We start from the raw sequence: 57671 nt of genomic DNA on the forward strand, positions 1-57671 counted from the left end.
TCTAGACACCATCAGGGCAGGCAAGTATCTCAACGATGAGGAGACCGTGTGGAGCGTAATCTCAAAGGCGAGCGGGGCCTACGACTTTTTGACCTCAATCGGCGTCGAGTTCGAGACCAACGAGACCGAAGGCGGTCACTCCTTCCACCGCGTTTTCACGATAAGGAACGAGACCGGAAAGCATATGATGAAGGTTCTCCACATGGCCGCTAAAGAGGCAGGAGTGCACTTCGTTAGGGGCTTTGCTGAAGAGCTCGCCGTGAGCGAGAGGAAAGCCTACGGCGTCTTTCTCGAAGGAGAGCTCATGAAGTTCGACGCGACTGTAATAGCAGCGGGTGGCTTTGCGGGGCTCTTCAAGTACACAGCAGGCTCCCCTCTAACTACCGGCCTTCTCATCGGGGACGCGGTTATGAAAGGCGCCCCCGCGAGGGACCTTGAGTTTATACAGTTCCACCCGACCGGCTACCTGGGGAAATCTGGGGTGAAGCTCATCAGCGAGGCCGTCCGCGGTGCAGGGGCTAAGCTGGTGACGGAAGACGGCGAACGCTTCGTCAACGAGCTCTCCACGAGGGACATCGTCTCGCGGGCGATATACAGGCAGATGCTCGCTGGAAAGGGGGTCTACCTCGACGCCAACTCGATAGAGGACTTCAAGAGGCGCTTCCCCCAGATATATGCCTTCCTGATGAAGGACGGCATCGATCCGACTAGGGACTTAATCCCGGTCTCCCCAATAGCCCACTACACCATCGGCGGGATAGCGGTCGACCTCTGGTACAGGACGGCAATCGAGAACCTCTACGCTGTGGGCGAGGCGATGAGCAAAGGCTTCCACGGGGCGAACAGGCTGGCGAGCAACTCGCTCCTTGAGTGCATCGTGAGCGGACTTGAGGTGGCCAGGACAATCGCGAGGGATAAGCCGAGGCGGGGGGACATGAAGGAGCCGGCATATCACGGCTACGAGGCCGGGGACGTTGACTCGCTGAGGGAACTTCTCTGGAATCACGCCGGAATCGTCAGGAGCGCGAAGACCCTTAAGGAGGGCTTCAGAAAGCTTGAGGAAATTGAGGCAGACCCGAGGCTCAAACTCCTCGCCAGGGGAGTCCTTGAGTGCGCACTCGCGAGGGAAGAAAGCCGGGGCGCTCACTACCGCGAGGACTTTCCCTTCATGAGGAAGGTCTTCGAGAGGCCGAGCTTCTTCGACGGAAGGTGCAGGCTTTAGACCGAGCGGTTTAAATACGTTTCAGGACAACACCCAACGCTGAGGATATGGGTTCCTAGAGAGATGGCAAAGAAGGCGAGAAAGGCGATAGAATGGATGTTAGCGCTCAGCTAGGCCCCTCAATCCTGAACACCTCGACCCTTTCATTCCCCATCACTGAACTCAGGGATAGAACCACGTAGTTCTCCCGGACAACTATTGTGTCTGGCCTCAGAATAAGTGGTCTACAGGCGACGGCTCCGCCGGGTGTGTATACGCATAGCCCGCTCTTCTCCTCCTGCTCCATCGACACACCAAAGTACGCCCATGCCAGCAGTGAACCCTCCCCCCGACCACCACGTTCCGGATTAGATCACCGCATCCCAGGGTTCTTGAAGCGGGCGTTTTAACCGCCCTCAGGTATTTGCCCCTTTTGTTGAACACGTAGACCACACCCTTGTAGTCAACGGCGTAAACGTTTCCGTCCGCCAGCAGGGACACCCCAGCGGGCGCGTAACCACAGAGATGGCCCCAGAGGGCACGGTCTTCGATGGAAGCGTTCCAAAGAAGGCGTCCCCTTCCATCCAGTGCGTAGAGTTTTCCACTCCATATCGCCGTGCCGGACCTCTCGACGCCCCCCGTGCTCACCAAAACGGTGTTATTCGCTACCGTCACATCCCGAATTCCCACGTCAAACGTGTGCTCGGCCACAGGCTCTCCCGAGGTGTTAATAAAGACAACCCTGCCGTGGTAGAAAGGTTCCATGGACGCTACACCTATCACAAAACCCTCCTCAGTGCGCAGTATGAACGGTTTTCCCTCCCCGTCCTCGAAGAGAAAAGCCCCGCAGGTTCCGCCGCATACGTGGATCGTTATGTTGCCCGGAACGCGAACTCCGGAGTGTATTATGGGGGGATTTCTCTTTATGAAGAACGTTAAGTTCCCGAGTCTGAATCCGAGGGAGGTGTTTTCAATGGGAGATTCAAGGCGGTGGGGTTCTATAGTGTCAAGTTTCGTGTAGTAGAGGCTTCCACTCTTCCTAAAAGCCAGCACACCGGAGAACAGCCCGGCATCCTCGACGTCTTCGGCCGAATACACCTGCTCCCAGTTTCCAAGTCTGAGGATTTCGAGGCGGCCCGAGCTGGACAGGAGCACGAGCCTGTTGCTATCGGCCCCCAAAAGATCGTCCTGACCATCCCAAACCTTGGTGATGTTAAGGTCGCCTGTGAAACCGCCGGAATTTTCATCCGAATCTCTCCAGAGATGCAAAAGCAAGCCCGCCATGAAAAAGGAAATGAAGAGCATGACAGACCCTATTTTTACTGAGTTCCTCAATTTTTTCACCCCTCAGGGCATACGGTACGCGAAGTTCTGGGATGCAGAGGCATCCGGAGCAAAGCATCCTCCGCAGTGTCTATTGCCCCAGACAGCCCCAAAGCAGGAACTACCACCATCGTCACCTCCCTTGCAACATCCCCCTATTAAGTGATCATTCCACACAAATATGTAATATGTTCCTTGAGTGGGGCTCGAGGGATATCTTGGTAAAGGCTGTCTTGGGCCACTTATCCAGCAGGTCTCATCATTACACTCATACTGGAATATCAAGTTGCTTGTTTGCCACTTTCCAGTATTTTGATTTTTTGCCTGACCTCCATAAAAGAATTTGATTTGAATTGACCCACTGTACTTGAAGTAACTTCCGAGATGCATGGCTGCTAGCTCTACTGCCCGTGTCCAATAGATGCTCTTTATCTCGTTTTTATCATTTGTTGAAGGGAATGTGTATGTACAGTACTCTCCCCAGAATGTGGATATCCTTGGTTCCTTGGATAAATAAAGGCCTATCCATACTGCTCTAGGGTAGACATTAAATTCCGCAGTGCCATAATTGTCTCCGGGCTGATTTAGAGAGGGCTTTCCAAATTCTCAACTGTTTTTTGGTCTGCTAGTGAAACGTAGCCACATGCCGGAAACTCCCAACTTAATATAAACGAAGTATTTCCCAACAACATAAATTGTAATAACACTAATAATATCATTTTTCTTCTTAATCTTTCACATCCAACTATTTTATATCAGATAACGTAATACAGCTTAAAAATATTTCCCCAAGTTCCAAGACAACTTCCAATGGTTGGGATATTTCAAAAGCCATCGAGACGGTCTACGAAAACGGGGTCGTAAAACCCCTGAAACCCCTTTCACTGCCATCAAAGCGGCTGATAGTGTACATAGAGGAGAAGAGGTTCTCGGAGCTTATAGACGAACTTGAGCTTGAGGCCAGGGAGGACGTTGACCGGAGCGTTGCCGCCGTCAGGGGTAGGAACTATGAAGGTAGTTCTTGACACGAGTGTCATAGCGAAGGTCCTCCTAAGGTCAAGACGGAGCCTTCCCAAAGAAGTTCTCGAGCGCGAAAGCAAGATCCACGAAAAGCCAAGCTTGGGGTCCACCTCTGCGATGACCACGAGGTTCTTCTCCCAAAGGCCTGCTTCGTAGAAGTGGTCAGCGTCCTGAGACGTAACGGCCACAGAGACGTTATCCCGGAAGTTGTTGAATCCCTGTCCCTCTCCCACACAATAATTCCCTAGGAGTCCCTTTTTTGAAACGGCCGTCGAGGTGGCTTCCGAAACTGGAGCCGCGGGCTTCGACTGCTATTTTATAGCCCCCACGATGATGGGAGGTTCCGATAACCGACGATGAGAAAATGGCCTGCACACGGGAAAGATAGGCATTAAGGCGCTTCTTCTCAGGGAGACTAAAAAAGATGAACTCCAGTCGTTCTCACAGGAGGAGCCTAACCAAAGGTGGCCAACAACCTTTTAATTCTCCGGCTGTACCCTAATCAGGCGAGGTGAGACCATGAAAATTGAAGAACTCGTGCGGGAGATTGAACGTCTCAAGGAAGAGCGCAACGCTATAATAATGGCCCACAACTACCAGCTGCCTGAAATCCAGGACATAGCCGACTTCCTCGGGGACAGCCTCGAGCTCGCGAGGAAGGCAGTGGACGTTGATGCCGACGTCATAGTCTTCGCGGGAGTGGACTTCATGGCAGAAACTGCCAAGATCCTCAATCCCGAGAAGAGGGTCCTGCTTCCAAGCAAAAGGGCCACCTGCGCGATGGCCAACATGCTGAAGGTCGAGCACATCCTCAGGGCCAAGGAGCAGTACCCGGACGCCCCGGTGGTTCTCTACGTGAACACCACCGCCGAGACCAAGGCCTACGCTGACGTGACGGTGACCTCAGCCAACGCGGTCAAAATAGTCGAAAAGCTCGATTCCGACGTCATCATCTTCGGGCCGGATAAGAATTTAGCGAGCTACGTGGCCAAACAGACCGGCAAGAAGGTCATCCCCGTCCCCGAGTACGGCCACTGCTACGTTCACAGGAAGTTCACCGTTCAAGATGTGGAGCGCGCCAAGAGGCTCTACCCCAACGCCAAGCTGATGGTTCACCCGGAATGCGAACCGGAGGTACAGGAAAGGGCCGACATAATAGTCTCCACCGGGGGAATGATAAGGCGCGCCCCCGAGCACGACGAGTGGGTCGTCTTCACGGAGCATGAGATGGTTTACAGGCTTGGGAAGCTCTACCCGGACATTAAGTTCCATCCGGCTAAGGAGGATGCGGTCTGCATAGGAATGAAGGCCATAACGCTCAACCACATATACGAGGCCCTCAGGGACATGAAGTACGAGGTCGAAGTGCCTGAGGAGATAGCGGAGAAGGCCAGGAAGGCTATCGAGAGGATGCTGGAGATGAGTTAAGTTTAGGGGGAAAGATTTTGTGATTTTTGTTAAGTATGGAGGGAAACTTTATGATCTCTCTTTCCTATCTGATCAGGTTCCTTGAGGAGGACGCTCCCTTCGGCGACGTCACGAGCGAGGCGGTGGTTCCGGAGGGAATCAATGCTAGGGCCGTAATTATCGCAAAGCAGGAAGGGGTTATAGCGGGCGTTGAGGAGGCCAAAGCCCTCTTCGAGCACTTCGGGGTTGAGGTTAAGGTCAGGAAGAGGGACGGTGAGAAGGTCAAGAAGGGCGAGGTGATACTTGAGCTGACCGGTGATGCGCGCGCGATACTCCTCGTCGAGAGAACCGCTTTGAACGTAATGGGCAGGATGAGCGGCATTGCCACCGAGGTCAGAAGACTGGTGGATAGGGTTAAGGCCGTAAACCCGAAGGTCCGCGTTGCTGGAACGAGGAAGACCCTCCTCAAGCCACTGGACAAGAGGGCGATACTCATCGGCGGCGGCGAGCCCCACCGATTCTCGCTGAGCGACGCGATGCTCATAAAGGACAACCATCTCGCTCTGGTCCCGCTGGAAGAGGCCATACAGCGCGCCAAGGCCTTCAGCGTCTACAAGGTCGTCGAGGTCGAGGTCGAGACCATTGAGGATGCCCTCAAAGCGGCAAAGGCCGGTGCCGATGTAGTGATGCTCGACAACATGAGCCCGGCTGAAATAGCCGAGACGATAGCGGCTCTAAAGCGCGAGGGCCTCCGCGATAGGGTGAAGATCGAGGTCTCCGGCGGAATAACTCCCGAAAACATCGAGGAGTACGCCAGGCTCGACATTGATATCATAAGCCTCGGCTACCTCACGCACTCCGTCAAGAACTTCGACGTCAGCCTTGAGATAATTGGAAAGGCCTGAACGAGGGCTTTTCTGTTCTGCCTTATTTTTCCTGAAGTTTCTTGGGGGCTGGTGTGGCTTTTCCGCGGCAAGGTTTATATTCAAGTTTTTTCTTGAATAATATTGCAAGTCATAACTTGAAATGGTGGTGCCCATGGGAAAGCTCCACGTTATAGAGGCTAAGGGAACTGAAAGGCTCAAGCGCGGTTTTGCCAAGATGGTTAAGGGCGGTGTCATCATGGACGTCACCAACGCCGAACAGGCCAGAATAGCCGAGGAAGCCGGCGCGGTTTCTGTCATGGCGCTCCACATGGTTCCCGCGGACATAAGAAAGGCCGGCGGCGTTGCCAGGATGGCCCCCGTTGAGAAGATCCAGGAGATAATGGACGCGGTGACGATCCCGGTCATGGCAAAGGTAAGGATCGGCCACGTGGCCGAGGCAAAAATCCTTGAGGCCATTGGCGTCGACATGATAGATGAAAGCGAGGTTCTGACGCCCGCCGATCCATATTTCCACATAGACAAGAGAGAATTCAGCGTCCCCTTCGTCTGCGGCGCCAGGAACCTCGGCGAGGCCGTCAGGAGGATATGGGAAGGCTCCGCCATGATTAGGACCAAGGGTGAGGCCGGAACCGGCAACATCGTCGAGGCAGTAAGACACGTCCGCCTCGTCGCAGACAACATAAGGCTCATCCAGCGCATGACGGACGAACGGGTATACATCATAGCCGAGAGATTCGCCGAGCCCTACCTGAGGCTGGCCGCAAGTATAAAGGACATCAGCGGGATTCCCAAGCAGATACTCGAAAATGAGCCGGTTTACGGCCACTATACCTACGGCGAGATAGTTGAGGGGCTCTACAGGATTCTCCTGGAGATAAAGAAGCTCGGCCGCCTTCCGGTTGTCAACTTCGCGGCTGGAGGGGTCGCCACCCCGGCCGACGCGGCACTCATGATGGGGATGGGAATGGACGGCGTCTTCGTCGGCTCGGGAATCTTCAAGAGCTCCAACCCAGAGAAGATGGCGAGGGCCATAGTTGAGGCCGTCAACCACTGGGATGAACCCGATGTCCTGGCCGAGATAAGCAGGGAAATCGGCGAGCCGATGCGCGGCAGGGACATTGAAGAGCTGGAGGTTCGCCTTGAGGAGAGGGGTGTCTGATTTCTTTTCTTTTGCCTTTTCAATGGGGTGGTGGGAATGGTCAAGGTGGGTGTTATCGGCCTTCAGGGCGACGTGGGCGAGCACATCGAAGCTGCAAGGAATGCCCTGAAAAACCTCGGCGTCACCGGAGAGGTGGTCTGGCTAAGGAAACCGGGGCAACTGGAAGGGGTTTCCGCGGTCATAATCCCCGGCGGCGAGAGCACGACGATATCGAAGCTCATGGTGAAGAACGGCCTTTTTGAATCCATTAAAAAGCTCGGCGGGGAAGGTCTGCCCATAATGGGCACCTGTGCCGGTCTAATAATGCTCTCGAAGGAGGTAATCGGTGCAACTCCGGAGCAGAGGTTCCTCGGGCTTCTCGACGTCAGGGTTAACAGAAACGCCTACGGCAGGCAGGTGGACAGCTTCGAGGCACCGATAAAGCTGGCCTTCAGCGATGAGCCCTTCCCCGGTGTCTTTATCCGCGCCCCGAGGATAGTTGAGCTCCTGAACGATAAGGTCAGGCCGATAGCGTGGCTTGGAGACAGGGTCGTTGGAGTCGAGGCCGGCAACGTAATCGGGCTGGAGTTCCATCCGGAGCTAACGGAGGACACAAGGGTTCACGAGTACTTCCTGGAGAAGGCCCTGTAAAGGGGAATCAGCGCCAGGAGCAGGAAAATTGCAGGGCCGCATATTCCGAAGCTTTCGTTTTTCGCTCCCTTTTCATTGGATGCCTCACCGCAAACAACATCCGAAGCGAAGCTGGACCCTTTCTGGAATTCTTGGAGCTGGAAAACCTTGAGCCCTTCCCCGTTGTTTGGATAGTAGAACAGGCGAAGGTCTTTCCTTTCCACGGGCGAGCCGTTGACATGGTAATCATAGGGGTAGTATAATATGACTCCTTCTCCCACGATTGCTGAGGCAAAGCCTTTAATGTCTCCCTCAACCCTCAATGATGAAACAACCTTATCAACGACGTTTATCGGAACGAGAACAACGGCACTACCGTTGGAGGCGTAGCCGTCTCCATAAACGTAGAAGCTCCCCATCGGAACGCTGTGCTCTATTGCGTAGTAAACCGGCGTCTTCTCCGGAAAACCCGAAAAGTTCGCCGGCTCCACGCTATCTCCTATCCAGAACTTCTTGGCTTCCACTCTGCTTCCATTCTGGAACTCAATTGAAAAGGCTTTTTTTCTGTAATACACAACAACGCGCGAGACTTCCCCCTGCGGAACGGCAACGGAGGTTCCGCCTATTAACCAGCACTTCCCATCCCGGACGCGGTAGGCCTCGACCCCGCGCGTGCTGTTTTCTGGAACGTAGAACTCCCTGAGGAATATCCACGAGCCGTTGTCAGGGATAATGTAGGCTCCGTCGTTCACAGCACTTACATTATCGCAGAAAAGGCAGGTGCGATAGAATGGGACAAGGGTTCCATTTGAGAAGTAGTAGAAATCGGCACCCAGCTCGCCGTTCTCATCTGCCCAGCGGTAGATGACAAACGCATCGCCTTTTCCTGGAACCACAACGAGCTGGGAGGCTACATAGCTGTTGCTGTTAACAATCAGCATTTCTATTATAACCAAAAACATTAAGAAACAGAGGGATTTTTTTGTTACCATTCATGACACAGCTCCCGAACCGTATCTATCACCTTAAGGTCGATACTAAAATAATATGCTTTATGTTTGAGGATATTTGGATAATGTCGGCCTACTATGGCATAGTCGCATGCCCGTAATATACAGCAATGTCCACTTCCACATCCACAGTTTTCTTTCTTGTTTGCCTCTAATACAGACCTATCTGCCTCAAACTCTATATACGAGGGGTGATATGTCTCTGAAAAATGGTCCACCCATCTGTATATGTCTTGTAATGCCTCTATTGAGCAATATGGGCACTGATAATAGTGGGGTTGGAAAAAGACATAATCAAAAAACTTTGCAACTGAATAAATATATGACTCGTATTGTCTAAGTTGTTCGCTATTTCTATTAGCCAATGTTGGTACCCACACAAAAATAAGGTCTTTGGAATATTCCCTTTTGTTTTCTAAAATCCTCCCCCATATTGATCTAATTTCATCTGTAGTTATATAACTTCCTTTATATGCCTGTGTAGGTGTTTCAAGGTCCCAGTAGAATCCCTTCATATAAGAGTTCCCCTCGTGCGAAGCACCGTCTATCCAGCCATATAGATAAGATAAGCCTCTCCAATGGTTGCGGGGATTCGTTATTCCCGTGGGAGTTTTGAACTTGTAATACGGTACAGGGACCAGATAGTCCATTCCGTTCATCAATTCATTCAGATATGAAACTAGCTCTCTGGCATCATTGTACCCGGAATTATATGAGTGGTCACTCATGGGTATCCCACTACCTTCGCCCCAGAGGTAGTTGCCCGTGAACTGTGTACTATCTGCTACTATAGCATAGTCGAAGCCTTTCTGTTTTATATTATTTATGGTTAATTGCTTGCCATCGTACATCATTCTGGAGAGGTACTCTCTAATTTTTTCGTTCCATTCTATCCACCACATAGCAAAGTTAGTCACAGTAATCACCGGAGAAACTTTTCTACTTAACCTTATAAATTTTTTCCTAGTAATCTGAAATATTTTAACAAATTTTCATCAATTTTTGTCAGAAAGTTTTTATTTTTGCTGTCTATTTGTTTATAGGTGGTATAATGAAGGAGCCCAAGACGGTCGTGTGTCCCTACTGCGGCTTTGGCTGCAGGCTTCTCGTTGATCCCAGGACGATGAGGGTTAAACCCCACCGAGGCGAGCCCAACAGGGGCAAGCTCTGCCCCAAGGGGCTTCACGCAACGGAATTCGTTCTTTCAGGGGACAGGCTCAAACGCCCCTTGAAGCGTGAGGGCTCTAAGATGAGGCCGATAAGCTGGGGAAGGGCAATTGAGGAGATAGCGGGCAAGCTCCTCGAAATCCACGAGCTGTACGGTGCTGACGCTGTAGCGTTCATGGCATCGTCCAAGGTCAGCAACGAGGAAAACTACCTTCTCCAGAAGATAGCGAGGCTCTTCGGCACCAACAACATAGACAACTGTGCCCGTCTCTGCCACGAGGCGAGTGTTCACGCCCTCAAGATGACCGTTGGGGCTGGGGCACAGACCAACCCCTACGAGGACCTTGAGGGGTTCGGGGCAATACTCATCTGGGGCTACAATCCGGCGGAGACCCACCCGGTTGTCATGGACTACATTCTGAGGGCCAAGAGGAATGGGGCCAAAATAATCGTCGTTGATGTCAGGGAAACCAGGACGATGGCCTTCGCGGACTATAGGCTCATCATCCGTCCGGGGACCGACATAGCCCTCGCGAATGCCATGATGAACGTCATAATCCGGGAGGAGCTCTACGATGAGGAGTTCATAAAGACCAGAACCGCCGGCTTTTCCGAGGTGAGGATGGCGGTAATGAAGTACACGCCGGAGTACGCGGAGAAGGTAACGGGAATTCCGGCCGAAACTATCAGAGAAGTTGTGAGAACCTTTGCCTTGGCCGGAAGCGGCGCGATAATGTGGGGCATGGGACTCACCCAGCACGTTTCAGGCGTTGAGAACGTCATGGCCGTTATAGACATAGCACTCCTCCTGGGCTACATCGGGGAAAAGGGCGGCCTCTACCCGATGCGCGGTCAGAACAACGTCCAGGGAGCGGCATACATGGGCGCACTGAGTGAGTTCCTGCCGGGCTACGTCCCCCTGACCGACGAGAGGTTCAGGAAGCGGGTGGCGAAGATATGGGGCGTGGAGGACCTCCCGACGGAGCGCGGGCTCTACCTCACGGAGCTCTGGGAGGCGATAGAGAGCAACGATATTAAAGCGCTCTACATAGTCGGGGAAAACCCTGCCGTCAGCGAGGCAGACTTTGAGAGGGTTCGGGAAGCCCTGCGGAAGCTCGATCTCCTCGTCGTTCAGGACATCTTCATGACGAGAACCGCGCGCTACGCCCACTACGTCTTGCCGGCTTCGGCCTTCTGTGAGAAATCTGGCAGCTACATGAACAGCGAAAGAAGGGTTCAGTGGAGCCATAAGATCTGCGAGCCGATGGGTGATTCCAAGCCCGACTGGGAGATACTTACCATGCTCGGCAGGGCCCTCGGTTTGCCCGGGTTCAACTATTCGAGCGTTGAGGAGATAACGGCAGAGTACTTCCGCCTCTTCCCCTCGCTGGAGGAGAGGAGCGTTGAGGAGCTGAAGGCGGGCGATGGGGTATTCCTTCCGAAGAAGAGGCTCCACACCTGGGAGTTCTCGACGCCAGACGGAAAGGCCAGGTTCATCGCTGTGGAGCAGGTGCAGCCCTGGGAGAGGCCGGACTATGAGTATCCCTTCATACTTACCACAATCAGGCTGATAAGCCACTACAACACCGGTGAAATGACCCTCAGGAGCCCCTCGCTCGTCAGGCTGATGGGGGAGCCCAGGGTCCTGATAAACAGGAGCGACGCGGAGAGGCTTGGAATCAGCGACGGGGACTGGGTCGAGATCGAGACGAGGCGCGGGAAGATTAGAATGAGGGTCAAGCTCGGTCGGATTCCCTCCGGAGTGATTGCGGTTCCCTTCCACTTCAAGGCGAACAAAATAACGAGTCCTGCCCTGAACAAAGCAGGAACGCCGGAGCTCAAGTTCTCCGCGGCGAGGTTAAGGAAGCTCGAAAGACACTAATGTTTAAAAGTTTCTTCTTCAATCTTTAACCATGTCCAAGGTGATAGTTGCCGTATACCGGGGAGACATCATAATTCCTCTCGAAAAGCTCAACATCCCTCAGGGCTCGAAGCTCCTGATAAGGATAGAGAAGATTGAAGAGAGAGATGCCCTAAAGGAGCTGGGGTACCTAAAGCTCCTCAGGGAGGGAGAGGATGCCGAGGAGCTCTTTGAAATTTAACCAGGGCGATATAGTTCTCTTGGAGCTCCCTTTCACGGACTACTTGGGAAGCAAACTCCGGCCGGTTTTAGTGCTGACCTCCTCCCCGCCCTAAAGGACGAGGGTTCCAACGAGTTAACCCCTCGCCAACGGGCGGTTCGGTTTGCGGGCCCATCACCTACTCCCGTCGCCGGTTTCGGTTCAGCCCGCAGGCCCGGTCTTGGGCCCGTTACCCCTACCGGCAAACCCGGATTGGGGTTATGGCTTAGAGGCCACCATTTGGAGTTTTTAACACCTAAAGGTGGCTTTTGAAAGGACGCCTAACGGCGTCAACCCTCCAGCGGCTGGAGGGTAACGTGAAACCCCTCGTCTCATCGGGTTGTTTTACGGTGGCCTCTTCGAGGCCCTTATTAAATGGTGTAGTATTTAAGGGTTTCGACTGTTTAATGGCGGTTGTGTTGATTACTGCATCCCCGCCGTGAACGGCGAGGCTTTCAAACGAAAAAAGTTGAAAAAGAGGAGCTTTATCGACTGCTCCTCTGTTTTTACCGTGGAGAGATCTCTTGTAATCAAGACGATAGCCAGAGTACGGCCGGAGAAGTTTGAAGAGGTCAAGCTGGTGTTGAAGAGGACCTTTGACATGGACTAAAACCTAAACGCCCACTCCGGATACTCGCCGGTGAGACACGCCAGGCAGAGGTCCCTCCTCCCGACGGCCTTTTTCAGACCCTCAATGCTGAGGTAAGCTAAGCTGTCGGCCCCTATGGATTCCCTCACCTTCTCAACGCTCCCAAAGGCCGCTATGAGTTCGTGTCTCGTCGGAATGTCCACCCCCATGTAGCACGGGTACCTTATCGGCGGGGACGCAATCCTGACATGAACCTCCCTCGCGCCAGCCTTCCTGAGCATTGCCACGATGCGCTTCATTGTAGTCCCTCTAACGATTGAGTCGTCAACGAGAACGACGCTCTTGCCCTCTATTACCTCCCTCACCGGCGAGAGCTTGAGCCTGACCTTCAGCTCGCGATAGAACTGCCCGGGGGTTATGAACGTCCTCCCTATGTAGCGGTTCTTTATGAGTCCCTCCGAGTAGGGAATCCCGCTGACCCTGGAGAAGCCGAGCGCCGCTGCCCTTCCCGAATCCGGCACGGCTATGACGACGTCTCCATCGGCCGGGCTCTCCTTTGCCAGCTCCTCTCCCATCCTGACCCTCGCGGTATAGACGTTCACGCCGTCTATCGTGCTGTCCGGACGGGCGAAGTAGATGTATTCAAAGACGCAGCCGCGGCGCTCCTCCGTTGCCACGACCCTGCTTTCGATTTCATCCTCCGAGAGGAGAAAGACCTCCCCAGGCTGAACGTCCCTCACCTCGTCCACGAAGAGCCTCAGCGCGGAATCCTCCGAGGCAAAATAGTGGCCGTCTCCAGTCCCGTAGCTGAGCGGCCTGAAGCCGACCGGATCCCTGGCCACGAGTATCTTCCCGTCGAAGAGAAGGGCCACGGAGTATGCCCCTTTGACCTCCTCAAAGACAGCCTTCATGGCCTCGAACTCGTCTCCGGTCTCGCGGAGGTGCCAGAGGAAGGAGATTCCCAGCAGCTCGGAATCAACGGAGTGCCTGAACTTGACCCCTAACCGTTCGTAGTGCCTCCTGAGGGGGAGGAAATTCGTGAGTGTTCCGTTGTGGGCGATGGCTATTCTCCTTCCACAGCAACCGGTTTCCAGCGGCTGAGTCTCGGTGAGGGAACCCGAGGTCGAGTACCTGACGTGGGCTATTGCCATCCTGGATTTCAGCTTCGCCATCTCACCGTTCTTGAAGACCTCCGAAACGAGCCCCCTGCCGGCTACCGTTCTTATCCTGTGTTTCCAGACGCTTATTCCCGCGCTCTCCTGGCCGCGGTGCTGAAGGGCTATGAGTGCGTAGTAGGCCTTTCTGGGCGCGTTCTCTGTAACCGCTGCAAATATCCCGCACTTCTCCCTCATAAGGAACCCCGCCAATTTTTGACTTAAATATGTTAATAAATATGAGTTTCGACGCCGTATTTTAGCCCTTTTGTGTTTAAAAGCTTTGCCCATTGATTGACATTTAAATGCTAAAACAAGCCTTAAATATGGAAAGATTTTACACAAAAATGGTGAAGTCCATGCAGGTTTATGAAGGCAAGGCCAAGAAGGTCATCCCGCTCGACGATGGAAAGGTCATCATGGAGTTCAAGGACGATGCCACGGCCTTCGACGGCAAAAAGAAGGGCCAATTTAGGGGCAAGAGCTGGCTCAATGCCCAGATAAGCGCGGTTCTCTTCAAAGTCCTTGAGGAAAGGGGCGTTAAGACGCACTTCATAGGGGTCGCCGGCGACAACAGGCTCATCGTTGAGCGCTTGAAGATGTACCCCATCGAGGTCGTGGTTAGAAACGTCGTCGCTGGAAGTCTGAAGAAGCGCCTTCCCCTTGAGGAGGGAACCGAATTAAAAGAGCCGATAGTCGAGCTCTACTACAAGGACGACAGCCGCGGCGATCCCATGATAAACCATCACCATGCCAGAGTTCTTGGGATAAGCGAGGGTGAGATAAGGGAGATGGAGCGCATAGCCCTCAAGGTGAACGAAATCCTTAGAGAGTACTTTGCCGAGCGCGGGGTAATTCTGGTTGACTTCAAGCTGGAGTTTGGAAAGAACGAGAGGGGTGAGATAATCCTCGGCGACGAGATAAGCCCGGACACCTGCCGCTTCTGGGACGCCGAGACAAAGAAGAGCCTCGACAAGGACGTCTTCAGGTTTGATAAAGGCGACCTCGTTAAAGCTTACGAGGAGCTCTACGAGCGCTTAGCTGGCACTTCCTGAGCCTCCTCTATCATCGCCATTATTTTTCTGTGCAGGACCTTAATCAGCTCCCGCCTGTCCTCCATCAGAACCACGTCGCTCGAGCCTATCGCCTCAAGGTTGAAGGCGAAGGGACTCGGAACGCTGTGCTCCCTGAACTCCACCTTTATTCTACCCTCCCTCACCCGGCTCAGGAAGAGCTCCGCGCTCTCAACGTCCATCTTGTCCTCCATGATCTCGCGGTAAACCTCGCTCAGGAGCGGGAAGTCAGGATGGTTCTCCTTCAGAACTTTGAGGAGGGAAACCGCCATCACCTGCTGCCTGCCGAGTCTCTTGCTCCTGCCCACGTAGCGCCTGAGGATTAGAAGCCCGCGGTTGGCCACGTGCCTAAAGCGCCTCTTCAGCAGCTCGGTGTTGTCCAAAGCCAGCTTTAACGTCTCCCTTAGGTTCTCGACCTCGAAAAGCTCCCTCACCTCTTCCTCTCTCAGTTCGACCTCCGGCGGAAGGAGCAGGGCGAAGCCGTTGTCGTTTATCGCTATCCCGACGTTGCATTTCTTCTTCCTGCTTATCAAGTAGGCGAAGGCCCTGCTGAGCGCATCGTTCGCGCGTCTGCCTATTAGCGTGTGGAAGAAGTAGCGGTTCCGCTTTCCGGGTACGAACTCAACCAACACCGTCTCATCGTCCGGGATTACCGAATACCTCTCCTGCTCGCGGAAATAGGCTATGATGGCCCTCGCGGCCTTCTCATCTACCCCGTACTTCCTCACGAGCCTCTTGACCGCATTCCTCCGGTGAAGAAGTCCCTTAATTTCCCGTCTAAACCTCTGGATGTCAAGGGCCAGGTCGAAGCTGAGCGGGAGCATCTCGGAGAACCACGCCGGGATGGTGGGCTTCGCCCCCTCGCGGGGAATAACGTAGAGCTTGTTTCCCCTGCTCTTGACGAACTCGTAGGTCCTTCCGGCCAAGACGAAGATGTCGCCGGGCATTAAGCGCTCTGCAAACTCTTCCTCAACTGTGCCAATTAGCTTCTTGTCCATGGTGTGAACCCTGATCTTGGCTTCGTCCGGAATCGTGCCAACGTTCATGTAGTAAATCGCCCTCGTCATCTTTCCGCGCCGTCCAAAGCGCCCGTCCTCGAGCCATATCTTAGCATAAACTTTCCTCTCCTCCAAACCCGCGTATTCGCCTGCCAAGTACCTCAAAACGCTCATGAAGTCCTCGAAGGGCAAATCCCTGAAGGGATAAGCCCGCCTCACGAGGTTGTAGGCCTCTTCAACCTCCCAAACTCTGTTGAGGGCCATTCCGAGCAGGTGCTGGACGAGGACATCGAGCGGGTTCCTTGGGATTCTAACGCGGTCTAAGCGTCTGTTCCTCGCGTTGTGCGCCAGAACCGTAACCTCGACCAGGTCGTCCCTGTCGAGGGCCAAAATCACGCCCTTGCTAACTTCGTGGAGCCTGTGGCCGGCTCTCCCAATCCTCTGCAAAGCGCGGTTCACGCTCTTCGGCGAGCCAATTAGAACGACTAAGTCAATCGTTCCGATGTCTATGCCAAGCTCCAGGCTGGTTGAGCTAATTACCGCCCTAAGCTCGCCCCTCTTGAGCTTCTCCTCCACATCAAGGCGAACCTCCCTCGACAGCGAGGAGTGATGGGCCTCTATCAGGCCCTCAAACTCCGGGAAGCGCTTCTTGAGGTTGAAGGCGACCCTCTCAGCACCGCTCCTCGTGTTGGTGAAGATGAGGGTCGTCCTGTGCTCCCTGATCAGCTCGGCCAGGCGGTTATAGAGGGCCTCGCTTAGCGCGCTGGCTGGAGTGTAAATCAGGTCCTCGACAACGCTCTCGACCTTTATCTCGGTCTGCTTGGCGAAGCTGACGTCAACTATGAGCCCGGGCCTCGGCTCCCCGTTTTCGAGGCCAAAGACGAACTTCGCTATCTCTTCAAGGGGGTGAATCGTCGCGCTCAGGCCTATCCTCACAAAGCGCTCCTCGGCCATCTCCTGGAGCCTCTCAACGCTGAGCATGAGGTGAGAACCGCGCTTGTTCTCAGCTAAGGCGTGAACTTCGTCTATGATCAGGTACCTAATCGTCTTCAGCCTCTCACGGAACTTCGGGGCGTTTAAAGCAATTGCGAGGCTCTCGGGGGTGGTTATGAGTATGTGCGGTGGCTTCTTCACCATCTTGCTCTTCTCGTAGCTTGAGGTGTCGCTCGTCCTTATTCCAACGCGGATTTCCGGCAGTTCAAAGCCGAGTTCTTTTGCAGCTTCCTTTATCTCGACCAGCGGACCCTCAAGGTTCCGCTTTATGTCGTTGTTCAAAGCTCTCAGCGGGGAGACGTAGAGGACGTAGATTTTATCCTCGAGCTTTCCCTCCTTTCCGAGGAGAATTAGCTCGTTTATGGCCGAGAGAAAAGCTGAGAGTGTTTTTCCCGAGCCGGTCGGCGATGAAATCAGAACGTTCTCTCCCCTGTGAATCTCCATGACTGCGTAGCGCTGCGGTGGGGTAAAGGTTCCAAACTTCCGCTTAAACCACACCCTAACCGGCTCGCTCAGAATTGAGAATATCTCCTCGTCAGAGTACTCCCTCTCGGCCCACCTTATTCCGCTCATCGGGGCATCGTTTCTTTTTCGGTTTTTAAACTATTCGGTTGGCTTGGGAAACTTTTTAAGTGGGCTTAACGAACTAACCTCGGTGAGAAGATGGGAGCCGAGAAGCTTGAGAAGGTCCTCGACGAGTTCAACAGGCTCCACGGGAGCGAGGCGGAGGCGAGGATTCTGAAGGCCGAAGGTGATGAGGTGATCATAGAGTTCGAGGGTTCTTTCTGCGCGACCTGCGGCCTGTACGACTACTTCGACGACATCAAGTGGGAGGCGATTGAGCTGGGCCTTGAGCTTGAGCCGGTGGAGGTTTTGGAGGCAGAAGAGGATGGCTTCGAGCACGGTAGGTACGTCGTGAAGTACAGGCTGGGGAGGAAACAACCTTTCACTGGGAGCGGATGAGCTTTTCTAGGGGCCACTGAGTTCCCGCAGGGCCATTTTGAGCTTTCCAAGCTCCCCGAAGTCGAGAAGCTCTCCCTCGGCTGGCACCAGCACGCGCAGTCTTGAGCCGTCGAACTTCCGAAGGAACGGCGAAACTATCTCCCTCGTCACGTCGTTGCCGTAGGCCCAGGGACTGAAGGCCGGCAGGACGATAAGCCTTTCCCCCCACAGAAAAGCCGGCACCTTTACGCTCGCCCCCACCTCGTCCCTCAGCCTTATCGCCGGATGCTCGTGGCCGATTATGAACCTTTCACCTTCCTCCAGCCTGTGACCGTGAACCAGGGTCCACCCTCCGACCTCCAATCCCTCCACGATCTCAACCCCCCTCTCCCTCAGCCACAGTATTCCCGGGTCGTGGTTTCCCCTGACCACTATTATCTCATCGACTTCACCCTCGAGGGCGTCGAAGAACCTCCCCAGCTCCTCCCGCTCCTGCCTGAACGGGACGAAAGAGTGTTTCAGATCTCCGTCGATGATGAGCCTCTTCGGCCTTTCACTCCTCACAACCGCCAGAACCTTCCGGATAAGCTGCTCAAGGAGATTGGGGACGTAGTTGCCCTCCCGTGCTAAGGACGTCTCGAAGCCTATGTGGAGGTCGGCTATCACCAGGTCTCTTCCCAGCAGGACGGCTTTCTCTGGAACGGGCCTGGGCTTCATGGTACCCAAAACGGGGTGGGGACTTAAAACGCTTGCCGTTCGGATTCGTAAGTTATCCATACGGTATAGCAGCCCTTTTCGTCTTCCTCGATAACGATCTTTCTCAATCGGGGCCCGTATTCCCTCACGGCCTCCTCAACGACGGCCGGAAGATTCTCAAGGAAGGCTTTTTTCCGGGTCATCAGCATCATCTGACATCACCTGTGCCGAGAACCTGTCGAAGGATCTTCCGCTCGGTCTCGTCAAGACTTTTCTCGTCGAGAACAATGAGAAGCATCCCCCTGTAGAGGGATATGTAATCCGAGAGCGTTGCTAGGAACTTGAGAACTGAACGGAAATCATTGTACATTATCAGGTACTCCAGGCCCTCGAGAACGACGACTCCTGTGATATTCTCGCGGTGGGCTTTCATCAGGTAGGCACGGGTTCTCTCTACTATTCTGTGAAGCTGGGTTGGCCCTATGGTTCCGGGTCCGTCGATTGTGGTCAGAGGATGGATTTCCCATTTTGGGGGGAGGTCGCTTCTCCTGGCAAATGCCAGTACAGGGAATTCCGAGAGCGCCCCGGCATAACCATTTAGGCCACCGGGAGACACGATAAAAACGCCGCTCCTTATTATCTCCGAGTTGTCCATGCCCCTAACGTTTCGGAACCTTTCTGAGAAAACGATCTTGACAAACATGACTGCCTCGATTCCATTTAGAACTGCCCCGACAGTGAAGCCGATCGGTGCAAACCACTCGACTGGTCTGAGGAAGGGGTAGTCCATCTTGTGGATACCGTGGGCTATTACAACGCCCCCCAGCAGGGTTCCGGTTCTCGAGTAGGACCTTCTAACCGCCCAGAGAATGGCTCCTGCGAGGGTATAGAATATGCCGGATACACCATAAGCTAGGTATATGGGATTTGGTGAGGGGATTAGGCTGGCGTAGATAACCGTGTACGCGGACACGGCGAAGGGAAGTACCATTGACAGGATTTTCAACGGGCGAGTTGGGACCACCACCGCCTCCTCATCCAGGAATGATACGACCCCTCCGGTCAGCAATGAAATACCAAGGGCATGGAAAAGTGGAATCCCCGTTCTAAAACCGAGGATCTCCGAGACCAGCGCCATGGATGAGCTGAGGAAGAACAGTGCCCATAGAAGAATGGACTGTCTTCGGTATCGTCTCCAATTCAGCAGGAGGACCAACCCTGCTGTTATTTTGAGGAAAAAACTGAGAAACTGACCGACCAGCAGCAGGTTCATCAAACCACCTGATAAATGTTTTAGAAAACGTGGATTAAAGCCTTACGCCATAGTTTTTGACCCTTATCCCCGGATCCCCTGTGACCCTTCCGAGCTCGAAGCTCTCGAAGTGCTTGTTGAGGATTTCCAAAGCGGCCTCCTTTTCCCTGCGCGGAACTATTGCGATGAAGCCGACCCCCATGTTAAAAACGCGGAACATCTCCTCCAGTGGAACGCCGTTCTCGTGGATGAGCCTGAATATTCCTTCGATGGGTGGCATCTCAATGGAAAAGCCGCAATCGGTTAGGCGTTTGAGGTTGGTCAAGCCACCGCCCGTTATGTGCGCCAATCCGTGAACCTCAACGCTCTCGATGAGCTCCAAGACGGCCTTAACGTAAATCCTCGTCGGTTCTAAAAGCCACTCCAAGAGCTTTCTTTCCTCGTATTCATAGTCGAGGCCGTACTTCGGGATGAGGAGTTTCCTGGCCAAAGTCAAACCGTTTGAGTGTATCCCCGAGCTTGAAATTCCGATGACGGCATCTCCGGGTTTTATTTCCTCGCCTGTGATAACTTTCCCCTTCTCGACGACGCCTATGGCCGTTCCTGCTAAGTCGAAGCCGTTGATGAGGTCTGGCATAACCGCCGTCTCTCCGCCGACTATCGCTATTCCGGCCTGCTTTGCCCCCTCGTAGAGCCCCCTGGCTATCTCGGCAAAGATTCTCTCGTCCGGCCCCTTCACGGCGAGATAGTCAACGAGTGCCAGCGGTTCGGCACCAACGCATAGCAGGTCGTTCACGTTCATCGCTATCATGTCTATTCCTATCGTGTCGAACTTGCCGACGGCCTCCGCCACCAGAACCTTCGTCCCGACTCCGTCGGTTGTCATGGCGAGGTAGAACCTACCAAAGTCCATCAGCGCAGCGTAGTGCCCTATTTCACTCGGCTCGCCGATTTTGCCCCTCCTGAACTGGAATGTTTCCTTCGCGAGCCCTATGATACTCCTCAGAGCCTTGGCCGTCTTTTCGTCGTCAACTCCCGCTTGGGCGTAGGTCAGCATGAACACCACCGAAGAGAGTTGGGGTGCGGACTTAAAAGGTTTGCCATGTTTGTGCTTAAAAAGGCTTAAATATCATAAACTTTTAACATTTTAACGTCAAAACCTGAGGTGATGTTCGTGATCAAGCCCCGGGATGAGCTCGGAACGGCTATGACAGACTCCGCCCAGAAGATACTCCTCCTCGGAAGCGGCGAGCTGGGAAAGGAGATAGCGATTGAGGCTCAGAGGCTCGGCGTTGAAGTCATCGCCGTCGACCGCTACGCAAATGCCCCTGCCATGCAGGTCGCCCACCGCTCCTACGTCGGTGACATGAGAAACGCGGACTTCCTCTTCTCGGTCGTCGAGAGGGAAAAGCCAGACGCCATAATCCCGGAGATAGAGGCCATAAACCTGGATGCACTCTTCGAGTTGGAGAAGGACGGCTACTTCGTCGTCCCGAATGCGAAGGCAACGTGGATAGCCATGCACCGCGAGAGGACGAGGGAGACCCTCGCGAAGGAAGCCAAGGTTCCAACCTCTCGCTATGCCTACGCGACAACGCTCGACGAGCTCTACGAGGCCTGCGAGAGGATAGGCTACCCCTGCCACACCAAGGCCATAATGAGCTCCTCGGGAAAGGGCTCGTACTTCGTTAAGGGGCCGGAGGATGTTCCAAAGGCGTGGGAAGTGGCCAAGAAGAAGGCCCGCGGCAGTGCGGAGAAGATCATAGTCGAGGAGCACATAGACTTCGATGTGGAGATCACCGAGCTTGCCGTGAGACACTACGACGAGAACGGGGAGGTAGTTACCACCTTCCCGAAGCCGGTCGGCCACTACCAGATCGACGGCGACTACCACGCGAGCTGGCAGCCGGCGGAGATAAGCGAAAAGGCCGAGCGCGAGGTTTACCGCATAGCGAAGCGCATTACAGATGTCCTCGGCGGTCTCGGCCTCTTCGGCGTCGAGATGTTCGTGAAGGGCGATAAGGTTTACGCCAACGAGGTCTCTCCGAGGCCCCACGACACGGGCATGGTGACTTTGGCATCCCATCCAACGGGCTTCTCCGAGTTCGGGCTTCACCTCAGGGCGGTTTTGGGACTTCCCATTCCCGGCGAGTGGGTCGATGGGTACCGCCTGTTCCCAATCCTAACGCCGGCGGCAACTCACGTCATCAAGGCCAACGTCTCCGGTTACTCTCCACGGTTCCGCGGCTTGGCGAAGGCCATGAGCGTCCCCAACTCGGCGGTGAGGCTGTTTGGAAAGCCCGAGGCGTATCCGGGCAGAAGGCTGGGCGTTGCGCTCGCCTGGGATTCAGACGTTGGAGAGGCAAGGAAGCGCGCCGAGATTGTCGCCCACATGGTTGAGCTTAGGGCTGGGGGTTCGGGATGGCATGGACAGGACTATGAGACTAGAAAGCACATCTGTGGCCATTGTTGATATGGACATATTTATGCAACAACTGCAATACATTGAATAACTTCCAAAAAATTTAAAAGGCTTGAATACAACAGCAACCGGGCAAAAAATTCGGCTAAAATTGATAGATAAAAATCAGCACCTAAAACAAGGGGGTCAAATAACCGGTTTTAAATTGGATGTCTATCCTTTCATTCCCGTCATGTATCTTTTCCATCCTGATTTTTCAAGGTTCTCCGCCTTTTCTTCAACGGTTCTTCTCATATCCCCTTGGTATTCCTCAAGTTTCTTCGCTATCTCTGGATACTTTATCGAGAGGATCCTGAGTGCAAGCAGAGCGGCGTTCTGGGCGTTGTTGATTGCCACAGTTGCCACAGGGACACCGCGGGGCATCTGGACAATGGAGAGGAGTGAATCGACGCCGTTTAACGTCCTCGTCTTCACGGGGACACCTATCACCGGCAGTGTTGTGAGCGAGGCTGTCATCCCCGGTAGGTGGGCCGCACCGCCGGCGCCCGCTATGATGACTTCTATGCCCCGCTCCCGTGCGCTTTTTGCGTACTCGTACATTCTCTCGGGCGTTCTGTGCGCTGAAACCACCGTCATTTCGTAGGGTACTCCAAAGTCTTCCAGTACCCTCGCCGCTTCCTTCATGACGGGCAGGTCCGAGTCACTTCCCATTATTATTCCCACGAGGGGCTTCACTTTCATCACCCACCACCTTTATGAGGGATTTGACACGTCGGGCCTTTTCGATGGCCCGTTCGGGGCTTCTATCGACGACCGTCACGTGCCCCATCTTTCTGAAGGGGAATACCCTTTTCTTGCCGTAGATGTGCACGTAGACCCCCGGGATGGTGAGGGCTTCCCTTATGCCTAGATAAGCAGGCCTGCCCCGACTTTCACGGCTTCCAAGGAGGTTTATCATGACCGCGGGAGTTAGGAGCTCGGCGGAACCGAGGGGCAGATCCGCCACGACCCTTATGTGCTGCTCGAACTGGCTCGTCGTGCAGGCCTCTATCGTGTAGTGTCCGGAATTGTGGGGTCTCGGCGCGAGTTCGTTCACAAGAAGCCTTCCGTCTTTTGAGAGGAACATTTCAACTCCAAAGACCCCGACTCCATCTACTGCCTCCACTGCCTTAACCGCTATTTCCTGGGCCCCCCTTGTGATTTCATTATCCATCCTCGCGGGGATGATCAGCATGTCAAGGAGGTTTGCCCTCCAATCGAAGACCATCTCAACCACTGGATAGACTTCGGTGTTTCCATCCGCGTCCCTTGCAACGATGACCCCGAGTTCCTTGTCTATGTCCACGAGCTCCTCTGCATATGACGGTACCGGCAGAGCTTTATCGAGATCCTTCTCATCCCTCAGAACAGCCACTCCCCTGCCATCGTAGCCTCCTTTTCTCGCCTTCTGGACGACAGGCAGAAGTTCTTCAAGTTCCTCTATGCTATTTAGCCCCCAGAACTCCGGAACAGGGACTTTAGCCTTTTTGAGAACCTTCTTCTGAATCAGCTTGTCCTGGATAATTTCAAGCGTTTTTGAGCTGGGAATCACAGGTTTTTCTTTCTCTATTTTTTTCAGTGCTTTGATGTTCACGTTCTCTATGTCGTAGGTGAGGACGTCGCTTCTCTCCGCCAGCTCGAAGATTTTATTCTCATCCTGAAAGCTCCCGGCTATCTGCTCCGCCACCATTGATGCCGGGCATCCGGGCGTTGGGTCAAGGACGAGGACGCTGAAACCGAGCTTCCTCGCCTCCTGGGCGCTCATCTTTGCGAGCTGTCCCCCACCGAGAATGCCTATCGTGAAGTCTTCCGGTCTCATGTTTTGACTTTAAAATGCCTAAAATATAAAGTTTTTGGCCAATAATTTAGCAGAAATATGTCAAAGTAACAAAGGTTAAAACAGCAGTGCTGAGGCCACTAAAGCTCTCTAACGATAGGTTCCCCATTTCTGAACTCGTAATGGAACCGCAGTATCTCGCTTCTTGGCTCGGGAGTCTTTATTACCTCAAGAGTTCTGATAACTCTTTTTCCTCTAATCTCGCTCGACGTTCTCAGGACGTAATCCGCCCTCCGGTATATTGATTCGAGCACGCTTACGCTCTTCATGCCGCTCCAGAACCAGAAGTTGGTTCCCCGTGGGTACTTCCGGTAGGCCCTTGAATTCGCCCGAACTTCCGCTGACAGCTCTAGGTACTTCAATGTCTCCTTTTCTCCTCCAAGAAGCTCGAGGTAATCCGACATGTCTATAGCGAATCCGAAGATTTCCCTTCCGTCGAACAGACCAAGCTCCGCCCACTTCCTCTTGTGCCTTTCAACGACCTCTGCGTACTTGGCCGGAAGGACCTCCGCGGAAAGGGAGCCCTTGAGGTACCAGACTCCGGGATATGAGAGGGCTATGTCATAAAAGCTCCCGAAGGTGTCTATTATTGCGAGTGTCCAGCTTTTAAGATATCCGTCCAATGATATTCCCATCCTGTCAGAAACTTCCAGGAGCACATGGATTGGGTATGAAATATTGAAATACCCAACGAGGCTGCCTTTTTCTAGTTTTCTCTTCATTATGTGGTACAGGAGTTCTTTGCCCCTTGAGCGGGGATCGACTTCATGGACAAGTGTGAGGGCATGTTCTTTCAAGCCACCGAGCGCCACGTCCAGCTCGGGTATCTCCCATGAAATCATTCCTCATCCCTCCCGAACAGGGAAAATGATTCACCTTCATCTGGCCCCTTGGTTGTCAGGCCAACCCTCTTGTACCCCTCATCAACGAATGTCTCTATGACGATGTCGGAGCAGGCGTACACGATGTCCTCTATTTCACTGCACTCAAGTGGGGTTAGGGTTAAAATAGTCTTTGAGCATTTTACAGTGCTGTGTAACAGTTTTCTAAGGCCCCATATGAGTTTGTACGTTACGGACGGCTTCGTGAACAGTTTGCAGATCCCGGTTGAAGTGTATGAGAATATCCAGATGTCTCTTCCACGGTAGGATTCGAGCGTTTTTATGGCCCATTCTTTGAGCTTGACGATGAATACGGAGTCCTCCATGTACCCCGTCAGCTGGTGAATTCCCTCCTCCTGCGAGGGAATGTGGTACACGCTGCCGAACACATCAAAGATTACGAGGTTCCTTCCAAGGTAGTCAGTGATGCTCAGTCCTACGTTCTCACAGTTCCTCCTGAATACCGTGAATGGCTCGTACAGAAAGACAAAAACGGTCTTGTTTTCTTCCAGGAGGATTCTCAGGAGTTGAAGTGCAAAGTATTCCCCGCCGGAGTCCATATCGCGCTGAATTATTGCCATGACGCCGTTGTCGGGTATGCTATTCAGCAACTGTTTGTACTTCATTGTCGCATCCCCCCGGATACCATACGTGTTGTTTCTACATATACGTTTCGTTTCCGCGACACAACCTCCCTCTTTAATGGACATTTAAATGTAAAAATAAACCTTAAAAGCTCAACTTTTTGACAGATAATTGGTGAAGCTCATGAAGGTTCTGCTCGTTGGAGGCGGCGGTAGGGAAAACGCCATCGGCGAGGCGCTCGTAAGGGCCGGCGCCGAGCTGTACGTCGTTTCGAAGCACAGGAATCCCGGGCTGGTTGGGCTGGCAAAGGGCTACGGTCTGGCCAGGGAAACTGATATCGAGAAGGTCATCGGATTCGCCCGAAAATGGGGGATAGAGCTGGCATTTATAGGGCCCGAGGCCCCTCTTGAGAAGGGCATAGTTGATTCCCTTGAGAGTGAGGGCATCCCGACGGTTGGGCCGACTAAAGAAGCCGCTCAGCTCGAGACGGACAAGGCTTTCGCCCGCTCCCTCATGGAGAAGTACGAGATTCCCGGCAGGAAACTCTTCCGTGTCTTTGAGGACGCTTCTGAGATGCGCTCTTGGATAGACGACTTCGGGAGGCCGGTCGTTGTGAAGCCCCTCGGCCTAACTGGTGGTAAGGGGGTTAAGGTCGTTGGCTACCAGCTGAGGGACAACGAAGAAGCGAAAGCCTACGCCGAGGAGCTCATCAGGAGGGACGGGAAGGTTCTAATTGAGGAGCGCACCGACGGCGTTGAGTTCACATTCCAGGTTTTCACGGACGGGAAGCGCGTTGTACCAATGCCCCTCGCCCAGGATTATCCGCACGCCTACGAGGGCGATGAGGGCCCGATAACGGGGGGCATGGGTTCATACTCATGCTCAAACGGATTGCTTCCGTTTGTCACGAGGGAAGACTACGAGAGAGCCCTTGAGACGCTTAAAGCGACGATTGAAGCCGTGCGGAAGAACGGAACGCCCTACAAGGGTATCCTCTACGGCCAGTTCATGCTCTCCAAGGACGGCCCGGTTATAATCGAGTACAACGCCCGCTTCGGCGACCCGGAGGCAATGAACGTGCTCCCGCTCCTCAAGACGAGCCTGCTTGAGGTGGCCGAGGGAATAGTTGACGGCAGCCTCAAGAGGGCAGAGTTCGAGGGGAAGGCGACGGTCGTCAAGTATCTGGCTCCAAAGGGCTATCCCACGAACCCCGTGAGGGGCGTTAGGGTTGATGTGGACAAGAAGGCCATAACTGAAGCCGGGGCAAAGCTCTACTACGCTTCCATTGATGAGAACCTCACGCTCCTCGGCTCCCGCGCCATAGCGGTCGTTGGAATTGCTGAAACGCTGGAGGGGGCGGAGAGGATAGCAGAGAAAGCCATTCCCCACGTGAGGGGCGAGCTGTTCTACCGCAGGGACGTCGGCACGAGAGAGAGCGTCGAGAAGAGGGTACGCACCATGGGGGAGTTTGGAAGGGAGTTCGAGCCGAATTCATGCTGAGGTGGTTGGAATGATAAGCCGTGAAGAAATCTTAAGCGTTCTCGAAAGATACGACCCCGAGAAGATAACCGTTGGAGTAATCGGGAGCCACTCCGCACTCGACATAGCCGACGGTGCCAAGGAAGAAGGTTTGCCCGTTCTGGTCGTTGCCCAGCGCGGTAGGCACAGGACATACGCGGAATACTTTAAGCTCAGGAAAACGAGGGATGGTCTGATAAAGGGCTTCATAGACGAGGTTATTGTCCTCGACAGGTTCGCCCAGATAATAAACGTTCAGGGGGAGCTGGTGAAGAGGAACGTCATCTTCGTGCCCAATCGCTCCTTCGTTGTTTACACGGGCATTGATAGGGTTGAGAACGACTTCAAAGTCCCCCTCTTCGGCAGCAGGAACCTCCTCAGGAGCGAGGAGAGGAGCGAGGAGAAGAGCTACTACTGGCTCCTTGAGAAGGCCGGTCTTCCCTATCCGGAGCCGGTGAAGCCGGAGGAGATTGACGAGGTCGGTCTGGCGATAGTCAAGCTTCCCCATGCCAAGAAGAGACTTGAGAGGGGATTTTTTACGGCTGCCTCTTACAGGGAGTTCCGCGAGAAGGCCGAGAGGCTGAAAAAGCTCGGCGTAATCACGGAGGAGGACCTCGCCAAAGCGAGAATCGAGCGCTACATCATCGGTCCGGTCTTCAACTTCGACTTCTTCTACTCGCCGATTGATGGAGAGATAGAGCTTTTGGGAATAGACTGGCGCTTCGAGACGAGTTTAGACGGTCACGTTCGCCTTCCAGCGAGCCAGCAGCTAACACTGCCGGAGCACCAGTTCGAGCCTGAGTACACCGTCACAGGTCATGCATCATCAACGCTCCGTGAATCCCTTTTGGAAAAGGTCTTCGATATGGCCGAGCGTTACGTGAAGGCCACCCAGGAGTACTACCCGCCGGGAATAATCGGGCCGTTTACACTCCAGACGACCGTTGATAAAGACCTCAACTTCTACATCTACGACGTAGCTCCAAGAACCGGCGGCGGAACGAACATCCACATGGCGATGGGTCACCCCTATGGGAATTCCCTCTGGAGGAAGCCGATGAGCACCGGGAGGAGAATAGCCCTTGAGATAAAGCGCGCGGTTGAGCTGGACGAGCTGGAGAAGGTTGTTACATGATGATGCAGGAATTAATTCACGATACAAACGCTGGTATTTCTTTTATAACTTTTAAGTTCGATTCAAATATGTAATCACTCCTCTTCCAGTTCCCCAAGATGCTCGAGTCCTTCCCTTAAATGGTCGGTTCTCCGCACCCATGAGATAAAAAATTCAGACCAATCTCCCCCGTCGTATACCGTTATTTCTATTCGGTGTCTTCCCTGAATGACGTGCCTGCCTTCCTTAAGCTTTCCGAGGTAATAGCCCCCTACAGAGCTGGGATACCTAGAGAGGAGCACAATTTTATCGTTCTCAAGGTTGCGAAGATTGGTGATTAGCTCGTACTCATCCCGTTCCACGAGTCTGCTCTCCCTGGGGCGGATGATGCTGTCTCTGATGTGGCTGACAACTTTCCTTACGTGGTGGTAGTCCTTGAGTCCTTCAACTTTTACTTCAACCCTGGGGTCGTACTCACCAACTGCTCTCAGGGATACTTTGGCTTCAAAAACCTCTCCCTGCCACGACTCAAGTTCAAGCTTTGCTCTGTGAAATGCGCCTTCCATCACTCCCGTGGAGAGGTTCAGTGTGCCCGTGAAGTAGGGTGGGAGGGTAACCCTGCGTGGAAGCATCTTTAAAAGCTCTTCCGCTTTTTCGTCTTCTGGAGGGAGTATTCGTTTTTTCAGTTCTTCAATGTCTCCCTTTCCGGTAAAGAGTCCAATTTTAGTGTCCGGGTCATAGCTTATGTTGAATCTGCTTTTTTCGGTTTTCAGCCACAGCTCCAGATGGTCAGACCACGTTACCCGGTCCATTCCCTGGATATCAAGAACCCCTTTAAATTTTCCAACGTAGCAGTTTCTGCCCTTCACCACATGAAAGCCTTCAACATCTTTTACAATCCCGAATTCAAGGAGATAGGGATGTATAAGGCTCTCAAGCCTGCAGTTCACCCGTCCAAAGCCAAGCTGGTAGTCCAGAACTCTCCTCGCGGCAAGGAGGAACGCTCTAAACTCGGTGTCTTTAGACTCGGCGGTTCCAACGACCTTCTGGAAGTGCTTCATAAGCTTCCACGGAATGCGCTTCCCAGCAAGGATAAGCCTTGACACCTCTGCCAGATATTTTGCACGCTTAAACCTCTCATACGCGAGGAATTTCTTTAAAAAAGCTGGAATATCCCTGTCCAGCTTTCCAAGGTGCTTTTCAACCTCACTGTAAAGCCTACTGCACTCCAATACCCTTTCGTATTCGCCAACAGAAAAATAGTAAAGGGCGGCGGTGTTGATGAAATGCTCCAAATCTTCGAGGTCTTCTCTGGTATAGGGTTCGTTGCCCTTAACTTTTAGGGACAGTTCAGTTGCGGTTTTCAAGAGCTCATCCGCGAGAGATTTGAAATCCTCCATCTAAACCACCTTAATACTTATTGCAGTCCACCAGTCCAGCTCTGTCGTACCATCCTATGAAGATGACGCTTGGTTCCTCGCCTTTGACGACTTTTTTCCAGCTTTCTATCACTACAAGAACCGAAACATAGCCTCTCTTCTCAGGGGTGTATTTTTGTATTTGGCAGTAGCCCCTCTTAAGCTGTCCATTGGGACTCCTCCACCACTTGCCTTTGGCTTCCCATGGAACTTCTTTTGACGGTAGTCTAACTCTGAAGTCCGGTCCAGCTTTCCCATTTTTGCTAATCTCACGAATTTGCCCCCTATACTTTTCCTGTATAACCTGTACAGCCACAAGTTCTCCCGCTATAGCAGGAAGCATATGGTCAATAAAATGAACAAAGTGTCCCCTCTTTAGAGTAGTTATCGCGGGCTCGAGAGAGGGTATTGTGGAGTTCTCAAGGAGATGCTCAATGACACTTGCACTGAGAGTTATTCTTCCAGTAGATTTGAAGGATCCCTTTCTAAAAGTGTTGCTGGCTTCTCTAATCTCAATGCTATATTTTGTGTTTCTAATTTTCTCGTATTCATTTTTAACCTTGTCCTCAATGTCGTCTCTGTACTCCATTATTAGTACAAGGGCAATTAGAGCTGGCACTCCAATAAGGAGTAAAGTAGAACCCCCTATTGTTATTACTGGAAGTTCTGGTAAAGGTAAAGAAGGAAATGCAAACTGTGGCATTATAGGGACTTTCGGGGGAGTGTGCACTGGGTACGTGGAAAGTTCGGGACTAGAGTAGTCGTTCAGTTCCAACGTGGAGGCATAATATTCACTAAGGGAACTTCCATTAAGCTGGTTTTCGAGCATTGCAATAACTTCTTCTTTGGTTGGCACTTTTCCATCTTCTCCAGGAAGTGCAAATACGACAAATGGGACCCCTTTTACTACGACATGATACACTTCTGCTGTTCCCTGTTGTTGCCCCATACCTTGTGTTGCTTCCCCTGACACAAGTGCATGGTTTACGGTCAATCCAAGTATTAGTATAATAATAAACACACGTACTATATTTTTCATTTAAATCACCAATGTTAGGTATTCTAAGAATTTATAAAATTTGTGCTCTGAGGTATTAAAAAGTGAAAGGATTATATTGATATTTTTTTGTTAAAATAATCCTTAAAAACTCTAAATTTTTACACTTTTCTGACAAGGTGGTGCCGATGAAGTGGAGGGTTACCGTTATCGTCCGCCTTAAGGAGGGCCTCAACGACCCCGAGGGAAGGGTGATAGGAAGCGCCCTGAGAAACCTGGGCTACGCCGTCGAGAACCTCAAGGTTCCGAAGTACTTCGAGTTCGAGCTCGAGAGCGATAATCCAGAGGGGGAAGTCGAGGAGATGTGCAGGCGTCTGCTGGCTAATCCCGTCATACACACCTACGAGTACAGCATCGAACCGGTGAGCTGAGATGGTCCGCTTTGCCGTGGTGGTTTTTCCTGGAACCAACTGCGACTTCGAGACCGAGAGGGCCATAAGAAAGGCCGGTGCCGAGGCCGAGCGTGTCTGGTATAAGGCCAACCTCAGGGACTTCGACGGCGTGGTTTTGCCCGGCGGCTTCAGCTACGCCGATTACCTCCGTGCAGGGGTGATAGCCGCTCGTCAGGAGATAATGGAGGAGGTCAAGGAGTTCGCCCGCGAGGGAAGGCCCGTCCTTGGAATCTGCAACGGCTTTCAGGTTCTCACCGAGGCTGGTCTCCTTCCGGGGGCACTGAGGCCGAACAGGGTTCCGAGGTTTCTCTGCAGGTGGGTGCACCTTCGCGTTGAAGACGCCGAAACGCCCTTTACCGCTCTCTACGAGCCGGGAGAGGTCGTAAGGATGCCAATAGCCCACGCAGAGGGGAACTACTACCTCGACGACCCATCGAAGGTTAGAATCGTCTTCCAGTACAGCGACGGGAACGGGAACGTAACCGAGGAGGCCAACCCAAACGGCTCGGTTCTCAACATAGCGGCGATAGCCAACGAGAGGGGAAACGTCCTCGGAACCATGCCCCACCCGGAGCGCGCGAGCGACCGCTTTTTGGGCAGTGAAGACGGTCTGAGGCTCTTCAGGAGCATGGTGAAGTGGGCGAGGGGGTAGCTTTTTCTATCTTTTGCAGAGATGTGTGAATACTTCTTCCAGGGTCACTTGGGAATTTTGAGTGTCCACGACATTGTACTGGGATAGGCGGCTGAGTATTTCTTTGAGATCTTCATTTTTGAAATAGAGCTGAATGTACATGGACTCTCCATTTCCTTGAATTTCAATTTTTTGAGCTATCCCCTCAAAGTCCTTGGGGTTGATTCTCCCTTTAATTTTGGCAATAATTTTCCTCTCTGCCTTGAGGGCCTGAACTTTCTCGATAAGCTCTTTTGGAGTTCCCTCAGCAATTTTACTCTTGTTGAATAGCAGAATTCTATCGCATAGAATTTCAGCCTCTTTGAGGTTGTGGGTTGTCAAGAGTACAGTTGTTCCCACTTCTCTTGAAAGTTCCATGATAGCGTTCCAGACTTCCCTCCGGGTAAAAACGTCAAGGTATACAGTTGGTTCATCTAAGATGAGAACCTCTGGCTGAATTATCAGGGGTAGAACTAGATAAACTTTCTGCCTCATCCCAGCGGAGAGCTTTTGATACCACTCGTGTCTTTTTTCTTCTAGATTGAGCAATTCCAGCGCGTGGGTTATTCTTCTCTCAGCCTCAGCTTTGGGAATTCCCCACAGTTCAGCTATGAACCTTAGGTTTTTCTCCACGCTGACCCTCCACTGGAAGAGGCCGAACAAATCCCTGCTTCCTCCAAAAATTGTGAAGATTCTGCCCCTAATTTTATCGTGATCTTGGATTGAATCGTATCCTGCGATGTAGAGATGGCCTCTCGTTGGAATCACAAGACCATTGGCGATTTTGCAGAGCGTGGTTTTTCCAGCTCCGTTCGGACCCAGAAGGCCGTATATCTCGCCTTCTTTGACTTTAAAGCTGATATCAACCAGGGCCGGGATTTCTTCACGGGGTGTTTTGAGGAAGTCCTTAAGGCTTTTCAAATCGAACAGTGACTTTATTGGGGGAGGGTAGTATTTGGTCAGATTAACCGCCTCTATCACTCAGACCACCCTGATTACGTACGTTTTCCCTTTCCTCTCACGTCGAACCAATCCCTTGTTTTCGAGGTCTTTTACCGCCCTGCAGGCATTGGCCCGTCCGAACAGCTGGCTTAGTTCTTTCTGAGTTATTTCACCATTGTCAATGATTAAGTCCAATATTTGCCTCTCCGAATCGCCCAGTTCATGCTTATGCAGGCTGTTTACCTCAATCTCCACCCTGAGGAGCAGCACGAGTTTCCCGTTTTCACACTCCTCCTTGAGGACGTGCACCCGCATAAGGTCCACCTCACATGTGGCCCAGCGTTCCCAGCTGTCTCGCCTTGTTGAAACCCCGCCTGAAGGTAAAGTACCCCACGAGGAGCATTACTCCAGTGATGAAGAGCATGTTCATCAGGCTGGGCAGGATTTGGGATAACGAGTAGCCGCCACCCATTGTGAGTCTGCCCATTTGGAGGATGTAGGTTTCGGGATGTATTTTTGACAGGGGCTGGAGCCACTTGGGAGCTCTTCCGGTGGAAAGTAAAGCCCACTGACGAGCTGGGCCGTGATGTTGAAGAACCAGTTCAGCGGATCCTGGGTGGCCTTGGTTGCTATTCTGAACCCCGCCGAGAACAAGTCGAGGGCAAAAATCAGCAGGATGCCGCTCAGGATGACGACCACAACGCCAAGGTTAACGTGAATCCTCAAGCCAAAGAACATGATGTATGCAATGGTTATTAAGAGAGTTAGTCCCAGATTCCACAGAATTCGCCAGGCATTAATTCCAATGAAGATTGAAGTTAGTGAAGCCGGAGCGTTATAAAGAACCGGAAAAACTCTACCGAGAACAAAGGACGAGATGCTTCCCCTCGGCAGAAAAACGAGGTTGTGGATTATTGAGCCTATGAGGAGGTATTCCAAATAATCTGGCGTGCCATACTGGGAAATGTTTGCGTTGATTGTTATCAGCTTGGCAAATATGCCGATGAAGATTATGTTCAGGCCCAAGCCTATGAACTGGAGAAGTAAATCAAATCGTCTTGAGAAGAAGACTTCCTTTTGGATGAAGATGAAGGCCTTGATTGTTCTAATGCCCTGCACTGTAACCATTGCACCACCAGAAGTTGGTTAGCGTGATTACTTATAAACATTGCTTTTTTTTGTTTGAGCGTTGCATCCTTCTTTATAAATTGTTTCATGACATTTATAAATCAGTTGCAGTAAAACTTATGGATTGTTTCAGCGGAGATATAAGTGCAAAACTTGAAGGGGGTGAAGACGTGGAGTGGATAGTTGAACCTGAAAATGTTAGGAACCCAGAGCCTGAGTTCTGCCTTGGAGACGGGTGCCTCTTTGATGGGTGTATCCTCAATGGGTGTGGAGCTAACGGATGTGTAATTCAGTTCTGGGGGTGATGATGAGTGGAGTGGATAGTTGAGCCCACCAACAGTGTCGCTCCCGATGCATGCGGTGGAGATGGATGCGTGCTGCAGGGATGTGGCCTTCAGAGATGCCTCCTAAGAGGATGTGGGGCTAATGGATGTGGGGGAGATGCATGTATTATAAACCTCTGTCCTGCGGACCTCTGTCCAGCAGACTTCTGTCCGATTGATGTGTTCTGAACCTTTTTATAATGGGGGGATGTCAGTGAAACGTTTGATAGTAATCCTCAGTGTTATTTTAATGGTATTAAGTGTGTCTTTGGGAGCAAATTGCATTGGGTCGTTTCATAGGTACGAAAACTCAAACCGTGTTTACCTCGCCAAGAGTATTCAAACCTATTATATCCCAGCAAATTCCCATGTTGAGGGGTATATAAAAGCTGATGGCAACTTTTCGGCTTATGTTATGACAAAAAGTGAGCTGAAAAAATATAAACATGGCAAGGGTTTTAAGCCAATTATCTCTTGGATTAACGTCTCATATGTTGAATTAGAGCTCGATACTCTCGACGAGACATGTTATCTTGTTGTTAGGAACGAGGAGGAGCATATCATGCTTATTCATGTTGAATTCGAGGCAAAGTGATTCTGGGGGTGAGTGATATGAAGCACTCGATGTACAACATAGTGATACCCCTCACTCGGGATGGGGTTCTGGTGTACAACGGTCTAAGTGGTGCGCTTGCAAAATTGACTCCTGAAGAGTATCGGAAGTACTTAAAGTTATCTTTTGGGGAGGCCGATAAAGAACTTGTGGAAAACCTAAAACGGGGTATGTTTATAGTCCCGGAGGATTTCAATGAACTGGAATACATTATACAGAGATATGAGAAAATAAAGGAAGATACCTCCCGCCTTGGACTAGTGATAGCCCCAACAATGAAATGTAATCTTGGATGCATTTACTGCTACCAGAACAGGGAAAAGTTCGATGAATACTCCCTTATGAATGAGAAGGTTCAGACTGAACTAGTGAACTTCGTGGAAACGATTGTGAAGATCAACAATGTTAGGACACTAGAGGTTTTATGGTACGGCGGAGAACCTCTCTTGGGTTTGCCAGTTATAAAAAACCTTACGGAGAAATTCATGAGAATCGGGGAGAGATTCAACGTTAACTATTCTGGGGGCATGGTTACAAACGCCACTCTAATAACTCCAAAGATAGCAGAGGAGCTATATAAACTCAAAATTAGGACATTCCAAATAACGCTGGACGGGGACAGAGAAACACACGACAAAAAAAGAATATATAAAAACGGGAGCGGTACATTCGATAGGATTATAGAAGCAATAAAAATTCTAAGCTCATATAAGGGCGTTAGTATCGTAATTCGGGTTAACGTTGATACTGAAGTGGTCAGAAACTTTGAGAAACTACTGGATATCCTTGAAAATGAAGGGCTCAAAGAAAAAATACGAATATATTTTTCAAAGCTTGAAAAGTACGAGCATTCGTCTTCCACTTGGGGATGTTATATAGAGAATACCAAGGACTACAGCAAACTGGAGATACGGCTGTATGAAAAACTAATTGAAAGGGGGTTTATGTTGAATATATATCCGTTCCCTAGATATCTCCCCTGTGGTGCGGTACGGAAATATGGGAACATATGCATTGATCCGGAGGGGTACCTGTACAAGTGCTGGCATGAGATTGGAATCGTGGAGAAATCCGTTGGACACGTGAGTTCAGGGTTTAATGAAAACGTGGGCAGGTGGATAATAACTTATACTCCATTTGATTTTGAAGACTGTAGAGGTTGTGGGCTTCTACCTGTTTGTATGGGTGGTTGTCCCCTCCGAGCAATGGAATCCAAGAAGGAATGCATCCCCCTAACCGGCAGTATTGAGGAATATCTTAAGATGACGTATATGTACAAAACAAGAGGTGCGAGGGATATGTAATGATAAAGGACCTGGCAGTTAATGTGTTGAACCTTGAAAAGGCTTACGGACGCGTGTGGGCCCTCAAGGGGATAAGCTTCTCCATCGGCAAAGGTGAAATCTTCGGCCTTATCGGGCCGAACGGAGCTGGGAAGAGCACGACCCTCAAGATTCTCGCAACGCTGATCCCTCCCGATAGGGGAAGGGCCGAGATGATGGGGCACGACGTCGTCAGGGAGTCTGAAAAGGTCCGGAGGCTGATAAGCTACCTGCCCGAGGAGGCCGGCGCTTACAAAAACCTAACCGGCTACGAGTACCTCCGCTTCATGGCCAGGCTCTACTCCAACGCGACTGGAAAGGACGAGGGAGAGATGCTTGAGCTCGGGGTCGAGCTTGCCGGGCTCGGGACGAGGCTCTACGACAAGGTTGCGACTTACTCCAAAGGAATGACCCGAAAGCTCCTACTCGCGAGGGCTCTCATGGTGGTTCCAAGGCTGGCCATCCTCGACGAGCCCACAAGCGGTCTCGACATAGTGAACGCCTACGAAATCAGGAAGCGTATAAAGGAGTTCTCCCGTGAGCAGGGCGTTTCAGTTCTCGTTTCGAGCCACAACATGCTCGAAGTTGAGTTCCTCTGTGACAGGGTGGCGATAATGCACAAGGGGCTGATTGTTGAGACTGGAACGCCGGAGGAGCTGAAGGCTAAGTACGGTGCGGAAAACCTTGAGGAGGTCTTCGTAAAGGCCTCGCGGAGGGTTACCTATGGGTGAGCTCTGGATTATGTTCCAAAAGGAACTCATGGACGTCCTCAGGGACAGGAGGCTTCTAACTGCCATAGTGCTTCCGCTTATCATCATACCGGTTCTCTTCGGGATCGTGCAGTCGTCGAGTCACTCCACCAGGGTTGCCGTTGGGATCATTGACAACGACGGTGGAGAATACTCGAGGGCCCTCGTGGCCTTCCTTGAAAGGAACGGCATTAACGTTGATGAAAGCTCACCAGTGACCCTTGTGATTCCAGCGGGCTTCTCCGACGCCATCAAAAAGGGTGGCTCCCCCGAGTTGCTAATCGAGGCTAGGCTTTCATCTCCCCTTGACTTTAAGGCGGTCAGGTCTGTAGAAGTTTTGAAGGGGTTGATACTGCGTTTCGGCAGCGGAGTTCTGCCCTCCATAAAACCGAGGTTTCTGATGGAGGTCGGCGGGAACGTCCTGAATGTTGAGCCCTCGAGGTATGTATCCTCCCTGCTCAAAAGCTCCCTGGCGGTGCCGCTGGTTCTCTTTGTCATAGCAATCTACGCCTCGCAGGCGATAGCGGCTTCCGTGGCTATGGAAAAGGAAGGCAAGACGCTCGAAACCCTGCTCACGCTACCGGTCTCGCGGAGGTTGATAATACTGGGCAAGGTGTTTGGCTCGATAGCGTTCAGCGTTCTCGTACTCGTTTCTCTGGCAGTGTCATTCGGGATTTTTGCTCGACTTGCCCCCCATTCCGGAAGTCCCCAGGGCGTGTCCGTCGGTCTGGCACCGCTCCTCTTCCTCTCCGCCGGAATCTTTCTGCTCTTCCTCCTGATGCTCCTCACGAGCCTGCTTGTGTCTTTATTCACGCTCGATGTAAGGAGTGCCCTCAGCATAGCGGGTCTCGTTGAGGTCCTCTACCTGATTCCCATGATGGTGCTCTTCGCGGGCGTTGAGGTTTCCGGGCTTGCAGGGCTTCTTATGGAGGCAAACCCGGGTTATGCCCCAATTCACGCTTTTCTGAGCGCCATGGCCGGAGACTACCCCTCAGCCCTGGGAGCTTTGCTGTACCTAATCGCCTGGAACGTCCTGATACTGAGGCTCACCGTCTGGGTCTTTGACAACGGAATCTTGGTGAGCGCAAATATCAATCTGGAGAAGCTTAGGTGGCTGGTGAGGGTGAAGATATGAGCCACCTCTCTCCTTTAGATTTCAAAACAACCGGGTGGTGAAAATGCCAAAGGTTAAACCTCTGGTAGTGCCCTTATCCCTGCTTATAATTCTTTCTACATACTATCTCAGTCAGCCTTGGATTCAAACAAAGCCAACCTTCCAACTCGGCATCTTCCTAGTTTCCAAGTGCTCTGACAACGTCTGTCTTGAGATTAACCCCTATGTTGAACTTACAAATGTTGTGTTCTACTTGGCCGGCTGGGATTCCAGCAATAGTACGCCCTATGCGCGAGAAGTTGAATCCTACTTCTCCCCCTATCGGAACCACAAAGCGGTGCTCCTCGCCAGAAAAGCCCTGAGAGCGGGCCTATCATACGACGCCATTCCTAAGTTTGCGCTGGAGCTGAACTCCACGGAATGGAGTGAGTACCTCATTGCAAGGGTTCACGGGAATGAAAAACTACTCAACGAGCTTGCCAGAGCTATAGAAGAATTTGTCCAGGACTCGAACTTTTTGGACTTCTATGAGAATCACAAGGAATTCTATAGAGAGCAGATAAGACTGTTTTTTAGAGAGAATCCGAATGTCTTTGACATTCCCCACTTTGTGGGGGAGTTCTTTGGAGAGAAGCAGAAACGGTGGGTTTTCATTCTTCAGCCCCTTGAGATGTATTACAACTACGGCGGTTCGATAAATAGTACCGTTTACGCATTTCTTGGCGTCTGCTCTGTATCCGGTGGTTCACCTCAGTACTGCAACGCATCTGTCCACGAAATGGCCCACAGCTTCATCAACCTGCCGTGAACAAGTACTACAAAGAATTCAGGGGCTACTCTGAAATGTTCTTGCCAGTCAGGGAGATCATGAATCCCATGGGGTACTCCAACTGGAAGACCTACCTTGATGAGACCTTTGTTAGGGCATTCGAGGCGTACTACATCCCCAAAACTGAGGGAAATCAGAGCGCTGAAAGATTTATACAGAGTCAAGAAGCCCTCGGGTTCTATCTCGTTGGAAGGGTTTACGGAGTGTATCTCACGGACTACCTCCCCAACAGGGAGAAATATCCAACCTTCAAGAGCTTTATGCTCGAACTTGCGAGGCTCATGGGGGATTGGTACGGGGAAGGCTTCTGGAAGAACATATCTCCCGAACCAACTATCAGGATAGCCTTTATGGCATTCAAGGCAGATGGTGTTAAAGTATACGCTGCCCAAAACCTCTCGGAGAGCACGTACGTCAAAAGCTATGTTGAGATGCTTGAAAATGCGGGCTTTAAGGTGACGTTCACGGACAAGCTCGAAAATGGTAATCTCATTGTCATTGCACCGCTGAACTCCTCCGTTACCTGCAAGCTCAACAGATACGTAGAGATACGGGGTAATTCTGTCGTTCTCAACGGCGTTAAATATTCCAATGGAGTTTTCCTAGTCGAAGCTTTGAGGAATCCAAAAGGAGGATTTGCTATGCTAATAGCAGGAACACCGGACGTGTTCGAGAAAAAACCCTCGGGGGGTGGGGATGAAAGCTTGCTAAACTATCACTACTTTGTCTACATAACGAGCCTTAAAAGAGCCGTCGCTTTCGGATAATCTTTTGTTTAACATTTTTCTGTCAAAATAAACCTTAAAAATAAAACTTTTTTACACTAATCCGTCAATCAATGGAGGGTTCATGATGTTCCCGCACGAGGAAAGGCTCATCCGTGAAAGGCTCGGCAGGGAGCCGAACGAACTTGAGTGGGCGATGCTTGAGGTTATGTGGAGCGAGCACGCCTCGTATAAGTCGAGCAGGCCCTGGCTCAAGCTCCTGCCGACGGAGAACGAGCACGTGATTCTGGGCCCCGGTGAGGACGCCGGGATAGTGAAGTTCGACGACGGGACATGGATAGCCGTTGGAATCGAGAGCCACAACCACCCGAGCGCGGTCGAGCCCTACGGCGGAGCGGCAACGGGCGTCGGCGGAATAGTGAGGGACATACTCTGCATGGGTGCGAGGCCGATTGCTCTGCTCGACCCGATACGCTTCGGACCCATCGAAAAGGAGCGGAACAGGTACCTCTTTGAGTACGTCGTCAAGGGTATAGCCGACTACGGCAACAGGATAGGCGTTCCGACGGTTGGCGGGGAAACCGAGTTCGATGAGGGCCTCGACAACTACACGCTCGTTAATGTGGCATGCGTTGGGGTTATGAGGCCGGAACACCTCGTCCACAGCTACGTAACTGAACCGGGTCTCAAGCTTATCCTCGTCGGCAACAGAACAGGAAGGGATGGCATCCACGGCGTCACCTTTGCGAGCGAGGAACTCGGAGAGAACGCGGAGGAGGAAGACCGCTCTGCCGTCCAGATTCCAGATCCATTCACTGAAAAGCTGCTCATCGAGGCGACGCTGGAGGCGGTCTACACCGGCAAGGTCAGGGCGCTCAAAGACCTTGGTGGCGGCGGTTTGACCTGCGCCGCCTCCGAGATGGCCGGCAAAAAGGGCTTCGGCGCGGTAATCTATGCCGACAGGGTTCCGCTCCGCGAGCCGGGAATGAGCGTTACCGAGGTGATGATTTCCGAGAGCCAGGAGAGGATGCTCTTCGCAGTCAAGCCAGAGGACGTCGGGGAACTTGGAAGGATTTTTGAAAAGTACGGCCTCGAATGGACGGTTGTCGGGGAGGTCATCGAGGAGCCGCGCTTTGTGATACACTGGAATGGGGAGAAGGTTGCAGACCTTCCGGTGGAACTCCTCGCGGATGTGCCGACGGTAGAGTGGGAGATGAAGCCTTACAGCATCGAAAAGCCTGCTGAGATGCCGGACGTTTCATTCAGCGAGGCCTTTGACCTCGTCTGGGGCAGTCCGAACGTCGTAAGCAAGCGCTGGATTTGGGAGCAGTACGACCACGAGGTTCAGGGAAGAACGGTTCTCAAGCCCGGCCGTGATGCTGCCATCCTGAAGCTCAACGACGAGTACGGATTGGCCTTCACTGCCGACGGAAATCCTGGCCACAGCCACCTCAACCCATACCACAGCGCAATGGGGGCCGTTGCTGAAGTCGTCAGGAACCTTGCCAGCGTCGGGGCCGAGCCTTTGGCGCTGGTGGACAACCTCAACTTCGCCTCGCCCGAGAGGCCCGAGGTTTACTGGAGCTTCGCCGAAACTGTGAGGGGTCTGGCCGATGCTGCCAAAGCCTTCGGTTTAGCGTACGTCAGCGGGAACGTCAGCTTCTACAACGAGGTTGCAGGAAAACCGATAAAGCCGACACCGGTCGTTGCCGGCCTCGGAAAGGTTAAGCTTGAGGAAATCCCGGAGATGGGGCTGGACAATGGACTGCTCATAGGCGTCGTTGGGGTAACGAAGGCCGAACTTGGAGGCTCGGAGCTGTTCGCGAGGCTCGGCGTCGAAAGTGGCTTTGCCCCGCGCGTGAACCTCGACGAGGAAAAGGCCAACGCCGAAGGAATTCTGAAGGCTATACGGGAAGGCCTCGTCAGAGCGGTTCACGACGTTAGCAGAGGAGGAATCGCCGTTGCCCTCGTGGAGATGGCCCTATTCGGAAACACGGGCTTTGCGGTCGACCTCTCAAAGGTTCCGGCGGAAGTCCAAAACTCGATCGAGATAGGTTTCAGTGAGAGCCACGGAAGATACATAGTTGCCTTTCCCGAGGAGAATCTCGATGAGCTTAAGGCCATCTTCAGGCACTTCGCCGTCATCGGAAAGGCAGAAGGGAGTGATGCAGTTTTCCTCTGGGACGGAAGAGAGCTCCTTCGGAAGTCTCTCGGAGAGCTTGGGGCAGTCCATGAGTCCCTGCCAAGACTGATGGGTGAGGAAGGATGAAGATAGCGACCTACGCTTCACACTCGGCCCTTCAGATTTTGAAGGGGGCAAAGGGGGAGGGCTTTGAGACGGTTGCCTTTGGAAAAAGCCGGGTTAAGCCCCTCTACACCCGCTATTTCCCGGTGGCGGATTACTTCATCGAAGGAAGCTATCCCGAGGATGAACTGCTGGAGCTGGACGCGGTAATCATTCCAACCGGCTCTTTCATAGCGCACCTTGGAATCGGGCTTGTTGAAAAGATGCGCGTCCCCTACTACGGAAACAAAGAAGTTCTGAAGTGGGAGAGTGACCGTTCACTGGAGAGGAGGTGGCTTGAGAAGGCTAAACTCCGTCTCCCGAGGGTTTACGATGACCCGGACGAGATAGACAGGCCGGTCATAGTCAAGCCCCATGGGGCAAAGGGTGGAAAGGGCTACTTCCTGGCGAAGAGCTCCGAGGACTTCTGGAGGAAGGCCGAGAGGCTCGGCGTTCGGGACAAGGAAGAGCTGAGCGGAATCCAGATTCAGGAGTACGTCCTCGGCGTTCCGGTTTATCCCCACTACTTCTACTCGAAGCTCAACCGCGAGCTGGAGCTGATGAGCATAGACCGGCGCTACGAGTCCAACGCCGACGCGATAGGCAGAATTCCCGCCAAAGAACAGCTCGACCTTGAACCCAACACCAACTACACCGTGATAGGCAACATTCCCATAGTTCTCCGCGAGAGCCTCCTCATGGACGTCATCGAGGCCGGGGAGAGGGTCGTTGAGGCTGCGGAGGAGCTGATAGGCGGCCTGTGGGGGCCGTTCTGTCTGGAGGGAGTCTTCACCGAGGAGCTGGAGTTCGTTGTCTTCGAGATATCTGCCAGGATAGTGGCCGGAACCAATCCCTTCGTCCACGGCTCGCCCTACAGCTGGCTCAGATATGATTTCCCGGTCAGCACCGGAAGGAGGATAGCGATGGAACTGAGGGAGGCTCTGGAGGATGACAGGCTCGACGAAATTTTGACGTGAAACTGTCTAATTTCCGCTCGGATAGGTTTATAAATTGACGTCCGAATGGTTGGAAAAGGTGGTGCTCATGTGGGAGAGGTTCATCGAGGAGAAAGTTGAGGAAATAAAGAAGACGGTCGGCGATGGTAAGGCGATAATAGCGCTCTCCGGCGGCGTTGACAGCTCCGTTGCGGCCGTGCTCGCTCACAAGGCCATAGGTGATAAGCTCCACGCGGTCTTCGTCAACACCGGCTTCATGCGGAAGGGTGAACCTGAATTCGTCGTCAAAACATTCCGCGACGAATTTGGACTCAACCTGCACTACGTCGATGCCAGCGAGAGGTTCTTCAGCGAGCTCAAGGGTGTCACCGATCCCGAGGAGAAGAGGAAGATAATAGGCAGGGTCTTCATTGAGGCCTTTGAAGAGGTAGCGAGGGAGATCGACGCCGGGTTCCTAATCCAGGGGACGATAGCCCCGGACTGGATCGAGAGCAAGGGCAAGATTAAGAGCCACCACAATGTTGGTGGACTGCCCGAGAGGCTCAACCTCAAGCTGATAGAGCCGCTCCGCGACCTCTACAAGGACGAGGTAAGGGAGCTGGGCAAAGAACTCGGTCTGCCTGAGAAGATATACAACCGCATGCCCTTCCCGGGGCCGGGGTTGGCAGTTAGGGTCCTCGGCGAAGTTACGCCGGAGAAGGTTGCCATCGTAAGAGAGGCGAACGCCATAGTCGAGGAGGAGATCGAGAAGGCCGGTCTAAAGCCCTGGCAGGCCTTCGCCGTTCTGCTGGGGGTGAAGACGGTCGGCGTTCAGGGCGACATAAGGGCCTACAAGGAAACGATAGCGGTTCGTGTGGTTGAGAGCCTTGACGGCATGACGGCCAACGCAATGAACGTTCCCTTCGAGGTCCTCCAGAGGATAGCCTTCAGGATAACGAGCGAGATACCCGAGGTTGGAAGGGTGCTCTACGACATCACCAACAAGCCCCCGGCAACGATTGAGTTTGAGTGACTCGATACCCTTATTTACATCTTGAGCGTAAAAAGAAACGGTGGGAGAATGGGGGAGATTATCGAGGTGGTTTACGAGAACGGCGTGCTGAGGCCGCTGAAGCCCCTCAAGCTCAAGGAAGGGCAGAGACTCAGGGTGAGGATTCTGAGCACTGGGTTGGCCGGATTCCTCAGGAGCGTCGAGGGGGAACTTGAAAGACCAGCGGAGGATCCCCTCGAAATCTTGGCACGGGTGAGGGAGTAGTCATGAGGTTCGTCGTTGACGCTTCCCTACTCATTGACGCTTTCTCCAAATTTAACGAGGAACGGCGAAGGCTTGCGCTGAAGGTCTTTGAAGCGATTGAAGGCCACGAGATCTACGTTCCCAGGATATGCATGATCGAGTTCGTGAACGTCCTGTCCAGGTTTACACCGGAGGAAAAGGTCAGGGGTTTCCTGGAGGTTTTCGATTTCTTTAACCTGGTTGGGGAAAGTGAGTTCTTTGACGAGGCCGTTGAACTGGCCTTTGGGCTTCATTCGAGGGCGGCTGACACTTACTACATTTCAACCGCGATGATTGTTGGAGGCATTCTGCTGACCAATGACAGGAGAATGGTAGAGAATGCCAGAGGTTCAGGCCTTGACGTGTATTACATCCTCGAAGAATCCGATGCCTTCTTCAAACTCCTGGAGGTGAGCGGATGATAGTCATAATGGACAACGGCGGGCAATACGTCCACAGGATATGGAGGACTCTGAGATACCTCGGCGTTGAGGCAAAGATAATCCCCAACACGACACCTCTCGAGGGGATAAAGGCAATGAAGCCGAAGGGCATAATCTTCTCTGGCGGCCCGGACATCGAGAAGACCGGCAACTGCTCCGCCATCCTGGAGCACTACGACGAGTTCAACGTCCCCATCCTTGGCATATGCCTCGGCCACCAGCTGATAGCGAAGCACTTTGGCGGGAAGGTTGGAAAGGGAGAAAAGGCCGAGTACAGCCTCGTTGAGATTGAAATCCTTGAGGAGAATGACCTCTTTAAGGGCTTCCCAGAGAGGCTCAGGGTCTGGGAGAGCCACATGGACGAGGTGAAGGAGCTTCCTGAGGGCTTCAGGCTCTTGGCCAGGAGTGAGACCTGTCCGGTCGAGGCCATGAAGCATGAGAGCCTTCCAATCTACGGCGTTCAGTTCCATCCGGAGGTTGCCCACACGGAGAGGGGGGCGGATATATACCGCAACTTTGCGGAGCTCTGCGGGGAGCTTTAGGCTCTGCTGGTTGGTACTCTCCTCATTTTTCAGCAACGGGTTCTCTCATCATCGCTTCTTTTTTCAGGGGCAGATGGTTGTTTAAACTTTACCACTTACTTATCCGAGTTTCAACTCCAAAAACTTTTTAAGATTGTTTGAGTTACTATCTTGGGTGATAGCTTGGGACACACGGTGTACTACAGCACCAGGATTGAAAGGTGGAATGAGTTCAGGGAGTTCCTGGAAAATGTCTGTGAGGGACTCGGCTTCCATTTCCTTGAGGGCGAGGATGCAGTCATAGTCCTCCCGGAATGCCACGGTGTCGAGCCCCTGGAGATAAAGAAAAACGGTGAGGGATTCGTCAAGACGAACCTCGTCGAGCCCTGCCACTCGGTATATCTCCTCGTGCTTCATTCGGTTTCTTCCTTCGGTTCGGTCGAGCTCTGGGAGGACTGACCAAGGTATACTTCCAGTATCCTTACGGGTCTGGCGCTCCTGAAGGTTCTATCCTCTGCGAGAACCTTCACAACTCTTCCAGGCTCCGCTTCCTCGACCGCCGGGAGCCAGTAGAAGCCCGGCTTGATGTTGGCCGCTATGTCGTCGTGGATGAAGACCCTAACGAGGCCACCTTTAATCTCTTCAACGATGCCGTAGGTGTAGTCCCTCCCGTATTTGCTTTTGAAATAATGGCGGAAGAGAAAGACCGTGAGCGCGACGGCCACTATGTAGCCGTAGTAATAGTAGATCCCGGGGGAGAGTTCCCTAAGCAGAGAATAGCCCAAGAAGGCGAGGAGAGATAAAAATGAGATAGTATAATAAAAGAACCTGTATGGTTCTGGATCAACAAAAAATTCCCAATTTTTGACTATTATCAATCTAGTATACAAAAGATAGATGATGTAAATACCTAGCAACCAGTACCACTTAAGCCCTATGAGGATTATAAGTAGGTTTAAGATAAGGTAAACAACAAAAGTCATTTGTAGATTCAGACTCAGTAGTTCATGGATGCTTAGCCCTTCCCTCATTAAGTGTCTTGTAACCCTAAAAGCTGATGGTTTTTCATTAGGGAATGGTTTGATAATCTCCATGATTCTCTTTGAGAGAACTTCTGCCCTTTCCCCAATGTTGTATAGAAATTCTAGGGGGTTCATTTTATCACCCCGTCGTTAGCAGATCGTTTGTCGCAGTAAGGTCGTTTCCGAATATTGCCAACGCTGTTTTCCGATCTATGTAGAAGTTGTTGTCTATCACGACGGTTCCCGCAGAGACTCCGTACATTTTGTATCCTTCCCGTTTTGCCAGAGGGTCGTTCTCTAAGTAATATTTAAGGAAGTAATAGTCGAGACAACTCTGACCATCTGGATTTGGATTCTTAGGATCAAGTCCTGCAGTTGCTAGTATAAGCTTGATCTTATCCTGTGAGGGTAGGATAAAACTGACAAGTCCTATAGGATAGTGCTGTCCGTCGGTTGAGACTCCAAGGAGGTCTTGTGTTCTGTTGGCAAGCTCTTCGTATTCTCTATGTACCGCTGGATCAAAGTTTCCTTCCAGTCTCTCAAAGAATGAGGGGGCATTGTAGAGGCCGAAGTAATAGCCATTTTCAAGGCAGCTTACAAAGGACTGGATGTCGTAGGCACGTGCGTTAGGTCCTGACGGCGTTTCAGAAGGTTTGACTTTTAGAGTGTAATTCACCACACTGGGAGCATGACTTAGATCGTTGGGATCGGTGGTTTTAAGTTTAAATTTTATTTGCCATGTGTATCCCTCTGGGAGATTTATATCGTACAGTGTTAATGAGTTGAATCCATTATGCAAATATAATGGGGATGTCCAGTAGTCCATAACCTCGTCCCCGTTGGTGTCTACCCCTACTTCCAAATAGATTATCTCGAAATTGCCGATGGAAGTCGTAACGTTGAGGCTCTGTATCTGGGCTGGCCTGGTTAAGCGGGGATTCCAGACCTTTGATATCCATCCTCCGTTTGTGTAATATACATAACCAGTTATTACGTTGTTCTGTGTGTATCCAGTTGCAGTATCCAATCCGAATAGAGTGTCTCCCCTTAGAAATATATCTCTTTTAGAAGGGGTTTCAGTGAATTGGATAGTATGATGATCCCACGTTGTCTTTTTAGTTGTAACCTCTACTTCCGATGATAGCTTTAATTTAATTCTCGCTTTGGGATTCCACCATTTTCTGTCCACCTTTAGCTCAGTGTCCCATCTATATTCTATCGCCTTTGGAATGGCCGGGAGGGTGATAATTCTGCGATATTTGTCCCCAGATACGTGGTAGAGGTTTGGATCGTTCCACAGCACTCTCCAATGTTTCCCAATGGTCAATCCTTCACTAAATATATTGTAATGGGTTCCCGAATCGGTGTTGTTCTCCCACTCATCTTGGGTTGTTACTGACCATGCCTTAGGACCCGTTGTTTCACCTATGTCATCAAATACTAAGACACCGGTGTCACCATTTTTGATAATTTCAGTGGGGTCTTGATCTAATTCTGTTATTGTCACCTGAATACCTGTGTCGCTATATGTCCATATGCGTGTCTCATTGAACTGAATAGTCTCTCCGTATATCCCTGTTATTATCTCTTGGGGACTACTACCGGTTCCATTAAGGCGTATAATTGGGCTTCCTGTTAACTCTGGATAAGGGAACATACAGGCTTTTATGAGCCTGTGATACAGGTCGTATGTCTCCCTGGAAATGAATGTGTCTTCTACACCCTCGATACTGATGATGGCTGTTGCGTTTCTGTTACTTGGAATTGTCCCGCTATATATCACGCTACCTGAGCTGTCCATTATAGTTATCTCCGGCAGTCTTGCTATTACTGCTACTCTGAATGAATCCAAAGGAGCAACTGTTATCGTCATTTCGGAGAGTATCTCACTGACTGAGGGAGAAACTACAAATCCCTGCTTGGCGAGAATTTCTGTTATGTTGGATAACCAAATTTTGAGATTCTGGTCGCTCTCAATGCCAAGGGAGGATTGTCCCCAAACTATGAGCTGTGCTATTGTATCGTTTGCTCTCTGTCCCTGAATAAAATCCTTAGTGGCAACGTATTCCGTTGTGGATATTATGGCCCTTCTAGCTGAAATCTCAAGGGCCTTTTTAAAGTCCGCTTCTAAGTACTCCAAAACTTGGGACGTACGGTCTATTTGGATTCTCTCCCCTTGGGCTTGAACTACCTGATATGACACCTCTTCATAGGTGGCCATGAGTAACATGAGAGGAATCAGGAGTATAAGTACGGATGAATTTATAAGGAAAGCTCGTCTTCTCATCCGTTCTCCCTCCAAATCCTTAAGGTTACTTGAATTGGTGTATAAAGCGAGGGGACCCTCTGGAGAGGCACAACGTCCGAGACCGTTGAATCGAGTTTTATTGGAATGACTAGGTGGTGCCCGTTTTTTTCAATTCCACCGAGCTTTTGGAAGAGCCTGACTATGGCATCGTCCAAGGCGTATTTCTTATAGGTTCCATCGTTTATTATATCATCGATATCTACATTGAGATATTTAACGTTGGTAACGTATGCGACTCCAATGAGAAGGTTGTCTGATCTTACTGTTCCACTTATGTCTTGATAATAGTAAGTTAAATTGTATCCAGTATATCTGGGGTATTCCTGAAGCAGGTATGGGAAGATGTCCCCGTACGGAACATAGCTGTCCAGCAGGATAAGAGTTTCACCTATTGAATTGTCTTTTGAGACGTAGAATCCATCTCCAAAGTCAAGGATGAACTTGTTTTCCCCGGGGGCCATAGTGGGTTTAACTATCGAACCGTCGTTTGCCCGTGTCCAGATGCCATAGCCCCAGTGATTGAAAGTTTCTATTATATCCCGTTGTGTATTACAGTCTGGAATATTGTAGCAGAACAAGTCTACGGTTCCTATCTTGCTGTTTGAAATTGAAACTCTCTGAGAAGTTGGATCCTTAGTTACATCGTGATAGTATGTAAACTGGAACTTTGTCCAGATCGGGGTGATATTCGGGGGAACGTCAAACGAAAATTCTAAGTGTCTACAGTACTCTCCTTCAAGATCCACACCAGAATCAGCGTCACATTCGTTGGCATGTACCCTGATTGGTCTGGTGAGAGATATTGTGTGTATTGAGTATTGAACTTTGGGATTGTACTTGACTTCTACGTAGGACTCGTTGCCATAAAGTTTGAAATGGGTTTCAGGAAGTTCTTCGGGATTTGAAAAGTCTATCACAGGATACTTTAAGTACTTCTCTAATCCTACTCCTATGACTATCGAGAAGTATTGGTTAGTAAGATTAGGTAGCAGTGAGGTGGGTATTTTCCACATGAAGTAATCGCCAACCCCTGTTGGGTGTCCAATATCGATCGTTCTGTCCTTGATTTTGAGGAACAGTTTAACCTTGTTAGAATCTACTCCGTCGATTTTTGCTCTAACGGTTATGTCTGTTATGTTAAATGGGATGAATATTGCTTTTTCTATTTGGGTGGGGTTTCCGTTTGAAACAACCGTGGGAAAGTAAAATCTATGGGGAAACTCCATTGTGTTAAATTTTGTTACATTGTACACAATTATCACATGGCTAGCACCGCTATCTCCGATTGCATAGAAAGGCAATGATATTCCTAAGAAGTTGATCTTATATGGCTCAACGTAGAATCTGAAAACATTTTGTTTCTGGATTATTTCGAGGAGATTATTTGTCTGGGGATCTTGAAGACTATTGTCTGTTACCTTAAGATGGACAGACCCTATTTGCGTGGGTGATCCGTAGGATTTTCCGTTTACTATTAGAGGGTTCCCATTTATGTTCACTGAAATTTTGGTCTCAGATAGTTTAGACCCTAAGTAACCAAAGACATTTTCCAAAAGATCTTCTAAGAGGTTACATATCTGATTGCTACATATTTCGAATTTGACTTTAGTAAGCCTAAATGGTTCGAAAAGTAATGTACTGCTTACTTTATTTTGAGGGTCCGTTAGGGAGTTTATGTTGAAGCTGTATGAGAACTCAATGGGAGCTTGGTCAAACTTTGGGATTATCCCTAGTATCCATTCGCCAGTGAAATATGGATAACTCAACACCGCATCACTCATGTATATATATTCATCCTGCTTTGTTATTTGAGCTAGATACAATCTAGCCATAAAACCTGAAGGTGTTTTATTATATTCATATCCGCTTAGTGTTATAGTGGAGGCAGAGACATCCTCAGCTTGGTTATAGGTTTCTGTTCCTCTTGTCATAAATGGATTTGTCCAGTTGTTTATCAGAAGTTCATAGTTATAATCCCCGATGGTGGAATTCAGGATGTATCCTAGTATTTTGGCTGCTTTCTCTTTGAACTTGCTACCATATATCGGAGTCACTGCCCAATAAGCGGAGGCTATATCAAGTGGGGTCATGTCGGGGCTTACAAGAGTTGTGTTAAGCGTTCCATCTTCGAGCCATTCATTGATAGTATTTGGCGGGACTAACTGATTCAATGGAACCGTCCGTAAAACGAGCAACGTATCTTGGGCGAGGTTTTTGTTCTGTAACCGAGCAGACGTCTTATACACGGATTGGAGCTGGGATTGTGAGGCAACAATCCCTACTACAAATATTGAAATCAAGACGAGTGAGAGTAAGGCGTCAAGCGTGAAGATGAATCCCCTCTTTTTCATGTTATCATCCCCTTGGCCATATCCATATTTCAACCTTACCCACGATGTATCTATACTCAAGGTATGGCTTAATTCCGTTGTCTATAATCCTCGCATTGGTGAAATATGTTCTATATAACCAAAGCTGGACAATAGAACTAGGCTTGCTGAATAAATCGCTCCAGGGAACTTTAACTGTTGATTCCCCTGTGTAGGTGTGTACTGCCCTTAAATCTCCAGAGGAATCAAAGGAGTATACAGTAACCTCCAGCTTGTTATCCGATTTGCTGATTAATATTGCGCTTGATTCTTCTCCGTTCACCGCAACTAAAATTGCGTATCCCTTTGTGTCATTGACCTCTATCTCAAAATTGACTGATGGCTGAATGGGATATTTTATTGACCCATCTAGGAGTTTGGTTCCATTTTTGATTAGTGGAATGGTGTTGTTGTATACTCTAGTGTTGATTACAATAATCCTGCGAGAATTAGTGACCCATGAGGCATTTTTAGTGTTCATTTTGCCTCCTAATGAGAACTTCCCGTTAATATACGAGAAGTTCCATGTTGGCTTTGAAAAGTTTCCAACGGTTGGAATCTGAACTTTAACTGAGCTTATTGAGGTTGGAACTACCTGGCACGTTGGAAAATCAGATGGATTAACGAGCTTTTCAAATGTGCCTGCAACGGAGACCTTATATCCTTCGGCGATTGGATGCCCAAGTATGTAAACAATCCATGTTCCGCTAGCAACATTTACATCTCCTGAGGCATCAGCCCATTGATCTTGAATAAATTTGTACCAATGAGCTTGGGCTACATAAGTGTCTGCTCCTGAACTACTAACCGCAGCATACCAAGTTCCATCGACGTTAACATAGAGGATACCTCTTAGCTGTATGGAATACGTCACGTCTCCTGGGGCTTGATTTTCTATCAGGGGGTATTCAAGATTGGAGTTTTTTATTATTAAGTTACCTGTCGTTGCAATATGAACAGTTCCCCTTGAGTTTGGGGTTATCTTCAGTGAATCTGAGATAATTATGTTGTAAGGAGTGCTGAGTTCTCCTGTGTTAGGATCATACCCAACTTTGAGTTTAAACCCTGCAGTGGAAGAACTTTGCACGTATAATGATCCAGGGAGGAGACAGAGGTTCCCCTTAACGTAAAGAGTTACATCCCCATATGCCTGAAATGGGTCGCAGGTTAAACTCGTAGACTCATCAATAAAGGTATCTTTAGTGATGTTACAAAAACCTGATCCACTGAAGTTGACTATAATAACAGGTTCGGGAATATAAATATTAACGTAAAAATTATTATTCTGGCTTAGATTTTTTAGAAAGTTATACTCGTTTTGGTTTCCCTTTTCCAAAAGTTCAATGAATCTCCTAATTTTAGTGCACGATACCTCATGTGAGTTATCTTCCCTCCATCCTGGATACTTCATTTCCTGAATGTTTTCGTCCCAATCCTCCGGCTCCCCTGGTGTCTTGGTAAGAACATCCAGCATATTGTCGGCTATGTTTGTTCTCCCGTACCAGCTCACCAGGGAGTTTATCTCGCTCCTCAGGCTCTCAGATGTTGCGGAGACGGTGCCGAGTATCATTATGACAAGAACCAGTGAGAGCAGGGCGTCCATAGAGAAGAGCTGGCCCCTCCTCACGGTACCACCACCCAGTCTCCGTTCACGGTAACGTTGAACTCGACCTCTCTCCCGCCTTGGTACAGCTTCCCATCCCGCAGGGTGAAGTCCCGTGACAGGTCTAGATAGTCCACCATAAACTCCCCGATGGCGCCGGCTATCTTTTCGTTCTCACCCTCCGAAAGGTACAGGTCGTGCTCAAATTTTATGAGAAGAACGACCTTCCCCTCAGTTTCGAGCTGGGTTTTCAGCCCCGCAAACCTGAAGGACACCGGCTTAAAGCCTGTGTAGTTCTCCATCACCTCGTTTAGGGGCGCGTAGACGCTCCCGTCTACCTCAACGCCTGTGGAAATGTAAGCCGCCGCCCGCGAAGAGGCGTCCCTAACTCCGGCTATGAGGAGCGTGTCCGAGTTCTGTTTTATGTATATTCTCATGGTAAAGACTACCCCTCCGAGTATTATGGCCAGTATGAACAGCACCTCCAGTGACGTTTGGGCCTTAAGGCGCCTCTCTGATCTCGACATACCTCTCACCGCTTGAATCCAATCCAACGACCACCCATAGACTGGTTCTCCCTGGAATTATTTGAACGGTCGTTGTCCTCTTCACCGGCACGGGGATGCTCTCGTAGGTCACGTATCTTCTTCCGGAGATCAGTGCATCGACTTTAAGCATGTTGGAAGTAGCATTGAGGGTCACGGTAACGACATCGCTTCCGGCAAGGGGAATCGGGAAGTCCTTTCTCACCGAAAAGCCCGGGCCTGCCGAATACGCCTTCGTCACAGTGTCTCTTAGGTCGATGGCGAAAACCTTGAGCCTCGTCTGTTTGTCGAAGGTCTTCGCCCCCATTATTTCCTGATTGGACAGGTTTATGAGGCTCACCACGGTGAGCATGATGAGAGTTACCGCGAAGAGCAGGTCGAGGCTCAGCTGTGCCCTCATGTTATCCACCCGGATTGATGTTTATCCAGAGCGTTCCGCTCGTTTCGTTGTACTCCATATCGGCGGGTTCATCCGGGTTCCATTCAACGACTATCCTCAGGTCAGAGGGTATGTCAGATATTTTTGGGGTCCTTGTGTCCTCCTCCGAAAAGAACTTAACTTTTATCGCATTTCCGGTGTAATTGTAGAGCATTGGTGTGAAAAAGGCGTTTTTGTCGTCCCCACTTACTGCTGGCCCCTCCCTGTTTTCGGTCACCGATACTAGGATTCCGGCGGAAATCCCCGACGGATTGTTTCTGTCAGATGCATTTATCATGAAAATCTTCACAATGGGCTGTTCGTAGCCGTAGGCTCTGCTTAAGTAGCTCTCCTTGTTTAGATACGTAACCTTAACGTACGTCGTCGCCTTCGAACCAAGCCCCTGGGCGTAAACTTGGCTTATCGTGTTGGCTATGGCATTGGCCAGGCTTTTCTCCTCGAGGGCCACCTGAATACGAAGGTTCTCCACAGATGGCGAGCCCTCGCTGAATGAGGTATTCCTCACCGAGTATAGCAGCAGTATCGTGAGTAGCCCGAATATGAACAGGAACTCCAGGGTAACCTGGCCCCTAACCTTTTTATTCCTCATCCCTCTCACTCCAAGAAATACTGGGTGGACGATATATTTAATGGTTGCTCCCTAGATTTGGCACCCACAACCGCAAAAATGCCGGCCGGCGTTTTGAAGATCTCAACGCCAAAGTAGTCCCCGCTGAATATCTTGAACTTGTACCTCTCCGGCTGAAGGGAGTGCTTCTCCACCAGCTCGGCCAGTTCGTCAATGAAGAACTGCGTCAGCTCGTAGTAGATTAAATCAAGCTTCTCGCGGGTGGAATCCCTGATCAGAAGAACCGCTGGCAGTATCGCAAGCCCGATGATTAAGTATGGCTGACCTGTGAGGAGGGACGCGAGCGCAGTCGCACCTATTGCTGCACCTATGGCGGCATACACGCCCTTCTCCCGCTTCTTTGCCTCTTTAATCTCCTTAACCTTCCCCTCCCAGATGTCAAGCAGTGAGGGGTTGTAGAAATCAAAGGCTGTGTGGCGCTTTCCCTTTGCCATTCTCTCCCGGATGAGGTCGTCCCAGTCGTCCTTGTAGTAGATGACCTCCCCGTGGAGCCTCGCCCTCTCGGCATCGAGGGAGGAGATTATTCTGATTATGTCCTCGGCACTCTCATGGGCGATATGGGCGTAGACCTCCTTCTCATCTAAGTCCAGAGCAACCTCGACGGAGTCCTTTATCGGCTCAGTCATCCTTCTCCCTCCGGAGCCTCTTGCCTATACCTTCGATATCGGGGTACTCTCTGTAGGGGATTTCCTTCAGCTCACTCCCACCCTTGGCGTACACGTCATCGAAGTCGGGCAGGCCGCTCAGGAGCTCCTTCTTTTTGTTCTCCGCTTTCTCCTTCGCCTCCATGAAGGACCGGGCGTACCGCTTGGCGGTGATGATGATGTCCTCGATGCTCCTGCTCTCGTAGATGCCGCTGAGGAGGGTTACAACTTCCACCTCCCTCTCGCGCGGGTCCGGGTAGAAGCCGCGGAATATCTGCTTGCCCCTTATCTTGTTGGTGAGGTAGTTGAGCGCCTCGAATATGTCTGTGGCCTTCAGGACTTCAGGAGGGCCGTGAACCGCCACGAGTCCGTAAAGGGCGGACTCTATGTTGGCGTCAAGGTACAGGCCCTCGCTCTCGAAGGACCGGGTGATGAGCCTAGAGAGGCTTTTGACCTTGTTAGCGTCGGCCTTGGCGTAGCCGACGGTTGCAAAGCTTCCGAAGGCCTTGAGGACGAACTTTAAATCGCTGGCGTCGAGGGTCTGCTCTCCAGGAACGTCTACCAGGGCCAAAAGTGACGCTATCCTCTCAACGATAGTGTAGTTTATCCTCTCGTAGGCCCTGCTTATATCGTCGGAGCCTTCCTTGAGTTTGTTGTTGTCTATGGCTATTATGGAATCGGCGATCTTTGAGAGCTTGTCGATGGTTATGGCTGCGTTGATGGTAGGCCTTATTCCCTCCTCCCTGAGGGGGAGCGCTCCGATGGCCACCACCAGGGAATCGGGGTACTCTTCCTTGAGCGCCTCGGCCAGAACTGGAGTTCCTCCGGCGCCGGTTCCGCCGCCGAAGCCGAAGGTCAGGAAGAATATGTCCACGTCCTCGTAGCCGATTATTGAGCCTATCTTGCGCATGACGAGGGGCAAATCGCGCTTCATGGCCTCCCTGCCGAGTATTGGGTTTGCATTGACCCCCTTGCCGCCGGTCAGGTTCTCTCCTATGAGTATCCTCCTCTCGGGGGGGACATGCTTGAGGTACTCCAGGTCGCCCCTGGATGTGTTCAGGGCGAGCGCCTCAAAATCGACGAGGGAAAAGAGGTCGGCGATTTTAGTCCCGCACTGGCCGACCCCTATGATTAGAGCCCTCACCTTCCTATCACCCCGCGTCCAGGAGCTTTATCTCGTTGGGGTCAATGACGCCGTTTCCGTTGGAGTCCTTCGCCTCGAGCACCAGGTATTTTCCGTGGAAGTATTTGAAGAGGCCGGAGGTAAATACGAGCTCCACGGCCCCGCTGCTCTGCTCGGCGAAGAGAACCATCAGCACGTGGCCGTCCTGAGTCCTGCCGGGTATTATGACTATGGTGCTGGCCAGGGGATACGTTCTGCCGTTTACCGTCACCAGCTGCCCCCTGACCTTGAGGGTTACCTCGCCGTTGTACCTCGAGACGTTGATGTCGCCGGGGGCGGCTAAGAAGATGTGGTTTCCATCTTCCACCTTGGAAACTCTCCCCTTCAGGTCCACACTCGATCCGAGTTCCTCGAGCTGGGGTGCGATGGTCTCGGCGACCGTCTGGTATTCCCCGGTGTAGTGAAGTTCCCACAATCCACCGCGGAGGGCGGTTATGGTCTCGTAGAGGGTTACCTCCGGCAGGAACTTGACGTCTTTGATGAACTCAAGGGCAAGGGCGGTGTCCACGGTCGTTTTCGTCCCGTTGTGGAGGTTGTCAATGACCCACTTTAGGGCGTCGTTCTTTACGTCGTATCCAAGGGCGTCAAGGATCTCCGCGGCCCGGACTGTGTACTCCATCGAACCCACACCGTATGAGACCTCCCCCAGGATGTTTTCACTTCTGCCAAAGTGTCCCCAGGAGCCGTCGTCGAGTCTCTGGGCCATCAGCCAGTCCGAGTGCGGGCGCAGCTTTTCAATATCCGCGACCCTAATGAGGGACTCCAGAGCCTCCACCGTGGTTGGGACGTTCTTTCCGACCATGACGCCCAGCAGGTGGTTGAGTATTATGCCCCATCCGTCCGGGGTCACGGAGAGGAGCCACTCCCCGGAGGCGTTTATGTCGTCTCCCTTCGCGCCGAGCTCCAGCAGCAGGTCAAGGCCCATTGCCGTTTCGTACGGCTGGGGTATGGAGAAGTACCCGGCCCACCTGCCAGGAAAGACCTCCATGGAGCGTGTGAAGTTCAGGAGTTCCTCCTTTTCGTCGTCGCTTAAATCGCCAAACTCCGCGAGAAGTTTGACCGTGTAGTAGTACTCCTCGGTCACTGTCCCGTGGAGTACCGCATCGTCCTTGGCATCTGTAAGGTGCTCCCGCGCCCATTCTATGGCCCGATCAACACCTTCCGGCACGGGGGTGCATGTCTTCAGCGCCCGAACCGCGTAGTAGGTTGCCTTTGCCGATCCGTGGGTTCCGGGGTGGATTCCCCAGCTTCCGTCGGGGTTCTGGCCTTCGGCCAGCGCTGAACACAGCTCCCCCTTGGGGTTGGTGAAGTTCCCTGAGAGCCTGTCGGCCACGCTGGAGAACGCCATAACCGCGTAGGCGGTGGGGGTGATGGAGTCCGTATCGAGGAACGGGCCCTCCTTGCTGGTTAGATAATACGTCCCGTTGTCGTTGCCGGTCAGTTCGAGAACCGTCAGGGCCCGGCCGGTGTCAAAACTCAGCGGCTCGTAGAGAACCAGGGCGTACGTGAGCATGGCCCTCTCCCTTTCGTTGAGTCCGGCGGAGGACAGGAGTTCCTTGCACCTCTCCAGGTCCGCGGTTACGTTTCCGTAACCAATGGCTTTAAACGCTATGAGCCTGAGAGCGAGGTAGTCCGGCCTCAAATCCCTGGCTCTCTCCAGGTATTCGGCCCCGGCTTCGACCGCGATGCTTTTCTCGGGCGTTAGACCCGTGGTTCCAAGCGCCCAGAGTGAGAGTGCGGTCGGGTAGAACTCCGTGGGGGAGTCCGCCAGGTATCCCCATCCCTCCCCATTGAACGCTGTTAGAAGATACGTCCTGCCATCCCTGATCGCTACTTCAATGTCGTTTTCGCTGATTCCGGTAGGGTAATCCTTTATAAGCTCCATAACGGCCCCAAGGGCAATCAGAACGGTTGCAGTATCCTGGGGGGTACTCACCTCACCCCGGTAGTGGCCCCAGCCCCCATCCGGGTTCTGGATTTCGAGAAGCTCCTTCGTGACGTCCATCACAGTTGAGAGTGCGTCGGTACTGTTTCGGGCCTTCCCGACTGTGGAAACGAGGGCAGTTAAGAGCAGGGCCTTTTTTGGAATCTCGTTTGTGTCGGCCACCGTGTAACTGATGAATCCAAGGGACTCGTCTATTACACTCGCGGCACTGGTATATGGGAGCACAAGGA

At 51.7% G+C, this 57671-nt stretch carries 56 protein-coding genes and 1 pseudogene (2 of these 57 cut by a window edge); 29 read left to right on the top strand and 28 right to left on the bottom strand.

The annotated features are described in order from the left end of the window. A protein-coding gene (locus FH039_RS02020) for an L-aspartate oxidase (RefSeq protein WP_139680022.1) crosses the window boundary here: on the top strand, positions 1–1222 show its 3' portion. The gene continues 179 nt to the left of window position 1, outside the view; 1222 of the gene's 1401 nt are visible here — the last part of the coding sequence; its start codon lies off the left edge, out of view; the stop codon is at positions 1220–1222. A 210-nt stretch (positions 1223–1432) separates the two neighbouring features. Here FH039_RS02020 and FH039_RS02030 read toward each other — a convergent pair whose 3' ends face one another. Then, positions 1433–2536, bottom strand: coding sequence for a PQQ-binding-like beta-propeller repeat protein (locus tag FH039_RS02030; protein WP_139680024.1), 1104 nt, complete (start codon positions 2534–2536; stop codon positions 1433–1435). Between the two features lie 821 nt (positions 2537–3357). On the opposite strand from FH039_RS02030, the gene FH039_RS12465 reads away from it, so the two are divergent. From FH039_RS12465 to pdxT, 5 genes are all read left to right on the top strand, one after another. Continuing rightward, a complete protein-coding gene (locus tag FH039_RS12465; RefSeq protein WP_276607313.1) occupies positions 3358–3549 on the top strand; it encodes an antitoxin AF2212-like protein in 192 nt (63 codons plus the stop codon). 514 nt (positions 3550–4063) lie between these two features. Further along, entirely contained in the window at positions 4064–4972 is a 909-nt protein-coding gene (gene nadA / locus FH039_RS02040; RefSeq protein WP_139680026.1) for a quinolinate synthase NadA, read from the top strand. A 50-nt stretch (positions 4973–5022) separates the two neighbouring features. Continuing rightward, positions 5023–5856 carry a carboxylating nicotinate-nucleotide diphosphorylase gene (gene nadC, locus FH039_RS02045; RefSeq protein ID WP_139680027.1) on the top strand — a complete coding sequence of 278 codons (834 nt, stop codon included), beginning with the start codon at positions 5023–5025 and terminating at the stop codon, positions 5854–5856. Positions 5857–5989: 133 nt separating this feature from the next. Continuing rightward, positions 5990–6997: a pyridoxal 5'-phosphate synthase lyase subunit PdxS gene (pdxS, locus tag FH039_RS02050; RefSeq protein WP_139681560.1), complete on the top strand. Its 1008-nt coding sequence runs from the start codon at positions 5990–5992 to the stop codon at positions 6995–6997. Positions 6998–7033: 36 nt separating this feature from the next. After that, entirely contained in the window at positions 7034–7627 is a 594-nt protein-coding gene (gene pdxT, locus FH039_RS02055; protein WP_139681561.1) for a pyridoxal 5'-phosphate synthase glutaminase subunit PdxT, read from the top strand. Here the strand turns inward: pdxT and FH039_RS02060 are convergent. Further along, on the bottom strand, positions 7597–8547 hold the full coding sequence (locus FH039_RS02060) for a CGP-CTERM sorting domain-containing protein (RefSeq protein ID WP_168188358.1): 951 nt from the start codon (positions 8545–8547) through the stop codon (positions 7597–7599). The two genes, pdxT and FH039_RS02060, sit on opposite strands and share 31 nt — an antisense overlap. A 44-nt stretch (positions 8548–8591) precedes the next feature. After that, positions 8592–9542 carry a hypothetical protein gene (locus FH039_RS02065; RefSeq protein ID WP_139680029.1) on the bottom strand — a complete coding sequence of 317 codons (951 nt, stop codon included), beginning with the start codon at positions 9540–9542 and terminating at the stop codon, positions 8592–8594. Between the two features lie 125 nt (positions 9543–9667). Between FH039_RS02065 and fdhF the strand changes: the two genes are divergently transcribed. Beyond that, on the top strand, positions 9668–11665 hold the full coding sequence (gene fdhF, locus FH039_RS02070) for a formate dehydrogenase subunit alpha (protein ID WP_139680030.1): 1998 nt from the start codon (positions 9668–9670) through the stop codon (positions 11663–11665). 31 nt (positions 11666–11696) lie between these two features. Next, entirely contained in the window at positions 11697–11885 is a 189-nt protein-coding gene (locus tag FH039_RS02075; protein ID WP_139680031.1) for an antitoxin family protein, read from the top strand. Between the two features lie 624 nt (positions 11886–12509). On the opposite strand, the gene purF is transcribed toward FH039_RS02075, so the two are convergent. Next, complete coding sequence (gene purF / locus FH039_RS02085; RefSeq protein ID WP_139680032.1) at positions 12510–13844, bottom strand: amidophosphoribosyltransferase; 1335 nt, start codon at positions 13842–13844, stop codon at positions 12510–12512. A gap of 161 nt (positions 13845–14005) precedes the next feature. Between purF and purC the strand changes: the two genes are divergently transcribed. Continuing rightward, on the top strand, positions 14006–14701 hold the full coding sequence (purC, locus tag FH039_RS02090) for a phosphoribosylaminoimidazolesuccinocarboxamide synthase (protein ID WP_139681562.1): 696 nt from the start codon (positions 14006–14008) through the stop codon (positions 14699–14701). Here the strand turns inward: purC and FH039_RS02095 are convergent. Next, on the bottom strand, positions 14674–17283 hold the full coding sequence (locus tag FH039_RS02095) for an ATP-dependent helicase (RefSeq protein WP_139680033.1): 2610 nt from the start codon (positions 17281–17283) through the stop codon (positions 14674–14676). The genes purC and FH039_RS02095 overlap by 28 nt on opposite strands. A gap of 90 nt (positions 17284–17373) precedes the next feature. On the opposite strand from FH039_RS02095, the gene FH039_RS02100 reads away from it, so the two are divergent. Continuing rightward, on the top strand, positions 17374–17673 hold the full coding sequence (locus tag FH039_RS02100; protein WP_139680034.1) for a hypothetical protein: 300 nt from the start codon (positions 17374–17376) through the stop codon (positions 17671–17673). A 6-nt stretch (positions 17674–17679) separates the two neighbouring features. Here FH039_RS02100 and FH039_RS02105 read toward each other — a convergent pair whose 3' ends face one another. The 4 genes from FH039_RS02105 to purM are packed head-to-tail and all read right to left on the bottom strand — an operon-like array spanning position 17680 to position 20657. Further along, positions 17680–18369, bottom strand: coding sequence for a metallophosphoesterase (locus FH039_RS02105; RefSeq protein ID WP_139680035.1), 690 nt, complete (start codon positions 18367–18369; stop codon positions 17680–17682). A 23-nt stretch (positions 18370–18392) separates the two neighbouring features. After that, positions 18393–18560, bottom strand: a complete 168-nt coding sequence (locus tag FH039_RS12110) for a hypothetical protein (RefSeq protein WP_168188359.1) — start codon at positions 18558–18560, stop codon at positions 18393–18395. After that, positions 18557–19621, bottom strand: a complete 1065-nt coding sequence (locus FH039_RS02110; protein ID WP_139680036.1) for a DUF835 domain-containing protein — start codon at positions 19619–19621, stop codon at positions 18557–18559. Before FH039_RS02110 ends, FH039_RS12110 begins: the two co-directional genes overlap by 4 nt. A 34-nt stretch (positions 19622–19655) precedes the next feature. Beyond that, a complete protein-coding gene (gene purM, locus FH039_RS02115; RefSeq protein ID WP_139681563.1) occupies positions 19656–20657 on the bottom strand; it encodes a phosphoribosylformylglycinamidine cyclo-ligase in 1002 nt (333 codons plus the stop codon). Positions 20658–20774: 117 nt separating this feature from the next. Here purM and purT point away from each other — a divergent pair, with 117 nt between their 5' ends. Continuing rightward, the gene (purT, locus tag FH039_RS02120) at positions 20775–22073 is read left to right on the top strand and encodes a phosphoribosylglycinamide formyltransferase 2 (RefSeq protein ID WP_139681564.1); all 1299 of its coding nucleotides are present in this window, start codon (positions 20775–20777) and stop codon (positions 22071–22073) included. A gap of 162 nt (positions 22074–22235) precedes the next feature. Here purT and purE read toward each other — a convergent pair whose 3' ends face one another. From purE to FH039_RS02140, 4 genes are all read right to left on the bottom strand, one after another. Continuing rightward, positions 22236–22763, bottom strand: a complete 528-nt coding sequence (gene purE, locus FH039_RS02125) for a 5-(carboxyamino)imidazole ribonucleotide mutase (protein WP_139680037.1) — start codon at positions 22761–22763, stop codon at positions 22236–22238. Continuing rightward, positions 22723–23880 carry a 5-(carboxyamino)imidazole ribonucleotide synthase gene (locus tag FH039_RS02130; RefSeq protein ID WP_139680038.1) on the bottom strand — a complete coding sequence of 386 codons (1158 nt, stop codon included), beginning with the start codon at positions 23878–23880 and terminating at the stop codon, positions 22723–22725. Before FH039_RS02130 ends, purE begins: the two co-directional genes overlap by 41 nt. 98 nt (positions 23881–23978) lie before the next feature. After that, positions 23979–24740 carry a hypothetical protein gene (locus FH039_RS02135; RefSeq protein ID WP_139680039.1) on the bottom strand — a complete coding sequence of 254 codons (762 nt, stop codon included), beginning with the start codon at positions 24738–24740 and terminating at the stop codon, positions 23979–23981. Continuing rightward, positions 24737–25405 carry a hypothetical protein gene (locus FH039_RS02140; protein ID WP_139680040.1) on the bottom strand — a complete coding sequence of 223 codons (669 nt, stop codon included), beginning with the start codon at positions 25403–25405 and terminating at the stop codon, positions 24737–24739. Before FH039_RS02140 ends, FH039_RS02135 begins: the two co-directional genes overlap by 4 nt. 142 nt (positions 25406–25547) lie before the next feature. On the opposite strand from FH039_RS02140, the gene purD reads away from it, so the two are divergent. Both purD and FH039_RS02150 read left to right on the top strand, forming a co-directional pair. Beyond that, positions 25548–26864, top strand: coding sequence for a phosphoribosylamine--glycine ligase (gene purD, locus FH039_RS02145; RefSeq protein ID WP_139681565.1), 1317 nt, complete (start codon positions 25548–25550; stop codon positions 26862–26864). Positions 26865–26874: 10 nt separating this feature from the next. Beyond that, complete coding sequence (locus tag FH039_RS02150) at positions 26875–28017, top strand: formate--phosphoribosylaminoimidazolecarboxamide ligase family protein (RefSeq protein ID WP_139680041.1); 1143 nt, start codon at positions 26875–26877, stop codon at positions 28015–28017. Positions 28018–28091: 74 nt separating this feature from the next. Here the strand turns inward: FH039_RS02150 and FH039_RS02155 are convergent, their stop codons facing one another. Further along, the gene (locus FH039_RS02155) at positions 28092–29396 is read right to left on the bottom strand and encodes a hypothetical protein (protein ID WP_139680042.1); all 1305 of its coding nucleotides are present in this window, start codon (positions 29394–29396) and stop codon (positions 28092–28094) included. A 10-nt stretch (positions 29397–29406) separates the two neighbouring features. Beyond that, entirely contained in the window at positions 29407–30453 is a 1047-nt protein-coding gene (locus FH039_RS02160) for a hypothetical protein (RefSeq protein WP_139680043.1), read from the bottom strand. A gap of 146 nt (positions 30454–30599) precedes the next feature. Between FH039_RS02160 and purS the strand changes: the two genes are divergently transcribed. Together purS and purQ are read left to right on the top strand one after the other, a co-directional pair. Then, positions 30600–30842, top strand: coding sequence for a phosphoribosylformylglycinamidine synthase subunit PurS (purS, locus tag FH039_RS02165; protein WP_139681566.1), 243 nt, complete (start codon positions 30600–30602; stop codon positions 30840–30842). A 1-nt stretch (position 30843) separates the two neighbouring features. Then, positions 30844–31515 carry a phosphoribosylformylglycinamidine synthase I gene (gene purQ / locus FH039_RS02170; RefSeq protein WP_139680044.1) on the top strand — a complete coding sequence of 224 codons (672 nt, stop codon included), beginning with the start codon at positions 30844–30846 and terminating at the stop codon, positions 31513–31515. A gap of 6 nt (positions 31516–31521) precedes the next feature. Here the strand turns inward: purQ and FH039_RS02175 are convergent, their stop codons facing one another. From FH039_RS02175 to FH039_RS02185, 3 genes are all read right to left on the bottom strand, one after another. Then, a complete protein-coding gene (locus tag FH039_RS02175) occupies positions 31522–32514 on the bottom strand; it encodes an ABC transporter ATP-binding protein (protein WP_139680045.1) in 993 nt (330 codons plus the stop codon). Continuing rightward, positions 32515–32790: a helix-turn-helix transcriptional regulator gene (locus FH039_RS02180; RefSeq protein ID WP_139680046.1), complete on the bottom strand. Its 276-nt coding sequence runs from the start codon at positions 32788–32790 to the stop codon at positions 32515–32517. It lies immediately after the preceding gene. Positions 32791–32904: 114 nt separating this feature from the next. After that, positions 32905–33603: an ABC transporter permease gene (locus tag FH039_RS02185; RefSeq protein WP_240703251.1), complete on the bottom strand. Its 699-nt coding sequence runs from the start codon at positions 33601–33603 to the stop codon at positions 32905–32907. A 50-nt stretch (positions 33604–33653) separates the two neighbouring features. On the opposite strand from FH039_RS02185, the gene FH039_RS12245 reads away from it, so the two are divergent. The 14 genes and pseudogenes from FH039_RS12245 (at position 33654) to FH039_RS02255 (ending at position 45214) form a co-directional block, all read left to right on the top strand. Continuing rightward, on the top strand, positions 33654–33908 hold the full coding sequence (locus FH039_RS12245) for a hypothetical protein (RefSeq protein ID WP_206206161.1): 255 nt from the start codon (positions 33654–33656) through the stop codon (positions 33906–33908). A gap of 6 nt (positions 33909–33914) precedes the next feature. Next, complete coding sequence (locus FH039_RS12570; protein WP_206206162.1) at positions 33915–34115, top strand: Cys-every-fifth RiPP peptide CefA; 201 nt, start codon at positions 33915–33917, stop codon at positions 34113–34115. 34 nt (positions 34116–34149) lie between these two features. Continuing rightward, on the top strand, positions 34150–34521 hold the full coding sequence (locus FH039_RS02195) for a hypothetical protein (RefSeq protein WP_139680048.1): 372 nt from the start codon (positions 34150–34152) through the stop codon (positions 34519–34521). Positions 34522–34538: 17 nt separating this feature from the next. Continuing rightward, positions 34539–35843 (top strand): radical SAM/SPASM domain-containing protein, encoded by a 1305-nt coding sequence (locus tag FH039_RS02200; RefSeq protein ID WP_139680049.1) that lies wholly within the window; start codon positions 34539–34541, stop codon positions 35841–35843. After that, positions 35843–36592 (top strand): ABC transporter ATP-binding protein, encoded by a 750-nt coding sequence (locus FH039_RS02205; RefSeq protein WP_139680050.1) that lies wholly within the window; start codon positions 35843–35845, stop codon positions 36590–36592. The genes FH039_RS02200 and FH039_RS02205 overlap by 1 nt, the downstream gene beginning before the upstream one ends. Continuing rightward, positions 36585–37745: an ABC transporter permease gene (locus FH039_RS02210; protein WP_139680051.1), complete on the top strand. Its 1161-nt coding sequence runs from the start codon at positions 36585–36587 to the stop codon at positions 37743–37745. Before FH039_RS02205 ends, FH039_RS02210 begins: the two co-directional genes overlap by 8 nt. Before the next feature lie 43 nt (positions 37746–37788). Beyond that, a pseudogene (locus tag FH039_RS12310) lies at positions 37789–39320 on the top strand (DUF4932 domain-containing protein). Positions 39321–39405: 85 nt separating this feature from the next. Then, on the top strand, positions 39406–41547 hold the full coding sequence (gene purL, locus FH039_RS02225) for a phosphoribosylformylglycinamidine synthase subunit PurL (protein ID WP_139681567.1): 2142 nt from the start codon (positions 39406–39408) through the stop codon (positions 41545–41547). Next, complete coding sequence (locus tag FH039_RS02230) at positions 41544–42539, top strand: formate--phosphoribosylaminoimidazolecarboxamide ligase (RefSeq protein ID WP_139680054.1); 996 nt, start codon at positions 41544–41546, stop codon at positions 42537–42539. The genes purL and FH039_RS02230 overlap by 4 nt, the downstream gene beginning before the upstream one ends. A 67-nt stretch (positions 42540–42606) precedes the next feature. Then, entirely contained in the window at positions 42607–43530 is a 924-nt protein-coding gene (gene guaA, locus FH039_RS02235) for a glutamine-hydrolyzing GMP synthase (RefSeq protein WP_139681568.1), read from the top strand. A gap of 48 nt (positions 43531–43578) precedes the next feature. Continuing rightward, positions 43579–43773: an antitoxin family protein gene (locus tag FH039_RS02240; RefSeq protein ID WP_139680055.1), complete on the top strand. Its 195-nt coding sequence runs from the start codon at positions 43579–43581 to the stop codon at positions 43771–43773. Positions 43774–43775: 2 nt separating this feature from the next. Further along, entirely contained in the window at positions 43776–44213 is a 438-nt protein-coding gene (locus FH039_RS02245) for a type II toxin-antitoxin system VapC family toxin (protein WP_139680056.1), read from the top strand. Beyond that, the gene (locus FH039_RS02250; protein ID WP_139680057.1) at positions 44210–44776 is read left to right on the top strand and encodes a GMP synthase subunit A; all 567 of its coding nucleotides are present in this window, start codon (positions 44210–44212) and stop codon (positions 44774–44776) included. Before FH039_RS02245 ends, FH039_RS02250 begins: the two co-directional genes overlap by 4 nt. A gap of 150 nt (positions 44777–44926) precedes the next feature. After that, positions 44927–45214: a TonB-dependent receptor gene (locus tag FH039_RS02255; RefSeq protein ID WP_240703252.1), complete on the top strand. Its 288-nt coding sequence runs from the start codon at positions 44927–44929 to the stop codon at positions 45212–45214. On the opposite strand, the gene FH039_RS02260 is transcribed toward FH039_RS02255, so the two are convergent. The 10 genes in view from FH039_RS02260 to FH039_RS02305 are tightly spaced (at most 7 nt apart) and all read right to left on the bottom strand, a layout consistent with a single transcriptional unit that may run on beyond the window. Further along, positions 45169–45912: a DUF2101 family protein gene (locus FH039_RS02260; RefSeq protein ID WP_139680058.1), complete on the bottom strand. Its 744-nt coding sequence runs from the start codon at positions 45910–45912 to the stop codon at positions 45169–45171. The genes FH039_RS02255 and FH039_RS02260 overlap by 46 nt on opposite strands. A 4-nt stretch (positions 45913–45916) precedes the next feature. Beyond that, positions 45917–48064 (bottom strand): hypothetical protein, encoded by a 2148-nt coding sequence (locus tag FH039_RS02265; RefSeq protein WP_139680059.1) that lies wholly within the window; start codon positions 48062–48064, stop codon positions 45917–45919. Continuing rightward, the gene (locus FH039_RS02270) at positions 48061–50436 is read right to left on the bottom strand and encodes a hypothetical protein (RefSeq protein WP_139680060.1); all 2376 of its coding nucleotides are present in this window, start codon (positions 50434–50436) and stop codon (positions 48061–48063) included. Before FH039_RS02270 ends, FH039_RS02265 begins: the two co-directional genes overlap by 4 nt. A gap of 4 nt (positions 50437–50440) precedes the next feature. Beyond that, the gene (locus tag FH039_RS02275) at positions 50441–52081 is read right to left on the bottom strand and encodes a hypothetical protein (RefSeq protein ID WP_139680061.1); all 1641 of its coding nucleotides are present in this window, start codon (positions 52079–52081) and stop codon (positions 50441–50443) included. Further along, the gene (locus tag FH039_RS02280) at positions 52078–52584 is read right to left on the bottom strand and encodes a hypothetical protein (RefSeq protein ID WP_139680062.1); all 507 of its coding nucleotides are present in this window, start codon (positions 52582–52584) and stop codon (positions 52078–52080) included. The genes FH039_RS02275 and FH039_RS02280 overlap by 4 nt, the downstream gene beginning before the upstream one ends. Continuing rightward, the gene (locus FH039_RS02285; RefSeq protein ID WP_139680063.1) at positions 52559–53002 is read right to left on the bottom strand and encodes a hypothetical protein; all 444 of its coding nucleotides are present in this window, start codon (positions 53000–53002) and stop codon (positions 52559–52561) included. The genes FH039_RS02280 and FH039_RS02285 overlap by 26 nt, the downstream gene beginning before the upstream one ends. A gap of 1 nt (position 53003) precedes the next feature. Continuing rightward, positions 53004–53630 carry a class III signal peptide-containing protein gene (locus FH039_RS02290; protein WP_139680064.1) on the bottom strand — a complete coding sequence of 209 codons (627 nt, stop codon included), beginning with the start codon at positions 53628–53630 and terminating at the stop codon, positions 53004–53006. A 5-nt stretch (positions 53631–53635) separates the two neighbouring features. After that, positions 53636–54295 (bottom strand): hypothetical protein, encoded by a 660-nt coding sequence (locus FH039_RS02295; protein WP_139680065.1) that lies wholly within the window; start codon positions 54293–54295, stop codon positions 53636–53638. Further along, positions 54288–55457 (bottom strand): FtsZ/tubulin family protein, encoded by a 1170-nt coding sequence (locus tag FH039_RS02300; RefSeq protein ID WP_139680066.1) that lies wholly within the window; start codon positions 55455–55457, stop codon positions 54288–54290. The genes FH039_RS02295 and FH039_RS02300 overlap by 8 nt, the downstream gene beginning before the upstream one ends. Positions 55458–55464: 7 nt before the next feature. Further along, positions 55465–57671, bottom strand: the 3' portion of a protein-coding gene (locus FH039_RS02305; RefSeq protein WP_139680067.1) for a prenyltransferase/squalene oxidase repeat-containing protein. The gene runs 37 nt beyond the window's last position; the window shows 2207 of its 2244 coding nt (coding positions 38–2244); its start codon lies off the right edge, out of view — the gene reads right to left on this strand; it ends in the stop codon at positions 55465–55467.

This window comes from Thermococcus indicus (assembly GCF_006274605.1).
GTDB lineage: Archaea > Methanobacteriota_B > Thermococci > Thermococcales > Thermococcaceae > Thermococcus > Thermococcus indicus.

Bases quoted from the DNA above. Each gene is read 5' to 3' on its own strand.
- purL (WP_139681567.1), top strand. From the start codon at position 39,406: ATGTTCCCGCACGAGGAAAGGCTCATCCGTGAAAGGCTCGGCAGGGAG.
- FH039_RS02095 (WP_139680033.1), bottom strand. From the start codon at position 17,283: ATGAGCGGAATAAGGTGGGCCGAGAGGGAGTACTCTGACGAGGAGATA.
- FH039_RS02260 (WP_139680058.1), bottom strand. From the start codon at position 45,912: ATGAACCCCCTAGAATTTCTATACAACATTGGGGAAAGGGCAGAAGTT.
- FH039_RS02280 (WP_139680062.1), bottom strand. From the start codon at position 52,584: ATGTCGAGATCAGAGAGGCGCCTTAAGGCCCAAACGTCACTGGAGGTG.
- pdxS (WP_139681560.1), top strand. From the start codon at position 5,990: ATGGGAAAGCTCCACGTTATAGAGGCTAAGGGAACTGAAAGGCTCAAG.
- FH039_RS02245 (WP_139680056.1), top strand. From the start codon at position 43,776: ATGAGGTTCGTCGTTGACGCTTCCCTACTCATTGACGCTTTCTCCAAA.
- purE (WP_139680037.1), bottom strand. From the start codon at position 22,763: ATGAAAGTGAAGCCCCTCGTGGGAATAATAATGGGAAGTGACTCGGAC.
- FH039_RS02140 (WP_139680040.1), bottom strand. From the start codon at position 25,405: ATGAAGTACAAACAGTTGCTGAATAGCATACCCGACAACGGCGTCATG.
- FH039_RS02105 (WP_139680035.1), bottom strand. From the start codon at position 18,369: ATGAAGCCCAGGCCCGTTCCAGAGAAAGCCGTCCTGCTGGGAAGAGAC.
- FH039_RS02200 (WP_139680049.1), top strand. From the start codon at position 34,539: ATGAAGCACTCGATGTACAACATAGTGATACCCCTCACTCGGGATGGG.
- guaA (WP_139681568.1), top strand. From the start codon at position 42,607: ATGTGGGAGAGGTTCATCGAGGAGAAAGTTGAGGAAATAAAGAAGACG.
- FH039_RS02180 (WP_139680046.1), bottom strand. From the start codon at position 32,790: ATGCGGGTGCACGTCCTCAAGGAGGAGTGTGAAAACGGGAAACTCGTG.
- FH039_RS02295 (WP_139680065.1), bottom strand. From the start codon at position 54,295: ATGACTGAGCCGATAAAGGACTCCGTCGAGGTTGCTCTGGACTTAGAT.
- FH039_RS02155 (WP_139680042.1), bottom strand. From the start codon at position 29,396: ATGGAGGATTTCAAATCTCTCGCGGATGAGCTCTTGAAAACCGCAACT.
- purQ (WP_139680044.1), top strand. From the start codon at position 30,844: ATGGTCCGCTTTGCCGTGGTGGTTTTTCCTGGAACCAACTGCGACTTC.
- FH039_RS02100 (WP_139680034.1), top strand. From the start codon at position 17,374: ATGGGAGCCGAGAAGCTTGAGAAGGTCCTCGACGAGTTCAACAGGCTC.
- pdxT (WP_139681561.1), top strand. From the start codon at position 7,034: ATGGTCAAGGTGGGTGTTATCGGCCTTCAGGGCGACGTGGGCGAGCAC.
- FH039_RS02060 (WP_168188358.1), bottom strand. From the start codon at position 8,547: ATGCTGATTGTTAACAGCAACAGCTATGTAGCCTCCCAGCTCGTTGTG.
- FH039_RS02160 (WP_139680043.1), bottom strand. From the start codon at position 30,453: ATGAAAAATATAGTACGTGTGTTTATTATTATACTAATACTTGGATTG.
- FH039_RS02250 (WP_139680057.1), top strand. From the start codon at position 44,210: ATGATAGTCATAATGGACAACGGCGGGCAATACGTCCACAGGATATGG.
- FH039_RS02290 (WP_139680064.1), bottom strand. From the start codon at position 53,630: ATGAGGAATAAAAAGGTTAGGGGCCAGGTTACCCTGGAGTTCCTGTTC.
- FH039_RS02185 (WP_240703251.1), bottom strand. From the start codon at position 33,603: ATGGTTACAGTGCAGGGCATTAGAACAATCAAGGCCTTCATCTTCATC.
- FH039_RS02150 (WP_139680041.1), top strand. From the start codon at position 26,875: ATGATAAGCCGTGAAGAAATCTTAAGCGTTCTCGAAAGATACGACCCC.
- FH039_RS02135 (WP_139680039.1), bottom strand. From the start codon at position 24,740: ATGATTTCATGGGAGATACCCGAGCTGGACGTGGCGCTCGGTGGCTTG.
- FH039_RS02270 (WP_139680060.1), bottom strand. From the start codon at position 50,436: ATGAAAAAGAGGGGATTCATCTTCACGCTTGACGCCTTACTCTCACTC.
- FH039_RS02205 (WP_139680050.1), top strand. From the start codon at position 35,843: ATGATAAAGGACCTGGCAGTTAATGTGTTGAACCTTGAAAAGGCTTAC.
- purF (WP_139680032.1), bottom strand. From the start codon at position 13,844: ATGAGGGAGAAGTGCGGGATATTTGCAGCGGTTACAGAGAACGCGCCC.
- FH039_RS02230 (WP_139680054.1), top strand. From the start codon at position 41,544: ATGAAGATAGCGACCTACGCTTCACACTCGGCCCTTCAGATTTTGAAG.
- nadA (WP_139680026.1), top strand. From the start codon at position 4,064: ATGAAAATTGAAGAACTCGTGCGGGAGATTGAACGTCTCAAGGAAGAG.
- FH039_RS02110 (WP_139680036.1), bottom strand. From the start codon at position 19,621: ATGAACCTGCTGCTGGTCGGTCAGTTTCTCAGTTTTTTCCTCAAAATA.
- FH039_RS02075 (WP_139680031.1), top strand. From the start codon at position 11,697: ATGTCCAAGGTGATAGTTGCCGTATACCGGGGAGACATCATAATTCCT.
- FH039_RS12110 (WP_168188359.1), bottom strand. From the start codon at position 18,560: ATGATGCTGATGACCCGGAAAAAAGCCTTCCTTGAGAATCTTCCGGCC.
- FH039_RS02265 (WP_139680059.1), bottom strand. From the start codon at position 48,064: ATGAGAAGACGAGCTTTCCTTATAAATTCATCCGTACTTATACTCCTG.
- fdhF (WP_139680030.1), top strand. From the start codon at position 9,668: ATGAAGGAGCCCAAGACGGTCGTGTGTCCCTACTGCGGCTTTGGCTGC.
- FH039_RS02210 (WP_139680051.1), top strand. From the start codon at position 36,585: ATGGGTGAGCTCTGGATTATGTTCCAAAAGGAACTCATGGACGTCCTC.
- purM (WP_139681563.1), bottom strand. From the start codon at position 20,657: ATGCTGACCTACGCCCAAGCGGGAGTTGACGACGAAAAGACGGCCAAG.
- FH039_RS02130 (WP_139680038.1), bottom strand. From the start codon at position 23,880: ATGAGACCGGAAGACTTCACGATAGGCATTCTCGGTGGGGGACAGCTC.
- purD (WP_139681565.1), top strand. From the start codon at position 25,548: ATGAAGGTTCTGCTCGTTGGAGGCGGCGGTAGGGAAAACGCCATCGGC.
- nadC (WP_139680027.1), top strand. From the start codon at position 5,023: ATGATCTCTCTTTCCTATCTGATCAGGTTCCTTGAGGAGGACGCTCCC.
- FH039_RS02285 (WP_139680063.1), bottom strand. From the start codon at position 53,002: ATGAGGGCACAGCTGAGCCTCGACCTGCTCTTCGCGGTAACTCTCATC.
- purC (WP_139681562.1), top strand. From the start codon at position 14,006: ATGCAGGTTTATGAAGGCAAGGCCAAGAAGGTCATCCCGCTCGACGAT.
- FH039_RS02240 (WP_139680055.1), top strand. From the start codon at position 43,579: ATGGGGGAGATTATCGAGGTGGTTTACGAGAACGGCGTGCTGAGGCCG.
- purS (WP_139681566.1), top strand. From the start codon at position 30,600: ATGAAGTGGAGGGTTACCGTTATCGTCCGCCTTAAGGAGGGCCTCAAC.